The following is a 57259-nucleotide window of genomic DNA, read 5'->3' on the forward strand; positions in this document are numbered from 1 at the left end:
GTAGAGGTGAACCGCATTCTGTTCCTGCCCTGCTGATTGCCTGCGCGCCAAACTCTGCACGTTTTCCGGCAGTTTAGCGGTTGGGTGTTACCACGACAAGACAACTTCCTGCGCGCATGCATCCTATGGTGGCGGGAATCCGCGAAAGAGCGTGACAATCTCGAATGCATCCGCTATCCGACCCGCGAGGGTGCGGAATATAGGTGAATCAAAATGAGTAACCTCGACACTTATGATCCGGCTGACATTGAGGAGCGGGGCATGAAACCAGAGACTTTCCTACCGGAAGATTACCGACCAGCGGAAGATGAACCCTTCATGAATGACTTGCAGCTGGAATATTTCCGGCGCAAGCTGACCGTCTGGAAAGAAGATATCATGAAAGGCAGTCAGGAAACGCTGGCAGAGCTTGCAAATTCCAGCAGAAATATCCCTGACGTGGCCGACCGTGCATCGGAAGAGACAGATCGCGCATTGGAATTGCGCACACGCGACCGGCAGCGCAAACTGATTTCCAAGATCGACGCGGCATTACGGCGCATTGAAAATGGTGAATTCGGCTATTGCGAAGCCACCGGAGAGCGTATTTCGCTGAAACGTCTGGATGCGCACCCGATCGCCACGATGACGCTGCAAGCGCAAGAATCGCATGAACGCAACGAACGTGTCCACCGCGACGACTAAATGTCGCGCGGGCCGGACCTTGATCAGCCACGACAGACACCGGATGCTGCATAGCATCCGGTGTTTTCAATTTCAGGAGATGTGATGCAGCTTGCAGGGCTAGAGGTGCTGGTCATTGGGGGCGGGGTTGCGGGGCTGGCCGTTTCGGCAGCACTGCACCAGCGCGGGGCGTCGGTGCTTTTGCTGGAACAGGCGGCAGGGCTGCTGGAAGTGGGCGCGGGTGTGCAAATCAGCCCCAATGGCGCGCGGGTGATCCAAGCCTTGGGGCAGGGCGCTGCCCTGTCAGATATGGCACTGCGCAGTAATGCCGTGATCTTGCGCGCCGCGCGCGAGGGCCGCGAGGTGGTGCGCTTGAACCTGCCCCAATCCGGGCCGGGGTTTCACCTGATCCACCGCGCGGACCTTATCTCGGTTTTGCATGGGGCCTGCGCGGGGGTCGAGACGCGGTTTGTCGCGCATGTGGCAGATGTAAAGCCTGACGGGGCGCGCCCGCGCGTCACGCTGGACGGGGGCGAGGTGCTCTCGGCGGATCTGGTTATCGGCGCGGATGGGCTGCATTCCGTGTTGCGCCCCGCTTTGCAGGACGGCCCGCCCACACCCCCGTTTTTCACCGGACAAGTGGCATGGCGCGCCCTTATTCCCTGCACACCAGCCGAGCCGCCGCAGGCGCAGGTTTTCATGGGGCCGGGGCGGCACTTGGTCAGCTATCCGCTGCGCGGGGGCACAATGCGCAATATCGTGGCTGTGGAGGAACGCAAGGAATGGGCGCAAGAAGGCTGGAACCACCCCGATGACCCCAACCATCTGCGACAGGCTTTTGCAGGCTTTGGCGGGCCGGTGCCAGACTGGCTGGCGCAGGTGGACAAGGTGTTTCTCTGGGGGCTGTTCCGGCACAAGGTTGCCACGCATTGGCACAAAGGGGCCTGCGCCATATTGGGCGATGCCGCCCACCCGACCTTGCCTTTCATGGCGCAAGGCGCAAATATGGCGCTGGAAGATGCCTATGTTCTGGCGCGCGAGCTGGCGCGGGGGCAAACCATATCTGCGGGGCTGGCTGCCTATCAGGCCGCGCGCCGCAACCGCGTGCTTCGCGTGGTAGAGGCAGCAAACCGCAACGCGCGCAACTACCATCTGCGCCCGCCACTGGCACCGCTTGCGCATCTGGCGCTGCGCATGTCGGGCAAGGTGATCCCGGATGCGCCCTTGCGGCAATTTGGCTGGATTTATGATCATAATGTCACGGAGGCGTGATAGGGCATGATTTTGTGTCGCAGACACACCAAGTAGAGAGCTGGCATAGACAAGGCGCGCAAGGCATGGATGCAGATCAAACAATGCGGCTGATATATCTGGGCGTCTGGGGCACAGTTCTGGTCAGCTATTTCCTGATCGCCCGCACGCAAGGGATTGGCCAAAGCCTGCGCCAGTTGCTTCTATGGGGGCTGATCTTCGTTGGCGTGGCCGCAGGATACGGGCTTTGGCAGGATGTGACCCAGCAAAACGATGTCGTTGTCACGGGCGAGGGGGCAGTTGTGTTGCGCGCGGGGCGCAACGGGCATTTCAATCTGGACCTGCAAGTGAATGGCACGCCTGTGCAATTCATCATCGATACAGGCGCGTCCGATCTTGTCTTGTCGCAGGAAGATGCCGCGCGTGTCGGGCTTGACCCGCAAAGCCTGCCATATCTGGGGCAGGCCCGCACTGCGAACGGAATTGTCGGTCTGGCCCGTGTCACCCTGAACGAAGTGGCGCTGCTGCATGAAGGGTTGGAAATCCGCGACAGCAACGTGCCCGCCTTCGTCAATGAGGGCGAGTTGGACATCTCGCTTCTGGGCATGGGCTATCTGCGCCGCTATGCGCGCATCGCAATCGAAGGCGACCGGCTTATCCTTGAACGCTAGGCCGCGCGCGCCATTCAAAACAAGGGGTACGATCCCCGCCATTCCCCTTGTCTGACCGCCACACCAGCGCTAGGACAGGGTAAACGCCAGACAAAGGACCGCGCATATGCCTGAAGACCTGATCAACTCCTACCTGACCGGCCCGGACGAACAGGGGCGTTTCGGGATTTACGGCGGGCGTTTCGTGTCCGAGACATTGATGCCGCTGATCCTGGAGTTGGACGCGGAATACGAGCGCGCCAAGACGGATGCCGCGTTCTGGGCGCAGATGGATGATCTGTGGAAGCATTATGTCGGCCGCCCCTCACCGCTATATTTCGCCGAACGCCTGACAGAGCATTGTGGCGGCGCGAAAATCTATATGAAGCGGGACGAGTTGAACCACACTGGCGCGCATAAGATCAACAATGTGCTTGGCCAGATCCTGCTGGCCATGCGCATGGGCAAGACGCGGATTATCGCAGAAACCGGGGCAGGGCAGCATGGTGTTGCAACCGCCACTGTCTGCGCGCGCTTCGGGCTGAAATGCATCGTTTATATGGGTGCCCATGACGTGGAACGTCAGGCCCCCAATGTGTTCCGCATGAAATTGTTGGGTGCCGAAGTGGTGCCGGTGAAATCTGGCCGTGGCACATTGAAAGACGCGATGAATGACGCGCTGCGCGACTGGGTCACAAATGTGCGCGACACATTCTATTGCATCGGCACTGTCGCAGGCCCACACCCCTATCCGGCCATGGTGCGCGATTTCCAGTCGATCATCGGCAAGGAAACCCGCGAACAGATGATGGAGCGCGAAGGCCGTCTGCCAGACACGCTGATCGCGGCCATCGGCGGTGGGTCGAACGCGATGGGGCTGTTTTACCCCTTCCTGGACGATGCCGATGTCTCTATCATCGGGGTCGAGGCTGGCGGCAAAGGCGTAGATGACCGGATGGAGCATTGCGCCAGCCTGACCGGCGGCAGGCCCGGCGTGCTGCATGGCAACCGCACCTATCTGTTGCAAGACGAAGACGGCCAGATTCTGGAAGGGCATTCCATTTCTGCGGGTCTGGATTACCCCGGTATTGGCCCTGAACATGCATGGCTGAAAGATATGGGGCGTGTCGAGTATGTCTCGATCACTGATGACGAAGCCTTGGCCGCATTCCAGACCTGCTGTGCGCTGGAAGGAATCATCCCAGCGCTAGAGCCAAGCCATGCCTTGGCGCATGTGTTGAAGATTGCACCCAAATTGCCTGCCGATCATTTGCTGGTCATGAATATGTGCGGGCGCGGCGACAAGGACATTTTCACTGTCGCAAAGCATCTGGGCTTTGAAATGAAGGTATAAACTCAGGTTTATGCCTGCGAAATAAACACAATTCCGATAGATTTTCCGGCGTGTTGCCTGTAGCGATAACAGTGCGGCGGTTCAGAAATTACGCTGAATCGCCCGAGTGTGTGAGGTAACGCGTTTAATCGGTTCAAGCTGCATTTTCAGCTTGTGCGTTCGGAAATTTGGAAATGGGTAACGGGTTATAAGTTTTTTTGTGAGACATTCCGAATTGTCCTGCGCAGGACATGCTTCGCCGAATTGATCTGCGGAACATGTCTTTGGCCGGGGTCTAGTGTGTAATAAGTATCGTGAGTCTGGCGCATCCTGCTTATTGATCGGCAGGATGCGCCATGTCTTTCCGCTTTGGGAAGGCGCTATAAGGGGCCAATCCATGGGGCGGTGCACGCGTTATTTCACAATTTTTGCCTTGTATTGTCTTGTCTCGGCCCCTGCGCTGCATGCCTCGGAGCACCGCATCACACCAGAGATGATCACGCTTGCCCTGACACAGCAAGGCTATGAAATCATGTCCGAAACACGCACCTTGCTGCGGCGCGTGCGCTTTGTCGCCTATCGCGGACTGATCTGGAGAGAGATCGTTCTTGACATGTCAACAGGTCAGATCATCCGCGATTATGCTGTAGAATTCAGCCCAACCAGCCCGCCTGCGCCAAGGCAGGACGAAATGCCGCGCGGTGGCACCATGCTGCCTGACCCGTACTTGCCGCATCTGAGTAATTAAGATGGCTTACCGCTGCCCGATACCCGCTTGCTCTGCCGCCCGGATACGCCTTGAAAAGGGGGCCGTGTGAAACTCAAGCGCGTCATTTTGCTGATGGTTCTGGTGCAGGCCCTTGGGGCGCTGTTTTTCATTGGCGACATCGGCTTGACCATTCTGGGGATCGAGCGCGAGCCAATCGCATGGGAGTTGCGAGAGGCTGTTGAAATCGGCGCGGCGATTGCGCTTCTGATCGGGCTTGTCATGTCCGGTGTGCTTTTGCTGCAATCGCAACGCAGGCTTGGCAAGGCCGAAGCGCGGCTGCAACGGGCCTCTAGCGATTTCATGGAAGTGGTGGAAGACAGTTTTTCCAGCTGGAACCTGACCCCCGCAGAACGCGATGTCGCGTTTTTTGTGCTCAAGGGGTTTTCCACACAGGAAATTGCAGGATTTCGCAAAACATCCGAAGGAACAGTCAAAGCCCAGACCAATGCCATCTATCGCAAGGCAGGGGTCAGCGGGCGTGGCCAGTTGATGAGTGTGTTTATCGACGATCTGCTGGCAGAAACCCGCGACCCTGCGGGCGCAGACAGTATGAAAGCCTGATTGCGCGCTAATCCAGATCGGCGGCGTAGCGCTTCAAAACCTCCATCGGCACCAGATCCAACGCGCGTTGATGCGTGCTTTGCAACAACACACGCGGCGCAACCCCTTCATGGTGGGCCTGAAGAAAACGCGCCGCGCACAGGCACCATTGATCGCCGGATTTCAACCCGGCAAAACCGTATTCAGGGCGCGGCGTTGACAAATCATTTCCCAGATACTTTGAAAACGCCAGAAATTCATCTGTCATCAGCGCGCAAACCGTGTGGCTGCCTGTGTCTTCCAAGCAAGTGTCGCAAGATCCGTTGCGGAAGAAACCTGTCATCGGGTCGCGCGAACAGCTTGTCAATCTACCACCCAGTACATTTACCGACGGCTCGATATTCCTGTCCATCTTGTCCCTCGCATGGCTATTTCAGCGACAGTTAACCTATACTGACCTTAAATCCAGTCATGAAGCTGCGCGAAGCGTCCGGCCTTGGCCAAAACCCGCACAAATATGAAAATTCATCGGAATTTATCCATCAGTTTTTGCAAGGGGCTGCGTGTATCCTCAAGCGCGGGTGCGGCGGGTGCTGGTGGTGAGGCAGGTTTCGCGGGTTTCGGGGCAGGGGGCGCGGATACGCGCGCAGGCGCCATGCGCAGCGCCACTGCATTGCTGAACCGCGCGCCATCCCCCGCAGCCAGCGCCTCGGCCCCGTCCGCAATGCCGCGCATCAGGTCGTCCAGCCACGCCTGATCGGATTTTGCGAAATCCGACAACACATAGGGGGCAACGCGGTCCTTGTGGCCCGGATGGCCAATGCCCAGACGCACCCGCGCATAATCCGGCCCCAGATGCGCATGGATCGAGCGCAGACCATTATGGCCTGCATGCCCGCCACCCTGTTTCAGCCGTATCTTGCCCGGCGCAAGGTCCAGTTCGTCATGGAAAACCACAATATCGGCGGGGTCCAGCTGGTAAAAACGCATCGCCTCGCCCACAGCCTGACCGGACAGGTTCATAAAGGTCATGGGCTTGAGAAGGGCGATTTTGTGGCTGCCCAGCCGTCCCTGGCTGATCTCGGCTTGGAATTTACCTTGCCACGGGCCAAAGCCATGTTCCGAAGCGATCCGGTCCAGCGCCATAAAGCCGATATTGTGACGATTGGCCGCGTATTTCGCCCCCGGATTGCCAAGACCCACAAAAAGTTTCATGTCACCCTCCGTTCATATTTGGGCGCACAGTAGTGAAACCCGCAGAAAGTGAAAAGCGGTTGCTTGCACCTGTCAAGGCGCGGGTTAGACTGCGCGCATCACAGTGCAGGGGGCAAAATGTATCTGACAATCAACCGCTTCAAAGTGCGGCCCGGACAGGAAGCCGCATTCGAGGAGATATGGACTTCGCGCGAAAGCAAACTGCCCGAACTGGACGGGTTTGTTGAATTCCACCTGTTCCGCGGGGCCAGCACGGAAGAGGCGACGATCTATCTGTCGCATACCACATGGCGCGACAAGGCCGCGTTTGACGGTTGGGCCAAATCCCAGAATTTTCGCGGCTCGCATAAAGGTGTGCGCGCGCATTCCAACATTTATCTGGGGCCGCCAGAGCTGGAAATCTACGATTCTGTCCAGTGCATATCGGGCAAGCCGCAGTCGGGGTAGGGCGCATAGGAACGGGGCGCCCCGAAGGGCGCCCCGTTAAAAACCAACTTTGGCAGCGCTTATTCTTCAGCGGCCTCGGCGTCGTCATCATTATCGGCAGCAACAAGCGCGCGCGGTGCGGCGATATTGGCGATAACGAAATCACGGTCGATTGTGGGTTTCGTGCCTTCGGGCAGCGTGATTGCAGAGATGGTGATCGTATCCCCAATCTTGCGGCCTTCAAGATCAAGCACCAGCTTTTCAGGGATTTCACCTGCCAGCACGTTCAATTCAACCTCGGGGCGCACCACGGTCAATGTGCCACCGCGCTTGATACCAACGCATTTGTCTGCATTGATGAACTCAACCGGAATAAACAGGTTGATCCGGCTTGTCCGGCGCAGGCGCATCAGGTCCACATGCGTGGGCAGGCCCTTGACGACATCGCGCTGAACGCCACGGCAGATCACGCGCACATCTTCCTGACCTTCAACTTTCAGGTTGAACAGCGTCGACAGGAAACGGCCTGCTTTCAGCTTTGCAATCAGGTAGTTGTATTTGAAGTTCACAGGCAGAGGCTCTGCGCCGCCGCCATAAACAATACCGGGTACGAGATGCTCACGACGAGCTTGACGAGCGGCCCCCTTGCCTGTCCCCGTCCGTACCTCGGCCTCAAGATCCGGGATCTCACCAGCCATATTCGTGTTCCTTTTCACAAGATCAAAAGCCCGCCTCCAAGGGTGCGGGCTGAAAGTAGGGGCGCTATAGGCGAGATTGGCCTGTTTGGAAAGGGCAAAAGCAACGCAACAGGGGTTACAGCCATATAGATACAAATAACCCATAATCAGTATTATGTTAAATATATACCTATGTGGCCCGCTGCCTTGCGACTTTTATACCAAGGCGCTATCAGACCTGCGAGACACATTATTAAGGTATGGCCCAATGATCCCGCGTTATTCCCGCCCTGATATGGTTGCAATCTGGTCGCCAGAAACAAAGTTCCGCATCTGGTACGAGATTGAGGCCCATGCCTGCGACGCGCAAGCCCAGCTTGGCGTTATCCCGACCGAAAGCGCCGCTGCGGTCTGGAAAGCCAAGGATGTGGAATTTGATGTCGCGCGCATTGACGAGATCGAGGCCGTCACCAAACATGACGTCATCGCCTTTCTGACGCATCTGGCAGAGATTATCGGCAATGACGAAGCGCGCTTTGTGCATCAGGGCATGACCAGTTCCGACGTGCTGGACACCACATTCAATGTGCAGCTTGTGCGCGCCTCGGATTTGTTGCTGGCCGATATGGATGCGCTATTGGCCGCGCTGGAACGCCGCGCGATGGAACATAAATTCACCATCCGCATGGGACGCAGCCACGGCATACATGCCGAACCCACCACCATGGGCCTGACCTTTGCGCGCTTCTATGCCGAAATGAAGCGCAACCGCGACCGTCTGGCCGCTGCCCGCACAGAGATTGCGACAGGTGCGATTTCGGGTGCAGTTGGCACATTTGCCAATATCGACCCCTTTGTTGAAGCGCATGTCTGCGCGCAGATGGGCTTGCAGGCAGAACCGATCAGCACACAAGTCATTCCGCGCGACCGCCATGCCATGTTCTTTGCCACGCTGGGCGTGATCGCATCGAGCGTTGAGAATATTTCCATTGAAATCAGGCATATGCAGCGCACAGAGGTGCTAGAGGCTGAAGAGTTTTTCTCAAAGGGTCAAAAAGGCTCTAGCGCGATGCCGCATAAACGTAACCCTGTTCTGACTGAAAACCTGACAGGTCTGGCGCGGCTGGTGCGTATGGCCGTCATCCCCGCGATGGAGAATGTCGCACTTTGGCATGAACGCGACATCTCGCATTCCTCGGTCGAGCGGATGATCGGCCCCGACGCCACTGTCACGCTGGATTTCGCGCTTGCCCGTCTGACAGGTGTGATCGACAAACTGGTGGTCTATCCTGACAATATGATTGCGAATATGAACAAGTTTCGCGGCTTGATCCATTCGCAACGCGTGCTTCTGGCCCTGACGCAAGCCGGTGTCAGCCGTGAAGCCGCCTATGCGCTGGTGCAGCGCAATGCGATGAAGGTCTGGGAACAAGGCTGTGATTTTCTGGAAGAATTGCTGGCCGATGCCGAGGTGCGCGCCGCCATGAGCGAAGACGAGCTGCGCTCAAAATTTGACCTTGAGTATCACACAAAGCATGTCGAGACGATTTTCGGGCGGGTTTTTGACGGAAAATAACGCAAACGGCGTTGATTTCGCAAGAATCGTGCTACTGTCAGTCTCACAGCAAAAGGAGACTGACATGAAACTGAAAATCACTCTTGCTGCCGTGGCACTAAGCTTAAGCCCTGCCCTTGCCTCGGCCATGTGTTCCAGCATGAAACCCGCACAGACCGCGTCGGCCTGTGCCGAAGGTCAGGTGTGGGACGCCGCGACATCTGTCTGCGTCGAACCTGTCAGCAGTTAAGCCATAGAAGGTGACTGACAAGCGCCCCTTATCGGGGCGCTTTTTTCTGCGCGGTGCGTAAACGCTTTTTTGAGGGATCTGGCGCTAAGCTGGTGTCTGAAGTTCACGCAACGCAGAAACACCTTTATGACCAACCAACAGCCTGACACCCGGCCTGTGCCTTTGCCGCGCGCCATGGAACCTGTGCGCCCCCCGCTCTCGCCGCAGCGCGCCTTGCCAGCCGAGACTGCGCGCGCCCGGATTGACCATCTGACAGGCGCGCAAAAAGCGGCCATTGTCGTGCGCGCCCTGCTTGCATCTGGTGCAGATATTCCCTTGGCCAGCCTGCCACATGACATGCAAGCGGAACTGACCCAAACCTTGGGGCGCATGCGCCTTGTCGATCGCGCCACCATGAATGCCGTAGTTGAAGAGTTTATCGACACGCTGGGTCAGGTCGGGCTGTCCTTTCCTGAAAATCTGGACGCGGCCTTGTCGCTGGTCGAAGACAAGCTGGACCAGAAAACAGCAAGGCAACTTCGGGCCATGTCACGCGGCGGGGGGCTGGATGACACATGGATGGTGCTTGAAATGGCGCCAGACGAGATATTACTTGGCGTCTTGCAACAGGAATCGCAGGTTGTGGCGGCGGTGTTACTGTCAAAGCTCAGCATCGACAAGGCCGCGCGCCTGCTTACACAGCTTGGCCCCGAACTGGCGCAATCGCTGGCCTTGGGAATTGCGCGCACCGAAACGATTGGCCCCGATACGGTGGCGCGGATCGGGGCCACATTGGCAGATCAGATCAGCGCCACCCCCCTGCGCGCCTTTGTCGACCCGCCCAAGAAACGCGTGGGTGAAATACTGAACTCTTCCACACCCGAGATGCGCGATTCGCTGCTGCAAGGTCTGGAATCCGCAGACAGGGTGTTTGCCAGCGATGTGCGCAAATCGATCTTCACCTTTACCGATATTGCCGCGAGGGTGCAGGCGCGCGACGTGCCCGCGCTGATGCGCAGCGTAGATGACGCAGATATGTTGCTGATCATGGCATACAAGGCCGATGCCGACGCAAGCAGCATCGCATTTCTGCTGGAAAACATGTCCAAACGGGCAGCGCAGACCTTGCAAGATGACGCAAGCACCCTGCCCGCCCCCTCAGCGCAAGACTATGGCGCGGCCGCCAACCGCGTTGCGGCGGCTGTGCGCGCGCTGGTGGATGCAGAGAAAATCAGCCTGAAACCCGCCGAGGATTAAACCGCCCTGCCCCGCCTGCAAAACCGTGTGGCCGCGCTGCCAAGGGGCAAAGTCCCCGCCATTATTCCAAAACGATTTCGCCCTTGAGATGCCATAGTCGGCACCTATTGCGTTTCACATCATGCGGCGCGCTTGAAAAACCGCGCCCGCGCGGACAGGATATGCCATAGTGACAGGGCCAGAGGAAAAAATGATCAAAACCATTTCAACACATCCGATCGAGGGGCAAAAACCCGGCACTTCGGGGTTGCGCAAGAAAACCCGCGTTTTCATGGCCCCCCGCTATCTGGAAAATTTTATTCAAAGCATTTGGAACGGCATTGGTGGCGTGCAGGGCAAGATGCTGGTGATCGGCGGCGATGGGCGGTTTTTCAATGCCGAAGCTGTGCAGGTCATCGTGAAAATGGCCATCGCGGCGCGTGCCGCTAAGGTGGTCATCGGCCAGAACGGGTTGCTGTCGACGCCCGCCGCCTCTCACCTGATCCGGCTGCGCGGCGCGGATGGCGGGGTTATCCTGTCGGCCAGCCACAATCCCGGTGGGGAAGACGGCGATTTCGGGGTCAAGTTCAACACGGCCAATGGCGGCCCCGCCCCGGAATCGGTGACAGACGCCATTTTTGCCGCCACAACCACATTGACCGCGTATCAGATAGCCGAGATCGCAGATATTGACCTGTCCACTTTGGGGACTGTGCAGCTATTGGAAACGCAAGTTGAGGTGGTTGATCCGGTTGCGGATTATGCCACGCTGATGGAACAGTTGTTCGATTTCGATGCCATCCGCGCGTTGATCGCGGGCGGGTTTCGGCTGCGTTTTGACGCCATGCATGCTGTCACTGGCCCTTATGCGCATGAAATTCTGGTAACCCGTCTTGGCGCACCCGCCGACAGCGTGTTGAACGCAACCCCCCTGCCCGATTTTGGCGGCGGTCACCCGGACCCGAACCCTGTCTGGGCGCATGCCCTGATGGCCGAGATGATGGGCAAGGATGCGCCCGATTTCGGCGCGGCCTCTGACGGGGATGGGGACCGCAACATGATTTTGGGGCGCGGTGTTTATGTCACGCCCTCTGATTCGCTGGCGGTGATTGCCGCGAATGCCCATCTTGCCCCGGGCTATGCTACAGGGCTGGCGGGCGTTGCGCGCTCCATGCCCACATCTTGCGCGCTGGACCGTGTGGCGCAGGCGCGCGGGTTGGAATGCTACGCCACCCCGACCGGCTGGAAGTTTTTTGGAAATCTGCTGGATGCGGGCCGCGCCACACTGTGCGGCGAGGAATCTGCCGGCACCGGCTCGGACCATATCCGCGAGAAGGACGGGCTATGGGCCGTGCTGATGTGGCTGAACATTCTGGCCAGCAAGGGCGTCTCGGTTGCGCAGGTGATGGCAGAGCATTGGCGCGATTTCGGGCGCGATTACTATTCGCGCCATGATTACGAAGAGGTGGACGCGGGGGCCGCACAAGCCTTGATCGCTGATTTGCGTTCACGGCTGCCCGGCCTGCCCGGCCAAGTGTTTGCCGGTTTGCGCGTCGCACGGGCCGAAGATTTCGGGTATGATGATCCTGTGGACGGATCGCATACAGCGCAGCAGGGCCTACAGATATTCTTTGAGCAAGGCGCGCGGCTGGTGCTGCGCCTGTCAGGCACCGGCACCGCGGGCGCGACCCTGCGGGTCTATATGGAATGCTATGCCGCTGGCCCCGAAGGGCTGGCCCGCGATGCGCAAGAGGCCCTGGCAGATGTCATTGCCGCAACCGATGCGCTGACCGATCTCAAGACCAGACTGGAGCGCGCGGGGCCGGATGTGGTGACATAAGGGGGCTGAATGCCCCCTCTTGGCCTATGGCCAATTCACCCCCTTGAGTATTTGAAGCAAGAAAATGAGATTACAGCGCAGATGAGGATTGCGCCTGTAACTGCTGGCTGGCCTCGGCCGCTGCATCCAGCGCAAGCAGGATCGAGGCATGGCGATTGCGGTAGTCTTGCGCAGGTTTCAGCACCTCGAACCCGTTGAAGGGCGCATCGGGGACAGGGCCATTGGCTGTCAGCATGGCGCGCAACTGGTCGCGCGCGGTGGCAAGTTCCACTGCACTGCGGCCAACAACCACCTGCCCCAGTATGGCGGCCGCCGCCTGACCCAGCGCGCAGGCTTTCACATCCTGCCCGAAGCGGCTGACGCGCCCGTCCTGCATGTCGAGATCGACAATTACAGTAGACCCACATAGTGGCGAGCGGCGCTTGACGCTGGTCTGGGGCGCAGTGAGGCGCGCGTGATGCGGGATATCGGACGCCAGCGCCAGAATACGCCCGGAATAGAGTTTGATGAGATCGGCATTATCGGCCATGGCGGGTTTTCCTTGCTGGCGGGGTGCGGTATGAGCGGCACTGCTTATTTAGGGACATAGCCCATGAATTTCGATCCGCAAACCCTCCGATATGATGAAAAAGGTCTGATCCCTGCAATTGCGCAGGATCATGAGAGCGGCCAGATTCTGATGATGGCATGGATGAATGCCGATGCCGTGCGCCAGACATTGGAAACCGGACGCGTAACATACTGGTCACGCTCGCGGCAGGCGTTCTGGGTCAAGGGCGAAAGCTCTGGCCATGTGCAGAAGCTGGTCGATTTCCGGTTCGATTGCGACCGCGATTGCGTGCTGGTGGTGGTCGCGCAATCCGGGCCTGCCTGTCACACGCTGCGGCAAAGCTGTTTCTATACGGCCGTGCGCGAGGGCGCGGAAGTGGAATTGATGGCCCCGCTTATAGACCCAGCATAAGGCGGATATCCTGCGGGGTGGCGCCGTCGGATCGGAATTGCGCGATGGCGCGGGCATCGTCGCGCTTGGCAAGGCGCTTGCCTTCGCTATCGCGGATAAGCTTGTGATGATAATAGCTTGGCTGTGGAAGTTCGAGCAGCGCTTGAAGTAGAATATGGATGAAGCTTGCCTCGAACAGGTCATCGCCGCGCGTGACTTCGCTGATGCCTTGTGCGGCATCATCCACCACGACCGACAAATGGTAGCTGGTGCCCATATCGCGGCGCGACAAGACGACATCGCCGACATGTTCGAGCATCCAGTCGGGGTTTAAGGGTTGCAAAGGGGCGTGCAACGGCCCTGCCTCATGGAAAGACAGCGCTGGAACCCGCGCAAGTGCTGCGCGCAGGTTCAGGCGCAGCGCGTCATCGGGCTGCGCTTGCGCCATTGGGCGCGCGCGGCATGTGCCGGGATAAACCAGCCCGTCCGGCCCATGCACCGGCGCGCTTTCCTGCGGCGCGCTGAGGGCGGCGCGAATATCGGCGCGGCTACAGGCGCAGGGGTACAAAACGCCAAGCCCGGCCAGACGCGCAAGGGCTGCGCGATAGGCCGGCGCGCGGGTGGATTGGCGCATGACAGGCATGGGCCATGTCAGACCAAGCCAGCGCAGATCGTCATAAATCTGCGCTTCATAGTCCGCGCGGCAGCGGGATTGGTCGATATCTTCGATCCGCAAAAGGAACTGCCCTGCGCCCGCGCGCTGCGCCGCAATCAATGCCGCATAGGCATGTCCCAGATGCAAAGGGCCGGTTGGCGAGGGCGCGAAGCGGGTGATGCGCCCCTCAGGCGGCATCGCGCCCTGCATGGCCCAGCCATTCGGTGAAAGCATCCTTGGCGCGGTCGGTATAGGCTTTGTAGCGGTCGCGCCGCCCGCGCCGCCCGCCTTTGGCATCAATGGGGGGGAAGAGGCCGAAATTCACATTCATCGGCTGAAAGGTTTTCGCTTCTGCCCCGCCGGTGATGTGATGCACCAAAGCACCAAGTGCCGTTTCGCGCGGTGGCGGGGGCGCGGAGAGGCCCAGCAGTTCAGCAGCCGCCAGCCGCCCTGCAAGCAGGCCCATGGCCGCGGATTCGACATACCCCTCTACCCCCGTAATCTGCCCTGCAAAGCGGATATTGGGTTTGGAGCGCAGGCGAAGCTGGTCATCCAGCAGCGTGGGCGAATTCAGAAAAGTGTTTCGGTGAATGCCGCCAAGGCGCGCGAATGAGGCATTCTCAAGCCCGGGAATAGTTTTGAAAACAGCCGTTTGCGCGCCGTATTTCATTTTTGTCTGAAAGCCCACGATATTGTAAAGCGTGCCAAGCGCATTGTCGCGGCGCAACTGAACCACAGCATAGGGTTTGACATCGGGCGCATTGGCATTGGTCAGGCCCACAGGCTTCATCGGGCCATGGCGCAGGGTTTCGCGCCCGCGTTCGGCCATCACCTCGATCGGCAGGCAACCGTCGAAATAGCCCGCCGTCTCGCCCTCGTGGAACTCGGTTTTGTCGGCGGCCAGAAGCGCGTCGATGAATGCCTCGTATTGGTCGCGGGTCATGGGGCAGTTCAGATAGGCTTTACGCTCTTCCTCTGTCTCGCCCTTGTCATAGCGCGACTGGAACCATGCTTTCGACATATCGACCGAGTCGAAATAGACGATAGGCGCAATCGCGTCAAAAAAGGCCAGCGCATCGCGGCCGGTTTGCGCAGCAATCGCCTGCCCCAGCGCATCCGAGGTTAGCGGCCCAGTCGCAATGATCCAGTGCCCGTCATCGGGCAATGTGTTGATCTCGCCGCGTTCCAGCCGGATATTGGGATGGGCCAGCAGTTTTTCGGTTACCGCTTTGGCAAATGCATCGCGGTCCACTGCCAGCGCGCCGCCTGCGGGCAGGGAATGACGGTCTGCCATATCCATGATAATGCCACCCGCCGCGCGCATTTCCCAATGCAGCAGGCCCACCGCATTTTGTTCATCATCATCAGAGCGGAAGGAGTTGGAACAGACCATTTCCGCCAGATACTCGGTCTGGTGCGCGAAAGTGCCTTGGGTGGGGCGCATTTCATGCAGCACCACCTGAACGCCCATATGGGCCGCCTGCCATGCCGCTTCGGACCCGGCCATGCCGCCGCCAACGATGTGAAGTGTCTTGCTCATGTCACCACCTGTTCTGTTATGGCCCAGATAGCCAGTGCGCACCGCTTTGGCAAATAAGATGCATAAAAAAAACCGCCGCACATGCGGGCGGGCATGGCGGCGGCAGGCTGGGTCAGAAGTCAGAGCGAGGCAGTGTAAGCGGCAGTCTGACCCACAGGCAGTCAGGTAAACAGCGGCAGATGCAGCGTGGCAAAAACCAGAACACCAAGCGCCAGCGCGCCTGCAAGATCTTGCCAGAAAGCGGGGTTTGATTTGCGGTTCATGCCATCCTCCATCAAGTGTTGCTACTTTGTTCTCATATTATCCCGAATCGGTCAAGAACATTTTAGGAACCTATCCAACAGAGAGGTAGCGAATGGCTTTGTCCTGTTCCATCAGCCATAGCAGAACGCGCGCCGCCTGCCCGCGGGCGCTGGTCAGGTCGGGGTCGGTATGCAGCAGGGTGCGCGCGTCGCTTTGGGCGATGGCCATCAATCCGGCCTGAGTTTCCATATCGCCTACACGAAAGCGCGGCAGCCCCGATTGCGCTGTGCCAATCAGATCGCCCGCGCCGCGAATGGCCATGTCTTCTTCGGCAATGCGAAACCCGTCTTCCGTGTCGCGCAGCAGTTTCAGCCGCCGCGATGCTGTCTCGCCCAACGGGGGTTCATACATCAGCAAACAGGTCGAGGCCGCGGCCCCGCGGCCCACGCGCCCGCGCAACTGGTGCAACTGCGCCAGCCCGAAACTCTCGGCCCGCTCGATCACCATGATCGAGGCATTGGGCACATTCACCCCCACTTCAATAACCGTGGTCGCCACCAGCAATTTGGTGTCCCCCGCCACAAACCGCGCCATGGCCGCGTCTTTCTCGGCAGGGGGGAGCTGGCCATGCACCAACCCCACAACCCCTTCGCCCAATGTGGCGCACAAATGCTCGAATCGCGCATGCGCGGCAGTCAGGGTGCTGACCTCGGATTCTTCAACCAGCGGGCAGACCCAATAGGCCTGCCGCCCCTCGGCCATGGCGCTGTGCAGATGTGCCACCACTTCATCCATCCGCGCGGTCGAAACAAGCGCGGTTTGCACAGGTTTGCGGCCGGGTGGTTTTTCATCCAGCACCGAGACATCCATATCCCCATATTGCGCCAGCGCGAGCGAGCGGGGAATGGGCGTGGCCGTCATGACCAGCACATCCGCGCCATCGCCCTTGGCGGCAAGTGCCGCGCGTTGCGCCACGCCAAAACGGTGCTGTTCATCGACCACGGCAAGGCGCAGGTCGCAAAACTCCACGCCTTTTTGAAATACCGCATGGGTGCCGACGACAATCTGCAAACGCCCCTCGGCCAATGCGGCCAGTTTGGCGGCGCGTTCTGCCCCCTTGTCGCGCCCTGTCAGCAAGGCCAGCGAAATGCCTGCCGCCTGCGCAAGCGGGGCAAGGCTTTCCATATGCTGGCGCGCCAGAATCTCGGTCGGGGCCATCATCACGCCCTGCCCGCCCGCCTCGACCGCGACAAGAAGCGCCATCAGTGCCACAAGTGTTTTGCCCGCGCCGACATCGCCCTGCAACAGCCGGTTCATGCGACTCTCGGCAGCCATATCGGCAGCAATCTCGGCAATGGCGCGGCGCTGCGCGCCTGTCGGGGCATAGTCCAGCGCAGCCAGAACCTTGGCTTGTAACACCCCTGTGCCAGCACTGGCCCGGCCGGGTTTGCGGCGCTGGCGCGCGCGGGCTAGTGCAAGGGTCAGTTGGTGGGCCAGAAATTCGTCATAGGCCAGCCGCATGCGCGCGGGGTGTGACGCGGCCAGATCGCGCAATTGCGCGGGCTGATGCGCCGTGGCGATGGCTGTGTGCCAGTCCGGCCAGCCTTCGCGGGCCTTCAAGGCGGGATCGATCCATTCTGCCAGTACCGGCACACGGGTCAGCGCGCCCGCAACTGCCTTGGCCATAAGCTTCGCGCTGACACCGGCACAAAGCGCATAGACCGCTTCGGCCTGCGGCAGATCGCCCCCTTCATCGGGGCGCAGAATATGGTCAGGATGCACCATCTGGGCAATCCCGTCGAACAACTCGACCTTGCCAGAGACAAGCCGCCTTTGCCCCGTTGGCAGCAGCTTTTGCAGATAATCGCCGCGCGCATGGAAGAACACCAACTGGAACTCGCCCAGCGCATCTTGCACATGCACACGGTAGGGCCGCCCACGATTGCGCGGCGGGTGGTGCGCGCCGATTGTCACCTCGACCGTGGCCGTGGCCGGAAATTCCAGCCCGCGCAAACTGTCGCGGCGGGTGCGGTCGATCAGGTTATGGGGCAGATGAAAGATCAGATCGCGCGGTGTTTCGATATGCAAGGCACTGAAACTCTTGGCCGTTTTCGGCCCAACCCCCTCTAGCGTTTCCAGCCCTGCAAACAGCGGAAACAGAGTTTCGGGCCGCCCCGCCATGTCAGGCGGCCCCGATCAGGGCAAGCCACGCATCTTCGTCAATCACCTCAACCCCCAGATCAGCGGCTTTCTTGGCTTTGCTGCCTGCCCCCGGACCGGCCACCAGAATATCGGTTTTGGCAGAGACAGATCCTGCAACCTTGGCGCCCAGCGCCTCGGCGCGGGCTTTCGCCTCGGCGCGGGTCATCCGCTCCAGCGTGCCGGTGAAGACGACGGTTTTGCCTGCCACAGGGCTGTCAGAGGCGCGTGCCTGTGCCGCAATAACCTCCAGACAGGCGGCAAGCGCGTCAATCTCCTCTGCCTCTGCCTGAAAGCTGGTCAGAAGCGAATTGGCCATGACAGGGCCGACACCATCTATCGAGATCAGATCGGCATGGGCGGGGCTTTGCGCATCGGATGCAGCTTGCATCGCATGGCGGAAATCCTGCCATGTGCCGTAATGGGCCGCCAGCATCCCTGCCGATGTCTCGCCCACATGGCGGATGCCCAGCGCGAAGATCAGCCGCGCAAGGGGGATGCGGCGTTTGTCGTCAATCGCGTCAAACAGGTTCAGCGCCGATTTCTCGCCCCAGCCTTCGCGGTTTTTCAACTGGCGTGGCTGGCCCGGCCCGAAGCGGTCCTTCAGAGTGAAGATGTCTTGCGGGGTTTTGATCCAGCCATCGCGCCAGAATGCCTCGACCTGTTTTGCGCCCAAACCTTCAATATCAAAAGCCGCGCGGCTGACAAAATGCTTCAACCGCTCGACCGCTTGCGCAGGGCAGATAAGCCCGCCGCTGCACCGGCGCACCGAATCGCCGGGTTCGCGGATGGCGGGGCTGTTGCATTCGGGGCAGGTTTCGGGAAAGCGGTAGGGCTGCGCATCTTCCAGTCTGCGTGCAGGGTCAATATCGCGGATTTTCGGGATCACGTCGCCTGCGCGGTACACCTCGACCCAGTCGCCGATGCGAATGTCGCGCCCGTCCCGAATGGGCTGCCCTTTTGAATCGCGCCCTGCAATATAGTCTTCATTATGCAGCGTGGCGTTTGACACCACGACCCCGCCAACCGTCACAGGTTTCAGCCGCGCAACGGGGCTAAGCGCGCCGGTGCGCCCCACCTGAATGTCGATGCCCAACACTTCGGTCCATGCCAGTTCGGCCGGGAATTTATGTGCAATCGCCCAGCGCGGCGTGGTCGAGCGCAGGCCAAGGCGGTCTTGCAAGGCCAGATCATCCAGCTTGTAGACCACGCCATCAATGTCATAGCCCAGATTGGCGCGCTGCTGTGCGATCAGGGCGTATTGGGCAAGCATCTGGTCCAGCGTTTCACACAGCCGGAACAAAGGGTTGGTGACAAAGTCCAGGCGCGCCAGCCGGTGAATTGCGTCACTTTGCGTCTCGGCCAGCGGCTGTGACAGCTCGCCCCAGGCATAGGCGAAAAAGCGCAGGGGGCGGGCACGGGTAATCATCGGGTCCAGCTGGCGCAAGGAGCCGGCGGCGGCATTGCGCGGATTGGCAAAAGTCTTGCCCCCGATGGCCGCCTGCCGTGTGTTAAGGTCTGCGAAATCCGCATGCGACATATACACTTCGCCGCGGACTTCGAGAATATCGGGCGCATTGGTCAACTGCTGCGGAATATCGCGGATCGTACGCGCGTTTGCGGTGACATCCTCGCCGGTTTCGCCATCGCCGCGCGTGGCCGCATGGCGCAGGGTGCCGTTTTCATAGCGCAATGACAGTGACAACCCGTCGATCTTAGGCTCGACCGTAAAGCGCAGCGGGGCCGTGTCGGGCAGGCCCAGAAAACGCCGGATACCGGCAACAAAATCCTCGGCATCGGTATCGTCAAAGGCATTGGCCAATGACAGCATCCGGCGGGCATGGCGGATTTTGCCAAAGCCTTCGGCAGGGGCCGCGCCAATGGTCAGGCTTGGGCTGTCATCGCGCATCAGCGCGGGAAAGCGCGCCTCAATCTCGGCATTGCGGCGGCGCAGCGCATCATATTGCGCATCCGACATGATCGGTGCGTCATCGGTATGATAGGCGCGATCTGCCCGCGCAATCGCCTCGCCTAGCCGCGCCAGTTCGGCCCGTGCCATTGCTTCGTCAAGTTCCTCTACCGGATGCGTGTGTGCTGTTTCATCCGAACCAGTGCCGTGTGTCACTGCCTTGCCCCTGCCATTCACCCCTTGCCGCCATGTGATAGGTCTGCAAGGCGGTCAGGTCCAGCCCAAAGGCAAGGCGGACGCGTCACGCCGATATTGCATCCTGCGCGGCGTAATCCGACCCGATCGCAGGATCGCGCAGCACATACCCCCGCCCCCAGACAGTATCGATATAATTTTCGCCCTCTGTCGCTTCGGTCAGTTTTTTGCGCAGCTTGCAGATGAACACATCGATAATTTTCAATTCCGGTTCATCCATCCCCCCATAAAGGTGGTTCAAAAACATCTCTTTGGTCAGGGTCGTGCCTTTGCGCAGGCTAAGCAATTCAAGCATCTGGTATTCCTTGCCGGTCAGATGCACGGTCTGCCCTGCCACATCCACGGTTTTGGCATCCAGATTGACGGCAATCTTGCCTGTGCGGATAACAGATTGCGCATGCCCCTTGCTGCGGCGGATGATGGCGTGAATACGCGCCACCAGTTCTTCGCGGTGGAATGGCTTGGTCAGGTAATCATCCGCCCCGCCCCCAAATCCGCGCAGCTTGGTGTTTGTGTCACAATCACCCGTCAGAATAAGGATGGGGGTGTCGATACGCGCCAGCCGTATCTGGCGCAACACATCCAGCCCTTCCATATCGGGCAGGTTCAGATCCAGCAGGATCAGATCGTAATCATACAACTTGCTCAATTCGATCGCATCTTCACCAAGATCGGTGGAATATACATTGAAATCGGAATGCGTCAGCATCATCTCGATGCTGCGAGAGGTGGTCGGGTCATCTTCAACAAGCAAGACACGCATCTGGATTCTCCTTTGAAGGTGCTACCCTGAACTTTCTCGCAAAAACGTTAACTCTCCGTTACCGGACAGGAATACGATATGTGATCAACCTATGAGTGTCTATATTTCTGCAATGCAGTCACCTTCAGCGCGTCGATTCCGTGGTCTGTGACAGCATTTTGCCAGAAATCGAACTCTTCCTCCGACAGATCATAGCGTTCCAACGCGGCTTTTCTTGTCAGAAGCCCCGATTCGACAGCCCTGATGACAATGGCCTTGCGGCTGGCGACCCAGCGCCGCGTATCGGCTGGCGGAAGATCCGCCAGACTGAGAATCGAGCCATCTTTCAAGGTTACAGCGCGCGGCCCATCAACACGTTTGATATACATATTACAGTCCTTCTTCACCCTTACCCAATGGATGAAGACAGAATCACCGCATCTGATTAATTCCCGGTTGATTGAAATCGCATCTGGCCCTTGAGAATAGTGAGGATTTTCTTATATTTTGATCCATTCAATGGAGATCGTCACATGCCCTATGACCCGCCCCTCAATTCGCTGGGCCTGCCGAAACCTGTCGCCGAAACGCGCGTTGTCGTTGCCATGTCGGGGGGCGTGGACAGTTCTGTTGTGGCCGCGGAACTTGCGCGCGAGGGGTATGACGTGGTGGGCGTGACCTTGCAGCTCTATGACCACGGCGCCGCTTTGGCAAAGAAAGGGGCCTGCTGCGCCGGGCGCGACATTCATGATGCGCGCCGTGTGGCCGAGGAAATGGGCTTTGCGCATTATGTGCTGGATTACGAATCGCATTTCCGCGAATCAGTCATTGATGAATTCGCCGATGCCTATCTGGCGGGTGCGACGCCTGTGCCCTGCATCCGCTGCAACGAGCGGGTGAAATTCCGCGACCTGCTGGAAACGGCAAAGGATCTGGGGGCCGATTGCATGGCGACGGGCCATTACATCCAGCGCAAGATGGGCCTGCATGGGGCAGAGCTGCACCGCGCCGCCGACCCCGTGCGCGACCAGAGTTATTTTCTGTTCTCGACCACGCGCGCGCAGCTGGACTATCTGCGCTTTCCGCTGGGCCATCTGCAAACCAAGGCCGAAACCCGCGCGCTGGCCGCACGGCACGGATTAAGCGTGGCGGACAAGCCCGACAGTCAGGATATCTGCTTTGTGCCGGATGGAAATTATGCAGGCGTGATCGAGAAATTGCGCCCCGGTGCGGCCGACCCCGGCGAGATTGTCGATCTGCAAGGCCGGGTTCTGGGCACGCATCGCGGGGTGATCCATTACACGATCGGCCAGCGCAAGGGTTTGGGGATCGGTGGGCTGGCGGACCCGTTATATGTGGTGCGGCTGGACCCTGTTGCCCGTCATGTGGTTGTGGGGCCAAAAGCGGCACTGGCCACGCGCACAGTGCCGGTGCGCGAGATCAACTGGCTGGGCGATATCCCCTTCACCGACCAGAGCGAATGGGAACTGGAAGTCAAGCTGCGCTCGACCCGCCCGCCTGCGCCTGCGATCCTGCGCCCCCTATCGGCGACAGAAGCAGAGGTTGAATTGCTGACGCCGGAAGAAGGCATCAGCCCCGGACAGGCCTGTGTGTTCTACGCACCCGACAGCAGCCGCGTCTTTGGCGGCGGCTGGATCTGGAAAGGGCGTTGAAGAAAGGGGGGCGCTGCCCCCCTCTTGGCCTTGCGGCCAATTCACCCCCCGGAGTATTTGGGGCAAGAAAATGTTGGGGCGGTGTGTGCAGATGAAACCCTTGATCATGACCTGTGGCGATCCCTCCGGGATAGGCCCCGAGATCGCGCTGAAGGCGCATCGCGCGCTGGGGGCGCGAGGGGGAGTCATCTGGCTGGGGGACCCGGAGCATTTGCCTGACGGGGCACGCTGGGAGGTGATTTCAACACCGCAAGAGGCGGGGCGCGTTGCGCAGGGCCATTTGCCGGTGATGCGCCATGCCTTTCCCGCGCCCGCAATTGCCGGCTTGCCCGACCCGTTGAATGCAAGCGCCGTGATCGAGGTGATCGCGCGGGCGGTGGCCCTGGTGCAATCGGGTGCGGCAGCGGGTGTTGTGACCTGCCCGATCAACAAGGCCGCGCTGAAATCGGGGGCGGGGTTTGCCTTTCCCGGCCATACCGAGTTTCTGGCCGATCTGGCAGGGGTAGACCGCGTTGTCATGATGCTGGCCTGTGACGCCTTGCGGGTTGTGCCTGTGACGATACATATGCCGCTGCAGGATGTGGCGCGCAGTCTGACACAGCCCTTGCTGGAAGAGACTTTGCGCATCACCCATGCCGCCCTGATCCGTGATTTCGGCATTGCCGCGCCGCGACTGGCCGTGGCGGGGCTGAACCCCCATGCAGGCGAAGGCGGGCTGATGGGGCATGAGGACGCCACAGTCATTGCGCCTGTTCTGGACCGTTTGCGGGCCGAGGGCATGGCCCTGTCCGGCCCCTTGCCTGCGGATACGATGTTTCATCCCGCAGCACGGGCGCGCTATGATGCGGCGATCTGCATGTATCATGATCAGGCATTGATCCCGATCAAGACGATTGATTTTGCCCATGGGGTGAATGTGACGCTGGGCCTGCCTTTTATCCGCACATCGCCCGATCATGGCACGGCCTATGATATTGCAGGCAAGGGGGTGGCGGATGCGTCCTCTCTGATAGCGGCAGTGAAGATGGCGCAGGATATGGCGGGGCGGCGGCAATGATCGACACCCTGCCCCCGCTGCGCGACGTGATCCGCGATCACGACCTGCGCGCAAAGAAAAGTTTTGGGCAGAATTTCCTGCTGGATCTGAACCTGACAGCACGGATTGCGCGCGCGGCGGGAGATTTGTCTGGCGCGGATGTGCTGGAGGTTGGCCCCGGTCCAGGCGGATTGACCCGCGGTTTGCTGGCCGAAGGCGCGCGGCGCGTGCTGGCGATTGAAAAAGATGCGCGCTGCATGGCCCCTCTGGCGGAAATCGCGGCCGCCTATCCGGGCAGGCTGCTGGTGATCGAGGGGGATGCGCTGGAGGTGGACGCGCTGGCGCATCTGACCCCGCCCGTCAAGATAGTGTCGAACCTGCCCTATAATGTGGGAACAGAACTTCTGATCCGCTGGATGACGCCCAAGGACTGGCCCCCGTTCTGGGACAGCCTGACGCTGATGTTCCAGCGCGAAGTGGCCGAGCGTATTGTCGCGCGTCCGGGCAGCAAGGCCTATGGGCGCTTGGCGCTGATGGTGCAATGGCGCGCGGATGCGCGCATTGTCCTGACCCTGCCGCCCGAAGCCTTTACGCCCGCGCCCAAAGTCAGCTCTGCGGTTGTGCATATCACGCGATTGGCAGAGCCTCGCTTCCCTGCCAAAGCGGCGATATTGGAGCGCGTTGTTGCTGCCGGTTTCAACCAGCGCCGAAAAATGCTGCGCGCGGCATTGCGCGGGCTGCACCCCCGGATTGAAGAGCTGCTGGTCGCCGCAGGCATTCCCCCCACTGCGCGCGCCGAGGAAATCGGGCTGGAAGCCTGGTGCCACCTGGCGCGGTTGCTGGAGGGGCGCGCGGTCTGACGCCATCCGGATGTGCTGGCCATGAAAAAGCCACCTCGGGCGTCCCGAGGTGGCACAGTCGGTACCCGCATCGGCGGTACAGGGAGGAAAATCTGCTCAAGCCCGGATAAATTTGGCTTGAAAAGATGATTCAAATTAAAATGATTTCGATCACGCGTCCTTGATCTGGATCAAAAATCCATCCTTCCTGTAGAGTTTTTGACAATCCCGCCAGACAGATGGCATTGCAGCCGATACGGAAACGCCCAAGGCCCCAAAGGCGACATCTTGGTGAAAGATGCTTAATTTGAATGCGTGCTGTGCTTGTCAGAAGATAAGACTTGGTTAGGGTGTTGTCACTGTTCGGACCGGAACCTTTTTTCGACAAGGCTGGCAGGGAATGAAGCAATATTTTGAAGAAATAGATTTGGCAACTGCGGGAACAGAGGCCGAATGGCTGGCACGGCTGGATGAAATCGGCGATGAGGTGGGCGCGTTTACCCCGCTGGGTGCCGAACATGCCGCGTTCTTTCTGGATGGAAATGACACGCTGCTGGTCTGTTTCGAGAGTGTCGAGAGCATCCGCGCGGATTTTCCGTCGCAGCGCCCGCGCGCGGTCCAGATTGCCTTGCGCCACGGGTGGTCTTGCCTTGTGATCCTTGCCCGCAAGGCGCGGTTTTACCGCGATTGCGAGGTGCTGGATTTCTTCGATGCACAGATCGATGAAAGCTTTTTCGACAGTTTCCGCCGCGTGCTGTTTTTCGGCGCGGGGCCGCATGGCTATGCCGCCTGCACTTTCAGCCTTGCCGCACCGGGCGCGACTGTTCTTGCAATCGGCCCGCAGGCAACACTTGACCCTGAAATCGCACCTTGGGAGCCGCGCTTTCGCAGCCAGCGCAGCCTTGATTTCCGCAGCCGGTTCGGCTTTGCGCCTGCCATGCTGGACGGTGCGCGCACGGCCTTTATTGTCTATGATCCAAGCGTCCCGCTGGATGCGATGCATGCAACCCTGTTCCGCCGCCCCAGTGTCACCATGCTCAGAACGCCCGCGCTGGGCCATGATACCGCCGCCGCGCTGGACCGGATGGGGGTGCTGAACACCCTGATCGAGGCCGCAATGCGTGGCAGGCTGTCTGCCCCGCGCTTTGCCGATATGATGCGCCAGCGCCGCAAGGATGCTGTGTATTTGAAAGACCTGCTCAAGCGGGTCGCGCGGACAGACCACCCGATGCTGGCCATGATCGCCGCGCAGCACGCCCATGCCTTGGTCAAGGACAATGCCGATCTTATGGAGGCAGACCTGGCCGCGGATGATCTGCCGGACCAAACGCTATAAATCCGATTACATCTGGAACTGGGGCGTGATTCTCTTGTAATCATCGCGCATGACCCAAACCCTGACCATCCCCCGCCCCGATGACTGGCACCTGCACCTGCGCGATGGCGCGATGCTGGCCGGTATTGCGCCTGAATCTGCGCGCCATTTTGCCCGCGCCATCATCATGCCGAACCTTGTGCCCCCTGTTGTGACAGGGGCGGATGCCGCCGCCTATCATGGCCGGATTCGCGCGGTGACAGGTGCGGGGTTCACACCGCTGATGACACTTTACCTGACCGAGGCGACCGACCCCGCCGATCTGGTCGCGGCCCATGCCCAAGGCATTATCACCGCTGTGAAACTGTATCCTGCCGGTGCCACCACGAATTCTGCCTCTGGGGTGCGCGACTTCGACCGCATGCGCCCTGTATTCGAGGCGATGGCAGAGGCGGGCATTCCACTGCTATGCCACGGCGAAGTAACCGACCCCGAGATTGATATTTTCGACCGAGAAGCAGTGTTCATTGACCGCGTGCTGGACCCGATCCGCCGCCGCACCCCTGCCCTGCGCGTTGTGATGGAACATATCACCACGGCGGATGCTGTCGCCTATGTGCACAGCCAGCCAGAAAATCTGGGCGCGACAATCACCACCCATCATCTGGTTATCAACCGTAACCATATCCTTGTTGGGGGAATCAAGCCGCATTATTATTGCCTGCCTGTGGCCAAGCGCGAAACCCACCGCCAAGCGCTGCTTTCCGCCGCGACCTCGGGCGACGCGCGGTTTTTTCTGGGCACGGACAGCGCGCCACATACTGATGACGCCAAGGAATCCGCCTGTGGCTGTGCGGGCTGCTTCACGGCCACCAACACCATGTCCATTCTGGCGCAGGTATTCGACGACGCAGGCGCGCTGGACAAGCTGGAAGGTTTTGCCTCGCGCAACGGCCCCGGCTTCTACCGCTTGCCTGTGAACGAGGGCACATTGACGCTTGAAAAGACTGACACCCCCGTGATTTATCCTGCCAAGATTGAGACAGGCGCAGGCCCTGTGACTGTGTTCGACCCCGGCTTCCCGCTTTACTGGCGCGTGCTCTGAGAAAGGCCCAAGATGATCCCCACCTCTTACCCCGACCGCGCCACAGTGGCCCGCCTGACCGCGCGGATGCTGCTGGATATAAAGGCGGTGCATTTTAACGCGACAGAGCCGTTCACCTTCGCCTCTGGCCTCAAAGCGCCCACCTATATTGATTGCCGCAAGCTTATCAGCTTTCCACGCATCCGTAGCACGCTGATGGATTTCCTGACCTGCCGCGTGATGGAAGATGCGGGCTTTGAGGCGTTTGACAATATCGCAGGCGGCGAGACAGCGGGCATTCCCTTTGCCGCCCTTGTGGCCGAACGCATGGCCCTGCCCATGACCTATGTGCGCAAAAAGCCCAAAGGCTACGGGCGCAATGCCCGCATCGAGGGCGCGATGAGCGAGGGGCAGCGCGTGTTGCTGGTCGAAGACCTGACCACCGATGGCGGATCGAAACTGAGTTTCGTCGATGCCATCCGCGAGACGGGTGCCTCTTGCGGGCATACTGCCGTGATTTTCTATTACGGCATCTTCCCCGAGACTGAACCGCGTCTGGCTGAACATGGTGTCAAGTTGCATTACCTGTGCACATGGTGGGATGTTCTGGCCGAAGCGCGGCGCGGCGCGGATTTCGACACAGCCACGCTGGACGCGGTCGAGGCTTTCTTGCGCGCGCCAAGGGGATGGGGCAGCACGGCTTAAACGCCGTCTCACCCCCCCTTACCTTGTGCGAAGCAGTTGGGGGCGTGCCACACGCGGCCCAACCAACCCCATGAAGGTTCAAAGACTCCCGCGATTACGCAAGCGCTAGCCGCGCTTGCGTTTCAGCTTCTTCTTGGCCTTGGCGGTGGCTGCCGCCCCTTTGGACGCTGCGCGCCGCACTGGCCCCTTGCGCCCACGCCGTCCCCCGCTTCTGGCGGGGGCCTCTCCCTCGACCTCCAGCAGTTCCAGCGCCAGACCGCCGGTGACAGGCTCGGCCTCGGCCAGCTTGACCTTGACGCGCTGGCCCAGCCCGATGTGAAAGCCGGTCTTTTCGCCCTCCAAGGTCTGCGCCTCTGGGTCGTGGCGGAAATACTCATCACCAATCGCGCGGATCGGAACCAGACCGTCCGCGCCGGTTTCATCAAGCTTCACAAACACCCCGAACCGCGCCACACCAGAGATGCGCCCGGTGAATTCCGCCCCCACACGGTCGGCCAGATAGGCGGCCAGATACCGGTCGGCCGTGTCGCGTTCTGCCGCCATAGAGCGACGCTCGGCCTCTGATATCTGCTTGCCGGTTTCTTCCAGATTCTCGATATCCCAAGGGCTAAGCCCGTCATCACCCCATTTATGCGCCGATATCAGGCCGCGATGCACGATCAGATCAGCATAGCGCCGGATGGGCGAGGTGAAATGCGCGTATTCGCGCAAAGCCAGCCCGAAATGCCCGAAATTTTGCGGCGCATAATAGGCCTGCGTCATCGACCGCAGCGTGGCCATATTCATCAGCTCGTCAAATTCGGTGCCTTCGGCCTGCGCCAGAAGCTGGTTGAAATGCCGCGTCATCAGCACTTGCCCCTTGGCCAGATTGAAGCCCGCCTCTCGTGCCAGTTCGCGCAAGGCTTCCATCTTCTCGGGGCTGGGTTCTTCATGCACGCGGTAAAGCAGCGCAGACCCTTTTTCGCGCAGCGTCTCGGCGGCCGCGACATTGGCCAGCACCATGAATTCCTCAACCAGCCTATGGGCGTCGAACCGTTCCTTGAACGCGACAGAGGTGACGCGCCCTTCTTCGGACAGGATGATCTGGCGCTCTGGCAGGTCCAGATCCAGCGGTTGGCGGCGCTTTCGCGCAAGTGTCAGCGCGCGGTAGGCGCCGAACAGATCGGCCAGTTGCCCGGCCAGCGGGGCTGTCGCCTCATCCAGTTGCCCTTCATCAGCGGCCTGCGCCTGTTCATAGGTCAGGGATGCCACCGAACACATCATGGCGCGGAAAAATTCATGCGCGCGCTTGTTGCCTTGCGCGTCAATCACCATGCGCAGCGCGATGCAGGGCCGGTCCACCCCTTCATGCAGCGAACACAGATCCCCCGACAGGATATCAGGCAGCATCGGTACCACGCGGTCGGGAAAATAGGTGGAATTGCCGCGCCTGCGCGCCTCTCGGTCCAGTTCCGAGTTGGGGCGCACATAGGCGGCCACATCGGCAATCGCCACCCATAGGATATAGCCGCCCGCATTTTCGGGGTCGGTATCGGCCTCGGCCAGAATCGCGTCGTCATGGTCGCGCGCGTCCCACGGGTCGATCGTCATCAGAGGCAGCGCGCGCAAATCGCGGCGGCCTTTCTCTTGCACTGGCCCGGCCTTGTCGGCTTCGGCCACCACATCATCGGGAAAGGCATCGCGGATGCCGTGCTGGTGAATGGCGATCAGCGACACTGCTTTGGGGGCTGTCGGATCACCCAGCCGTTCCACCACTTTCGCGCGGGTGGGGCCAAAGCGCCCCTTTGTCAGGGGTTCTGCATGGACCAACTCGCCATCCAGCGCGCCGCCTGTGTCGGTCACACTCCAGAACCTGTCCGCGCCCTTGTCGATGGGCACGATCCGCCCGCCCTGCGCCTCTTTGCGGAAAATGCCAAGAATGCGGCTGGGGTTCGCGCCCAGTTTGCGGATCAGACGCGCCTGATAGTCGTAATCGGGGCCGCGAATGGCCTCCAGCTTGGCCAGAACGCGGTCGCCCTGCCCAAGTGCGGGATCGCCCGTTTGCGTCAGGAACAGAATTACAGGGGCCACCCCATCGCCGCGCCACTCGACAGGGCGCGCGAACAGATCGCCTTCGGCATCGGGGGCCAGAATTTCCAGCACAGTGACAGGGGGCAGCCCACTGCCCCCGCGGATGCTGCGGTGACGCGGGGCAAGTGTGCCATCGGCTTCCAACTCGCGCAGCATTGCTTTCAGGTCGATCTTTGCGCCGCCCTTGATGCCAAAAGCCTTGGCGATATCGCGCCGCGTGGACCCGGGATTGTCGGCAAGCCACTGACGAATTTCGGCGATGGAAGGTAGCTGTTTCACATGAACGCCCTTGTGCAGGTCAGGCGCTTGGCCCGAATGGGTGCTTGATCTTCAGGAAGGTGCGGGCGCAAGCCGGAAAAAATGCATGTCATGGTGACGCATTACCACGGCACCCGCGCCCCGTCACCGCCCATTCTTACAGGGCGCGCGCCATATCCCTATGCGCAATGCCTGCATCCAGATATTCCGGCCCTTCGGCGACAAAGCCCAATGCCTCGTAAAACCCGATGGCATGGGTCTGCGCGCCCAGTTTCGCGCGCGTCACACCGTCGACATTGCGCAACGCCGCAAGTGCGGCGTTGATCAGCGCGATGCCAATGCCCTGCCCGCGCAAATCCCGCAGCACGCAGACCCGCCCGATCTTGCCCGTCTCGCCCGCAATCAGGATACGCGCGCACCCTACTGCCTGCCCGTCCAGCCGCGCCAGAATGTGCAGCGCGTCACCATCGCGGCCATCAACCTCTTCCACCTCTGGGACATTCTGTTCTTCAATGAAAACAACACGGCGCAGCGCGTGGCAGGTGGCCATATCGGTGGTCAGGGCAACGTCAAGGCTCATGCGAAGTAATCCTGCAGAACACGCGAATAAACCGCCTTAAGCTGATGTATTTGTGCGATTTCTGCAAATTCATCCACCTGATGCATGGACGACCCCACCAGCCCGAATTCCACAACGGGGCAATGATCTTTGACAAACCGCGCATCCGACGTGCCCCCCGAGGTGGACAGGCGCGGGGTGATGCCGCATTCCGCCGCGACCGCGCGCGACACCAGTTCCGACAGTGGCCCCGGGGGGGTCAGGAAACTCTCGCCCGAGATGTGAACTTCAAGATCAAGCTCTATCCCGCTGTCTTTGCTGATTTTATCTGCCTCTGCGCGCAGCCGGTCCGACAGTGATGCCCCTGAATGCAAATCGTTGAACCGGATGTTCAGCGTGGCCCGTGCGGTTGCGGGAATGACATTTGACGCGGGGTTGCCCACGTCAATCGTGGTCAGCGCAAGGGTCGAGGGGTCAAAATGCGCGCTTCCCTGATCCAGTTCAAACCGCGCCAGCGTGTCGAGATAGGCCACAAGCGCGGGCAAAGGGTTGCGCGCGCGGTGCGGATAGGCGGCATGGCCCTGCTTGCCCTTGGCTGTGACATGCACAGTCATGGACCCGCGCCGCCCGATCTTGATCATATCGCCCATCTGTTCGGGGCAGGTCGGCTCTCCCACAATGCAGGCGGCCATTGCTTCGCCCTGCGCGGCCATCCAGTCCAGAATGGCGATGGTGCCATCATGGCCCGGCCCTTCTTCATCGCCGGTTATGGCCAGAATGACAGCCCCATCGGGGGGTGTGTCGCGCACAAAATCAACAGCGGCGGCAGCAAAAGCCGCAACACCCGATTTCATGTCACAGGCCCCGCGCCCCCAGATGCGCCCCTCTGCCTGTTCGCCGCCAAAGGGGGCGCGCGTCCAGTCAGCGGGGTGGCCCAGTGGCACGACATCGGTATGGCCGTTGAAGCCGAATGTCTTGGGGTGGCCCTGCGCGCCCCAACGCGCGAACAGGTTGGGCGTGCCGTTGCGGTCTACCCGCGTGCAGGCGAATCCCGCATGTGTCAGCACATCTTGCAGCAAAACCAGCGCGCCGCCTTCTTCGGGGGTTATCGAAGGGCAGCGGATCAGCTCTGCCGTCAGGGCGACAGGGCAGATGGGGTCAGTCATTCTCGGCCTCATCCGTGAAATAGGTTTTCTGCGCCACGATCACCGCATTCTCGCTCAGTGCGCGGCCCATCAACTCGCGTTCCTCATCGGGAATATGATCGCCTGCTTCCAGCCGCTCATCCAATGTGCCGTAGCTGGTCACATCCAGCGGCGCGACACCTGCGGTCTTGAGAACGGCCACCGCCTCGCGCACGGCTTCTGCCTCGTCCACACCCGTGGCATATAGCAGCAGCCCCGCGCCTGTTGCCCCTTTGGGCAGATCATCGTCAAGGCTGCGGCCAAGTTCGACCACAAGGGTATAGACCTGTTGCGGGCGTTTTTCGGGTTTTGCGGGGTCTTTGGGGGGCTTGGGCATGATCGTGTCCTTTCGGTTTTTCCCTGTCAGGAAAGCGCGCGCAAGGCAAGCCCCGCCATCCGCGCGCCCCAATGCGCATAAAGGGGCGCGCCGGGGTGAAACCCGTCACGCGCCAGCAGGTTTATGTCAGGCGTCAGATCAAAGGGCACATGCTGCGCGCCCGCAGTTGCACAAACCTCGCGCAAGACGCTGTCCAGTTTTGTGGCCCGTCGGCCCAGATAGGCGCGCAGCGGTTGGGGGAATGCCGGAAACGCCCCCAAGGGCGGCACGGCAGAGGCCAGAATCCGGCCTGCCCCATGCGTCTGGCGCAAATCGCGCATCAAAGCGGCCTGCGCCTGTGCAAAGCGCGCCGCGCGGGTCTGGCGCAGCACGTCATTGACCCCCAGCGCCAACACCGCCACGTCAAACTGTCCGGCCCCGCGCAACATGGACCGCGCAGCATGGGTTGTGGCACCAGAACGCGCGATAACCTGCCACTCAACCCGGGCATGTGGCGCAAGATGGTGCAGCATCTGGCCAATGAGTGCATCATCCTGATGTGCCACGCCCACACCCGCACCGGAGGAATCGCCCAACACCAGCAATCGCAGCCGCGCGCCCTGCCCCGCAACGCCGCTGCGCGGCCCTGCTGCCTCTGGCAGACGTTCGGCGCGCAAGACAAGCGCCACAAGCTGGGCGGCATAGACCGGCGCAAGGGCAAAAGGGGCAAGCTGCTGAAACATGGCCCATGATTGCGCGATTGCGCGCGCGTGTCACGCCCCGACACGGGGCGTTGGGGGCTGGTCGGCGCGCGCCGCTTTCGATAAAGCTGCATATATACCAAACCCAAAGGCGGATGACGCAATGCCCCATACCATCGCACAGATCGCGCAGGCCCTTGGGCTGCAAGCCGAAGGCGCGCTGGAGTTGACGATCACCCATGCCGCAGAACCCGCACAGGCAGGGCCAGATGCGCTGGCCATGGCGATGAACCCCAAATACGCGGCAGGGCTGGCGGCGGGGCGCGCACAGGCCGCTATGCTATGGGCCGGCGCGGATTGGCGCGATATGGGGCTGAAAGCCGCGATTTTCGCGCCCCGCCCCCGCTGGGCGATGGCTGGCATCAGCGAGATACTGGACCCGGGCTATGACTTTGGCACTGGCATTCACCCGCAAAGCTATATTCACCCCAGCGCCGAAATTGGCGCGGGCGCGCAGATTGGCCCCTTCACCAGCATTGGCGCGCGCACGAAAATCGGGCCGAATGCGCGTATTGCGGCCAATGTCACTGTGGCTGAAGATGTCGAGATTGGCGCAGATGTGATCTTGCACGCAGGCGCGCGCATTGGCGCACGCTGCCGCATTGGCGCGCGCTATATCGGCCAGCCCAACAGCGTGATCGGCGGGTGCGGCTTCAGCTTTGTCACGCCAGAGCCGTCGGGCGCCGAGGATGTGCGCGCCTCACTCTCGGGCGAGCGTCTGGTCCGGCAGCAGAAATGGCACCGCATCCAGTCACTGGGCGCGGTCCAGATTGGCGATGATGTGGAACTCGGGGCCAATTCCTCGATCGACCGTGGCACAATCCGCGACACGGTTATCGGATCGGGCACCAAGATCGATTCTGTCTGCCAGATCGGGCATAATGTGCAGATGGGCGAGGATTGCATGATGTGCGGCATGGCAGGCGTTGCAGGATCGGCGCGGATCGGCAACCGCGTGCTTCTGGCTGGCAAGGTCGCGGTGAATGACAATATTTTCATTGGTGACGATGTGATCATTGGCGGGGCCAGCCGTGTGTTCACCAATGTGCCCGCAGGCCGCACCATGCTGGGTGATCCGGCCACCAAACTGGAAACCCAGTTGGAAATCCGCAAAGTGCTGCGGCGCTTGCCGCGTCTGGCAGCGCAGGTGGCGGGTTTGCAAGCGGCTGTCTTCGGGCCGGAAAAAACCGACAAAAGCAGGCAGGAATAACACTTGCCGCGCGCGCACAAAGGCTTACGTCCCGCGCCATATCAGCAGGCAGGGATGTGACAGGATGGACGGGTCTTTTATGAGTGAACACAGCTTTTCACCGGACGCAGAACATGCGCGCGCCTTCCGCGATGCGCTGGGGCGCTTTGCCACCGGCGTCACTGTCGTGACAGCCCAAAGCGACAAGGGGCCGCTGGGCATTACCGCAAACAGTTTTGCGTCCCTCTCGCTTGATCCGCCGTTGGTCATGTGGGCACCGGGAAAATTCTCGCGCCGTTTCGATGCCTTTGCCGAGGCCGAGTATTTCGCCATCCATGTCCTTGCCGCAGGCCAGATGGGGCTGGCGCAGCATTTCGCAAAAGACGGTCTGAATTTCAACTTGCCCGATGTGACCACAGGCTTTGGCGATGTGCCTTTGCTGGCAGGCTGCCTTGCGCGGTTTGAATGCCGCCGCCATGCAATCTACCCCGCAGGGGACCATGCCATCGTTGTGGGTGAGGTGTTGCGCGTCAGCACATCGACGGGCGCGGGGCTAAGTTTTTTCGCGGGCCATTACGGCACGATTGACGCGCCGTGACCCCGCGCAGGGCTTGTGCCGCGCGTTGAAACAGGCGAGACTTGTCAACAAAACTTGACAGGCCCGTAGTTATGACACCCCATTCCGTAATCCTGCTGGGTGCCACTGGCACAATTGGACGCGCAACCTTGTCGGAACTGGTGGCGCAAGGGCATAAGGTAACCTGCCTACTGCGGCAAAACAAAACTGCGACACTGCCCGATGGGGTGCGCAGTATCGGCGTTGATCTGAACGACCCAAAGGCGATTGCGGCCAGCATTGCGGATTGCGGCGCGGATGTGGTGATCTCTTGCATGGCCTCACGCTCCGGCCGTGCGAAAGACGCGTGGGCAGTCGATTACCAGTCCCATATCAACATCTTGCAGGCAGCGAAGGACGCAGGCATCGGCCAATTCATTCTGTTATCCGCGATTTGTGTGCAAAAGCCGCTGCTGGAATTCCAGCGCGCCAAACTGGCGTTCGAGGGGGTGTTGATGGCCTCTGGCCTGCGCTGGTCCATCGTGCGCCCCACTGCGTTTTTCAAATCCCTGTCGGGGCAGGTGAAACGGGTGCAGGCGGGCAAGCCGTTTTTGCTGTTCGGAAATGGCGAAATGACGGCCTGCACCCCGATCAGCGACCGCGACCTTGCGCGCTATATTGTGGGCTGCATTGATGCGCCTGATCGAGAGAACCGCATTCTGCCCATTGGCGGCCCCGGCCCTGCCCTGACCCCGCGCGCACAGGGCGAATTGCTGTTTGAAGTGGCGGGAAAGCCGCCCCGCTTTCGGCATGTGCCCCTGCGCATGATGGATGCGATTATCGCCGTTTTGGTGCTGTTGGGGCGGGCCAGCCCCAGACTGGCGGAAAAGGCTGAATTCGCCCGTATCGGGCGCTATTACGCCACTGAATCCATGCTGGTCTGGGATAAGGACGCAGGCCGCTATGACGCAAAAGCCACCCCCGCTTTCGGCGAGGATAGCTTGCGCGACCATTACCAACGCATGATCCAAGGCGAGGTTGAGGCCGATCTGGGCGAACACGCCATGTTCTAGCCGCTTCCTGTCGAGGGGGCCACCGCCCTGCCCGATTTCGGGCAGAGCGGGCAGATCAGAATGCAGGCTGGGTCTGGCGCCGCCGTTGCAGCAAAATAACCCCGAACAGCAGCAGCAAGGCAGGAATGTAGAACAGTTGCTCTGGCAGCCTGTCCGCAGGGCGCAGCACAGCCGACAATTCAACCTGTTCGCGGCCATAGAAGTCGAAATCCCCCAACGCGCTTTGGAAGGGCGAGCCGAACATCGGCTCATCCAGCACCATCCGGTCAGAGTCTGGCATCAGGAACAAGCCGGTCTGCCCTGCCCGCTGCGCGGGTGGCGTTTCATCCACATTCAGCACCAGCGTGACCGAACGCGGCTGGCCGGTGTTGAAATCCGGCCCGGTCACTTCAAGGCGCAACTGGTCCCCTGCCTCGGCCTGTTCAAGCACCTGCTCGAACTCCAGCCCCGAGAGGCGGTTGAACTCTGGCTGCACGCGGTCCAGCCAGAAATTGGGCACAAACAGTGTAAAAGCCACAAGCAACAGTGCCGCAGATTCGTGCAGTTTCGAGCGTGCAAGGAAATACCCTTGGGTGGCGGCGGCAAATAGCAGCATGGCAAAGGTTGCCACAATGAAGATGAACACCGCCTGCAAGACCCCCGCAGTCGTGCCCAGATCAACCCCGTACAAGATCAGCGTCGGGTTATAGATAAACAGGAACGGCAACGCGAGCGTGCGCAAGGAGTAGAAAAACGCCTGAAACCCTGTCTTTATCGGATCACCGCCCGACACGGCAGAGGCCGCGAAACTCGCAAGCCCCACAGGCGGCGTCACATCCGCCATCAGCCCGAAATAGAACACGAACAAATGCGCCGCAATCAGCGGCACGATCAGCCCCTCTTGCGCGCCAAGCGACACCACAACGGTGGCCATCAGCGACGACACCACAATGTAGTTTGCCGTTGTCGGCAACCCCAAGCCCAGCACCAGCGAGAATAGCCCCACAAGCACCAGCATCAGGAACAGATTGCCAAGCGCCAGCATCTCGACCAGTCCGGCCAGTTCGGTGCCAATGGGCGTGCGGGTGACAGTCGCCACAATCACCCCTGCCGCGCCGGTCGCCACCGCGATTCCGATCATGTTGCGCGCGCCTGAAATCATGCCATCGACCAGATCTTTCACCCCAAGGCTGAATTGCGCAATCACATCGGCTTGCCCGCGCAACAGCGCCTTGAAGGGGCGCTGCGTCAGGATGATGAACAGCATGGTCATGACAGCGAAATAGGCCGATTTCGCAGGCGACTGCCGCTCGACCATCAAAAACCAGATCAGCACGATGATGGGCAATAGGTAATGCAGCCCTGTCGGAAACACCTCTCGCATGACAGGCAGCTTGATGTCTTTCGCCTTGGGGTCGTCCAATTCCAGATCAGGGCGTTTGGATGCCACAAAAAGGCAGCCCAGATAGATGCCCAGTAGCGCCAGCACTGTGACAAGGGTGGAAATCGCAGGTGCTGCGTCGCGCAAGAACCCGACCGCCGCGATCACCCCGTAGAATGCAGCCCCCGTCACCACAAAGCCGACAGCCGTTTTCCACGCCATCGTCAGCAGGCTGGCCCCTTCGCCAAGGGCTGGAATGCCATTTTTCAGCGCTTCCAGATGTACGATATAGACCAGCGCGATATAGGAAATCACGGCGGGGATGAAGGCATGCTTGATGACTTCCAAGTAGGAGATGCCGACAAATTCAACCATCAGGAACGCAGCCGCCCCCATAACCGGCGGCATGATCTGGCCATTGACCGATGACGACACTTCGACCGCGCCTGCCTTCTCGGAAGTGAAGCCTACGCGTTTCATCAGCGGAATGGTAAATGTACCCGTGGTCACCACATTGGCGATGGACGAGCCGGAAATCAGCCCCGTTGCCGCAGACCCGACAACCGCCGCTTTCGCAGGGCCGCCGCGCAAATGCCCAAGGCCCGCAAAGGCCAGTTTGATGAAATAATTGCCCGCGCCCGCCTTATCCAGCAGCGCGCCGAACAGAACGAACAAAAACACAAATGCCGTCGAGACCCCTAGCGGAATGCCAAACACCCCTTCGGTGGACAGCCATTGCGTGTTGATAATGCCGTTGAAACTGCGCCCTTCATGCGCGATCAGGTCAGGGATCAGCCAGCCCTGGCCGAAATAGCTATAGGCCAGAAAAATACTGCCCACGATGGTCAGCGCAGGACCAAGCGCGCGGCGCGACGCCTCCAGCAGCAGGATCAGGCCGATGGTGCCGACGATAATTTGCGGATAGATCGTCGATCCGATCAGCCCTTCAAAATTGTTCAGAATTGGCACATCTGCCGTCTGCACCTGCGTCAGCCGCCCTTGGCGGGCAGAGCCGGACAACTCGCGCGAGAACCAGAAGACATAAAACGCAGACCCCGCCGCGACAAAGGCAAGCGCCCAGTCATATAGCGGAATATAGCTGCGCGGAGAGCCTTTGAATGCCGGATAGGCCAGAAACGCCAGAAACAGCGCGAATGTCAGATGCATGGGCCGCGTCATGTCCGACCCGATGATCCGTGCAAACGGGATATGCTGCGCCAGCGCGAATTGCGGATCAGCAATCCAGATTTGAAAACCGGACCAGATAAACGCGATAGATGCAATCAGCAGCGCAACGATGCGGTTTTTTGGGGTGCGCCCCCCCGAATCGGTGCTGGCAACCAAATCCGATAATTCATCATCCGAGAATTCACGCGCTTTCGGCTTTTGCGCAGTCGACATACGGCTGCCCCCTATTGATGCTGATTATATTTTTGCAATGTCGTCGCAACAAAATCTGCGCGGCGCGTTGTGACACGCCGCGCAGAAGGGTTGTGGTGTCAGATCACTCGATCAGGCCAGCTTCGCGGAAATACCGCTCGGCGCCCGAATGCAGCGGTGCTGACAGACCGTCGCTGACCATTTCGCTTGGGTCCAGATTGGCAAGTGCAGGGTGCAATGCTGTGAACTGGTCAAGGTTCTCGAAAATGGCGCGTGTCACCTGATAGGCGATTTCATCGCTGACCGCGTCAGAGCTGACAAAAGTCGCGCCCACACCAAAGGTGGTAATATCCTCGGACGTGCCACGATACATGCCACCGGGGATGGTTGCCATGCGGTAATAGCCCCGCTCTTCAACCAATGCGCGGATTTCGTCATTATCGACATTCACCAGCACAGTATCGCAAGCGGTGGTCGCTTCCTGAATCGCGCCCGACGGGTGGCCAACAGTATAGACAATCGCATCTACATTGTTGTCGCACATTGCCAGTGACTGTTCGGCAGGGGGCAATTCGCTGGTCTGGGCGAAATCATCGACTGTCCAGCCCATGGCTTCCAGCACGACATCCATTGTCGCGCGCTGGCCGGAACCGGGGTTGCCGATATTTACACGCTTGCCGCGCAGATCCTCGAAAGTGGTAATGCCGGAATCTGCCCGCGCAACCACAGTAAAGGGTTCGGGGTGCAGCGAGAAGATGGCACGCAGCCCCTCGAATGCGCCATCACCTTCAAACTGCTGGCTGCCATTGAACGAGTGATACTGGATGTCGGATTGCGCGACACCGAATTCCAACTCGCCCGAACGGATGGCGTTGACGTTGAACACCGACCCGCCTGTTGATTCGACACCGCAGCGGATGCCATGTTCGGCACGGTCGCGGTTTACCAAGCGGCAAATCGCACCACCTGCGGGATAGTAGACGCCTGTGACGCCGCCTGTCCCGATCGAGATGAAGGTATCTTGCGCAAGCGCAGTCGTGCCCATCATCATCCCTGCGGCCACAAGGCCAGCGGTAAGGGGTTTATTCATGTGATCCTCCATGTTTGACGCTGCTTTCGTGATGCAGCAAAAGGGTTACGGTGCCACGCCCCTTGCGGGCGTGTAGGCACCTCCCATTCCCCAAGTGGACTGCGACAACAGATCGGAGTCAACCCTCAAACACGTCTTTGTTTAGACGCGCTCTCAATTCTTTGATTACACATGTAAAATACGGAAAATCACAGAAAATTGACGCAAGGTAATGTGCTGCATATGCACGGGGCATGCGCTAATCTGGGGTGTTTTACACCTGAAAACCCGCGTGGTTTGGGCCTGATCTGCACAGTCTGATCACAATGGCAGGCGTGTTTCCGCAATGCCCACATACCAGCTGCACCCGTAGGGAATAATCTCATCATTGAAGTCATATTCGGGGTGGTGCAGCCCTGGCCCGTCGCCCGCACCCAGCACGATATAGGCACCGGGGCGTTCTTCCAGCATATAGGCAAAATCCTCTCCGCCCATGTTGAACCCCGCATCAAGGCATTGGCTGGACACGTCCAGCGCGACCTTGCGCGCGATTTCCGTCTCGGCGTCATGGTTGACCATGACAGGGTAGCCCTGCATGAATTCCACCTCTGCGCGCGCACCGAAAGCGGCCACGCTGGCCTCGACGATGGCATGAAGCCGCGTTTCGGCCAGCTTGCGCAAGGCGGCGTCATGGGTGCGGATGGTGCCGCGCAACTCCACCCGCTGCGCAATCACATTATGCGCCTGCGTGTCCGAGCGCACGCCTGTAACCGACACCACAATATTATGCGTGGGGTCTGCATTGCGGCTGGCAATGCTTTGCAGCGCCAGAATAAGGTGGCTGGCCGCCAAGGTCGGGTCAACTGTCACATGGGGTTTGGCCGCATGCCCGCCGCGCCCTTCAACTGTGATGCGGAATTCGTCGCAGGCCGCATAGAACGCGCCTGACCTGATATTGAACTCGCCCAGCGGATGGCCCGGACGGTTGTGCATGCCATAGACTTCCTGAATGCCGAAGCGTTCCATCAGGCCCGCATCGCACATCACCTTGGCCCCTGCCCCGCCTTCTTCGGCGGGCTGGAAAATTACCGCAACTGTGCCGTCGAAATTGCGCGTCTCGCACAGGTATTTCGCAGCCCCCAGCAGCATGGCGGTGTGCCCATCATGGCCGCAGGCATGCATTTTACCATGATGGATCGAGGCATAGGGCTTACCTGTCGCCTCAAAGATCGGCAGCGCGTCCATATCCGCCCGCAGGCCCACCACGCGGCGAGAGCTGCATTTGCGCCCGTGGATCAGCCCCACCAGCCCTGTGACCGCAATCCCCTCGACCACCTCATCACAGCCAAACGCGCGCAGCTTGTCGGCCACGATATGCGCAGTGCGGTGGCATTCAAAATGCAATTCGGGATGCGCGTGGAAATCCTGCCGCCAGGCGGCAATCTCGGGCAGCATTTCGGCGAAACGGTTGCGGATGGGCATAATGGTCCTGACAAGGTTGTAGGGATATGATGAAGCTAATGCGGCCTTTCGCAGCCTACAAGGCGTCAATCCTCGAACAGTTCCGATTGGCCGCGCTCTGGTCCGTCCTCTGCCTCATCATCAGGCAAGGAAGTCTGGCCCGGTGGGGGGCGGCTGTCCAACAGGCCCGCTTCGCGCAATTCTTTCAGCCCCGGCAGATCGCGCGCACTCTCCAGACCGAAATGGTCCAGAAACGCCTCTGTCACGACAAAGGTGACAGGCCGCCCCGGTGTCATTCTGCGCCGCCCCAGCCTGATCCATTCCAGTTCCAGCAACTGGTCAATCGTCCCACGCGACACGGCCACGCCGCGAATCTCCTCGATCTCGGCGCGGGTGACAGGCTGGTGATAGGCGATAATGGCAAGCGTCTCGATCGCCGCGCGCGACAGTTTGCGTGTTTCCAACCGTTCGGTTTGCATCAGCCATGCCAGATCGGGCGCGGTGCGCAGCGCATAGGCATCGCCCACCCGCACCAGATTTACCCCCCGCCCGCAATAGCGCGAACGCAGATGCACCAGCGCTTCTGCCGCGTCACATCCGGGGGGCAAGCGCTCTGAGATCTGCGACAGGCTAAGGGGGGTGGCGCAGGCAAACAGGATCGCTTCGATCATGCGTTCCTGTTCGGCCAATGGGGGCGCGGCAAACAGGCTGGGGCTGTCTGCCGCATTGGGCCGGCTGCGCGGCGGTGCGTTGGGACTATCTGTCATATCACCGCTCATTGCCCGGTTTTGCGGCGCAGATGCAAGGGGGCGAATGTGTCGGACTGGCGCAGTTCGATCTGGCCTTGCTTGGCCAGTTCCAGCGTGGCCGCAAAGGTGGACGCAATAGCCGAGCGTTGCCGCGCGGGCGCCCCGCGCCAGCCTTCGGGCAGATAGGCTTGCAGGCTGGTCCAGTCCGCAGCCCCCGGCACCAGTTTGGACAACCGCGCCAATGCGGCCTCATAGGGGTATATGTCCGAGCGGTCGAAGGCATAGGGACGAAATTCGTCGCGCGTGCGCAGCCGTGCATAGGCGCGCATCAAATCCAGCAGACTGGCCTCGAACACGGTTTTGCGGTTCACCGCCAGCGCCTCTGGTGCGCCGCGCGCGAAGAAGTCGCGCCCTTTCTGGTCGCGCCCCATCAGCCGCGCCGCCGCCTCTCTCATGGCTTGCAGGCGTTCCAGCTGAAAGGCCAGATGCGCGGCCAGTTCCGCGCCGCTTGGCCCTTCCTCTGTCGGGTCTGGTGGCAACAGCAGGCGCGATTTCAGATAGGCCAGCCACGCTGCCATCACCAGATAATCTGCCGCCAGCTCTATCCTGAGTGCGCGCGCGCGTTCCACAAAGCCCAGATATTGTTCGGCCAGATGCAACACCGATATGCGCCGCAAATCAACCTTTTGAGTGCGCGAGAGTGTCAGCAGCACATCCAGCGGCCCCTCAAACCCGTCCACATCGACAATCAGCGCCTCGGCTTCTCGCCGCGCGCTTATGCTGTCATCTGTGTCGAATGTGTCGGCCATGGTTTGCCTTGTTTTCAGCAATCATACGCTGTGGCCAAGGGCGCTGTCCATCATGCACTGTCCATATGGCGTTCCCAATCGCGCAGCCGCGCGACATAACGCGCAAGCGTGTCAATCTCCAGATTGATCCTGTCGCCCATCTTTACATCACCCCAAGTCGTGACCTGCTTGGTATGGGGAATAAGATTGACGCCGAATTCCGCGCCCGACACATCGTTTACAGTCAGCGATGTGCCGTCCAGCGCCACAGACCCTTTCGGCGCGATGAACCCTGCCAGATGGTCTGGCGCGCGGAACAAAAGCCTTGTGCTACCCCCCACCTCGGTCAGGCCCACAACCTCGGCCACGCCATCCACATGGCCCGAGACGATATGGCCGCCCAGTTCATCCCCCACTTTCAGCGCGCGTTCCAGATTGACACGCTTGCCAATTGTCCAATCCCCCAGATTGGTTTTCGACACAGTCTCGGCAGAGACCTGCACCTCGTACCAGTCCGGCCCTTTTGCAACCACGGTCAGACACACCCCGTCCGATGCAATGGACGCCCCCAGATCGACACCTGTCATGTCATAGCCTGTTGCAATGCGCGCACGAAGATCGCCTTCTTGCTGCAATGCAAGAATTTCACCGATATCCGTAATGATCCCCGTGAACATGTCTGACCCTTTCCAAGACCTGCTTTGATGGCAGAGGTAACGCGCGCCCCGCTTGATGACAAGCGCGCCATAAATCTACCGCATTTTCAGATCATTGTGTCGCATATCGCGTCAAAGCGAAATGCTGACAGGCGCGTTGGTTTGGTAACGTAAGTGGAATGATGTCATGGGCGTAGGCGGTGACGACAGACGGTTTTTGTTTTTGCAGGGGCCGCATGGGTGGTTTTTCAGCCGGTTGGCGCAAGGGTTGCGCGCAGCCGGTGCGCAGGTTTGGCGGGTTGGCTTCAATCAGGGCGATGCGTTTTTCTGGCGCGACAAGGCAAGCTACATCCCCTTCAGCGAAACCCCCGACGCATGGCCGCAGCGCATCCGAGAGATTATCGCGCAGCACCAGATCACCGATATTGCCTTATACGGCGATGTGCGCCCTGTTCATGCGCAGGCCATCACTGCCGCCCGCGAACTGGGCCTGACAATCCATATATTCGAGGAAGGGTATTTGCGGCCCTATTGGGTCACATATGAACGCGACGGGGCAAACGGCAATTCCGCCCTGATGGAGATCGGCCTGCCAGAGATGCGCAAGGCGCTGGAAAAATGCGATCTGGAACTGCCCGATCCGCCTGCGCATTGGGGCGATATGCGCCAGCATGTCTTTTATGGGGCGCTGTATCATTTCTGCGTCATGGCCTTTAACCGGCGCTACCGCAATTTCAGGCCGCATCGGGATTTAACGGTCCGGCAGGAATTCGCGCTTTATATGAAACGCCTGTGGCTGATGCCCTTGCACTCGATCGAGCGTCACATTGCAAGCTGGCGCGTGCGCAATGGCGGCTTTCCCTATCATCTGGTGTTGCTGCAACTAGAACATGACAGCAGCTTTCGCGCGCATAGTCCGTTCCAGTCGCAAACCCAATTTCTGGAAAAAGTGTTTTCAGGTTTTGCACGGGGGGCACCGCAACACCACCATCTGGTGATCAAAGCCCACCCGCTGGAAGATGGCCGCGCCCCCATCCGCGAAACGATCCGCACACTGATAAAGGCGCATGGCCTTGACGGGCGGGTTCATTTCTTGCGCGGGGGCAAACTTGCGCGGCTTCTCAACCACGCACGCTCGGGCGTTACGGTCAATTCGACAGCCGCACAACAGGTGTTATGGCGGGGCATGCCGCTGCGCGTTTTTGGCCGCGCGGTCTATGACAAGCCCGAATTTGTCTCTGATCAGTCCATTCGCGCCTTTTTCGCCCATCCCAAACGCCCGGATGCGCGCGCCTATCGCGATTACCGGCATTTCCTGCTCGAAACCTCGCAAGTGCCGGGGGGCTACTATTCGTTGGGGGGCCGCAGGCAGCTGATGCGACATCTGGTAGATATGATGCTGGCCCCCGATGACCCCTATACCGCATTGATCCGCGGGGACGCGGCACCAAGGCAACAGTTGCGCATGGTGCGCTAGGGGCCACACTGCTTCAAAGCTTGGCGTTTTCACAAGAAACCTGTATCGTTTCCAAAAATCTGAGGCATACCCACGAAGGAGCCCGAGCAGTGTTGGCAAGTTATTTTATTCTGGGCCGCAAACTGGCCCTGATGACAGCTGTAATTTTGGTTGCATCTTGCGCTGTGTCCCGCGACGGACCCAGCAAAAAGGAAATTTTTGAAGGCTCGGTCATGCGCTCGGGCGATGCGCATATTATCATGGTGAACAAGCGCGTCAGCGAGGCCGCCAACCGCCCACAGGCGCTGGGCTTCAGCCATGCGCTGCGCGCGGGCGCGCTGATGGGCGGCGACACGATCCGCCCCGGCGATGTGATCCGCCTGAATGTCTATGAGAATGTGCCCGAGGGGCTGCTTGCCCCGGCAGGCGCCAATAACGCCTTGGTCGAGGAAATTCAGGTCGATGATGCGGGCTATATTTTTGTACCCTATGCAGGCCGCATTCGCGCCGCAGGCAACACGCCCGATGCGCTGCGCCGCATCCTGACCCGCTCGCTTGACGAACAGACCCCCGATCCGCAAGTCATGGTCGCGCGTACCGCTGGTGACGGGGCAACTGTGTCTGTCACCGGCGGGGTTGGCGCGCAGGGCGTCTATCCTGTTACGCGTGCCACCAACCGGCTAAGTTCCATGATCGCCACGGCGGGCGGGCTAAGCATTCCGCTAGAGACAGCGCAAGTGCTGGTCACGCGCGGCAACCGCCAAGACTCGGCATGGCTGCAAGACATCTATTCCGACCCCTCGCTCGATATTGCGATGCGCGCGGGCGACCGTATTTTGCTGCGGCAGGACCAGCGCGCCTTCACTGTGTTGGGTGCGACAGGCAGCACCAACCGCATGACTTTCGACACCCGCCAGATTTCCGCGATTGACGCCATCGCCATGGTCGGCGGGCTGGACCCGTTGCGCGCAGACCCGACAGGCGTGTTTATCTTCCGCGATGAAGTGCCCGATGTCGCAACCGAAATCATTGGCATGGGCCAGTTTGTGACGGATGTGCGCTTTGTCTATGTGCTGGATCTGACCGCGCCCACAGGCATGTTCAACGCGCGCGATTTCAAAATCCGTGACGGCGATACAATCTTTGTGACCGAGGCAGCTTCCGTGCTTTGGGCGCGCCAGATCTCGGCATTGACCGGCAGCCTGACTGCGGCCGGAAATGTCCGCCGCACTGTCGACTAAGGCGCATGTCGCCCACCCCGTCTGCCCGTGTTTACGCCTATTCGGGCGGATTTCTGGGCATGGGCAGGCAGGCGCGCCGCATTCGCCGCATCATGGCGCTTGCAGGGCATCCCATAGGCATTGGCTGGCCGCAAGCCACCGATAAAATCGCTGTCTGGGGGCATGCCCGCCGCGCCGCGCGCGGCGAGAAGATTGCTGCGCGCAGCGGTGCCGGTATCTTGCGCGTTGAAGACGCGTTTTTACGCTCGCTCTTTCCCGGCCGCGCGGGAGAGCCGACACTGGGCCTGCTGATCGACACGCAAGGGGCCTATTATGCGCCCGCAACCCCGTCCGATCTTGAAACCCTGCTGGCCACCCACCCGCTGGATGATCACGCGCTTCTAGAACGCGCGCGCCTTGGCATGGCGCGTCTGAAAGCGCTGCAACTGTCCAAATACGCAGCCCATGACCCCGCGCTGCGCGCGCCCGATCCGGGCTATGTGCTGGTCGTCGATCAGGTGCGCGGCGATGCCTCTCTCACCCATGGCGGGCTTGATGGCCCCCTTCCCGCGCATCTGTTCCGCGAGATGCTGGTTCAGGCGCAACTGGATTTCCCCGGCGCGCGTATCATCATCCGCACCCATCCCGAAACCGCGCAAGGCCACCGTCACGGCCATTTCACACCGGCAGATGCGACAGCAGACCATATCACGCTTCTGTCAGACCCGGTCTCGCCATGGGAATTGCTGGAAGGTGCGCTTGCGGTCTATACAGTCTCCTCGCAACTGGGGTTCGAGGCGGTTTTTGCAGGCCACAAGCCCCGTGTCTTTGGCCTGCCCTTTTATGCAGGCTGGGGGCTAAGCTGTGATCACACCCCGCATCCCCGACGCCGCCGCAAACTGACCCGTGCGCAGCTTTTCGCCGCCGCAATGCTGCTTTATCCCAAATGGTATGATCCCTGCCGCGACCGGCTATGCCCGTTCGAAGATGCGCTCGACCATCTGGAAGCCCTGACCCGCGCGTGGCGCGAAGACCGCAACGGCTATGCCGCTCTCAACATGCGGCTGTGGAAACGCCCGCATCTGCAAGCCTTTTTCGGGCGCTGGAAAAAACTGCATTTTGCAAAGGCGGCGCGCACGAACCAGCCCGCGCTGGTCTGGGGCATGGCGGCTGGGCCTGCGCATGCCATCCGCATCGAAGACGGGTTCTTGCGCTCGCGCGGGCTTGGCGCGGAACTGACCCCGCCTGTGTCTTTGGTGGCCGATGATCTTGGGCTGTATTACGATCCATCCACCCCGTCGCGCTTGGAAGCCTTGATCGCAGCCCCCCCCCCACCGGGCGGTGAGGCACGCGCCACAGCCCTTGTTGCGCGGATCCGTGCGCAAAGGCTCAGCAAATATAACCTCGACCGCCCGCTCCCTGATCTGCCCCTGGGCCACCGTATTCTTGTCCCCGGTCAGGTCGAAGACGACGCCTCGATCCAATTGGGCGCTGGCGCGATCCGCACCAATCTTGCGCTGCTTGCCGAAACCCGCCGCCGCAATCCGAAGGCGATCATCCTCTACAAACCCCATCCCGATGTCGAAGCAGGCCTCAGACCCGGTGCCATTCCCCGACAGGACGCGCTTTTGCATGCCGATCTTGTCCTCGATCACAGCGATCCCGCCCATTTGCTTGACCATGTGAATGAACTCTGGACAATGACCTCCACAATGGGGTTCGAGGCGCTCTTGCGCGATGTGCCTGTGACCACATTCGGCGCTCCATTCTATGCAGGTTGGGGGCTGACAACCGATATGGGCAATATCCCTGCGCGCCGCATCGCGCGCCCCGGCCTTGCCGCCCTCGCCCATGCAGCCCTGATCGCCTATCCGCGCTATTACGATCCCGTCTCGCGTCAGCCCTGCCCGCCTGAAGTCGCACTTGAGCGCCTCGCAACACATACCACGCCCCGCCCGCCGGTCTTGCGCTTGCTGGCAAAACTGCAAGGCGCTTTTGCAAGCCTCGCCCCTCTCTGGCGCTAAGCCTCCATTTTCTTGCCTTAAATACTCAAATGGGGGGAATGCAGCGCAAGCTGCATGGGGGGCGCCAGCCCCCCTTCACAATAGACCTGGCCGAAGGCCGCAATCAGGTCACGTATGGTCAGTCATTCAGCAAACGGCTGACAACAATGGTCACTTCCGGCTTTTTGCCGATCTCTTCCATCACCACCTGCCGCACAACACGGCGCAACCCGTCATTGAGCTTGTCATCATCCGCCAGAACCTTGTGACCCGCGCGCGAGACGAATTCTTCCAGCTCGCTCTCGATCAACTCGTTCAGCATCTTGCCCCCGCGCCCTTCACTGCGCAGGCCCGCGATTTCGGCCCAAGGTGCGCCAAGCGCCTCATTCTCCTCGTCCAGAATCAGGGTCACGAACACATGCCCGCCAATGGCCATGCGAATGCGGTCGCGGATAATGCCATCCATCGCCCCGATCATCCGGCTGCCATCCAGATAGGTGCGGCCCGTCGGCACCTCGTCAACCAGCCCCGGCACATCGCCTGTCAGGTCCAGCACCGACCCATTGGGCACCACCAAAGACCGCATCCCGCGCGCAAGCGCCAGTTTCGCGTGTTCGCGCATCATGCGATGCTCGCCATGGATCGGAATCAGCATTTGCGGGGCAATCAGATCATGCATCGCCACCAGATCAGGCCGGTTGGCATGGCCAGAGACGTGATAGAGCCGCGCTGAATTGTCCAGCACATCTACGCCCATTTCCGACAGCGCATTCACCACGCGGCCCACTTCGCGCTCATTGCCCGGAATGGTCATGGAAGAGAACAGAAACGTATCCCCTTCCTTCATGCTCAGCCCCATATAGTTGCCGCGCGCCAACTGGCTGGAAGCTGCGCGCCGTTCCCCTTGAGAGCCCGTCACGATCAGCAGCAGGTTTTCGCGCGGAATGGATTTCGCCTCTTCAGGACTGATGGTGGGGGGGAAATCTGTCAGGATGCCCGCCTCGCGCGCCACTTGCGTCATGCGCAGCATCGCGCGCCCCATCAGGCAGACAGAGCGCCCCGCCTCTTGTGCGGCCACCGCCAGTGTTTTCAACCGCGCCACGTTTGAAGCGAAAGTCGTGGCCACGACCATGCCTTTGGCGCTGCGCATCAGCTCTGCCACAGGTGTGTTCAGCGTGGCCTCTGACCGGCCTTCATGAAGGTTCATCACATTGGTGCTGTCACAAAACAGCGCCTTGACGCCTGTGCGCCCGATCTCGGCAAGCAGTTTCGGGTCATGCGGCTCGCCCACGCCGGGCGTTTCATCGGCCTTGAAGTCGCCCGAATGCACGATCCGTCCGTCCGGCGTGTCGATAATCAGGCCAGAGGCTTCGGGCAGCGAATGTGCGACAGGGAAGAACTGCACCCGGAACGGCCCCAGTTCCAGCGCCTCGGGGGCTTTGCCCACAGTGATCACCTGTTTGGGGTCCTGGCCCGCATCCTGCATCTTCAGCCGTGCGATCCGCGCAGTGAAATCGCGCGCGTAGACCGGCACTTTCAGCCTGTCCCATAACAACCCCACCGCACCGACATGGTCTTCATGCGCATGGGTGATGATAATCGCTTCCAGCCGGTCGCGACGTTCTTCCAGCCATGTGATGTCGGGCAAGATCAGATCCACACCGGGGCTTGAATCCATATCCGCAAAGGTCACCCCAAGATCAACAAGGATCAGGCGCTCGCGTCCCTTGGGGCCATAGCCGAACACATAGGCGTTCATACCCACTTCACCTGCCCCGCCAAGGGGTAGATAGATCAGCCTGTCTTTGCTCATGTTCGCTCCTCGATGCCGTTTATCTTGTTATATGCGTGTATCACGCGAAGGCCATGCAGTGTCAGATCATCCTCGACCCTGTCAAACAGGTTCTCGGCCTGCGCAAATAGCGGCGCCAGCCCGCCTGTTCCGACAACTGTCATCGGTTTACCATACTCTGCCTTGATCCGGCCTGTTATGCCCTCGATCAGTCCGATATAACCCCAGAACACACCAGATTGGATGCATTCGACAGTATTGGTGCCAATCACCTTGTCGGGGCGCGAAATATCGACATGCGGCAGGGCTGCGGCCCCCTGATGCAGCGCCTCTAGGCTAAGGTTCACACCCGGTGCGATCACCCCGCCCACATAGGCGCCGTCATGGGCGACCACATCGAAATTCGTGGCCGTGCCGAAATCCACCACCACCACATCGCCGCCAAACCGTTCATACGCCCCTGCCGCATTTGCCAGCCGGTCAGGGCCGGGCCTGACCCCTTCATCCACGCGCGGGGCAACAGGCAGCAGGCATTCGGGCTTGCCCACAACCAGCGGGCGGCAGTTGAAATAGCGGTCGCACAGCACCCGCAGATTGAACACCACACGCGGCACGGTTGAGGCGATAACGACATCGCTGATGTCCAGCTCGACCCCCTTGATGCGCATCAAGGTGGACAGCCATACGAAATACTGGTCCGCCGTGCGCATATGCTCGGTCGAGGTGCGCCATGTCGCCAGTACCTGCGTGCCATCCCAGACCGAAAACACTGTGTTGGTGTTGCCGCAATCTATTGTCAGAAGCATGCGCCTGCCCCCTGTCTCATGAGAAATACACGTCTGCCGCAGGGATTGCGCGCAATTCTTGTGGCATTTGCAGCAGCAATGCGCCCGAGCTGTCTATCCCGGCGAAGGTGCCTTCATATGTCTGGCTGACTGTGCGCGCAATGACCGCTTGACCCAGCCGCGCGGCGCGGTTCAACCATGCCTGACGGATGGGGGCAAAGCCAAAAGTTGCAAGCTGGTGGTCCCATCTGGCATAGATCGGTGCCAGAATGTCCAGAAACGCCTCTGGGGTGGCAAGAATACCTGTCTCGGCCATCAGGCTGACAGGTGGCACTGCGCCTGCCTCGCCCATCGGCGCATGTTGCAGGTTCACACCGATTCCGATGGCCAGATGGCCCACCTGTGCGCCGTGGCCAATGCTTTCCAGCAAGATACCTGCCAGCTTGCCACCATGCAGCAACACATCATTGGGCCATTTAATGGCGAAACTCTCTGGCCGTCCGGTCAGGGTGACAAGCGCTTCATCCAGCGCAAGCGCCGCCACAAAAGACCGCAGCGCCACCTGATCTGGCGGGCCACCGGGGCGCGACACATAGGTGGCGGCGAAATTGCCCGCAGGGTCACGCCATTCGCGCCCGCGCCGCCCGCGCCCCTTGGTCTGGCGATGTGCCAAAATCCATACGGGGCCGGACAGCGTGGGCGCAATGCGCGCGGCCTCGGCGTTGGTGCTGTCAATTTCGGGCAGGATCACCCGCCCGACGCCGTCTGGCCAGTTACTTGACAAGAGCGTTTGCCGCCAGCGCCGCTGCGCCCTCGATCCCGAACAGGTTGATCACCCCCAGAACCATGATCGCAGCCGACGCGACCAGCAATGTCGCTTGCACAGGGGCGCGCACAGTATCCAGCGGCTCGATCTCCTCGCCGAAATACATGTAATAGACGATGCGCAGATAGTAGAACGCGCCGATTACGGATGCCACGACCCCTGCCACGGCAAGCCATGTCATGCCTGCCTCGACCGCGGCCCAAAGCACATAGAATTTGCCAAAGAAGCCCACCAGCGGCGGCACGCCTGCAAGGCTGAACATCAGCACCAGAAGCGCCAAGGCGCGCAACGGCTCGGCCTTGGAATACTGGCGCAGGCTGTCGATATCGGTCACCGGCTTGCCATCGCGCGACATGGTCAGAATAAAGGCGAAGACGCCGATATTCATGGTCACATAAATCGCCATATAGACCAGCATCGCCTGCACACCTTGCGCCGTGCCCGCGGCCAGCCCGACCAGCGCAAAGCCCATATGGCTGATGGAAGAATAGGCCATCAGCCGCTTGATATTGCGCTGCCCGATAGCCGCAATCGCGCCCACGAACATTGACGCCGCCGCCAGAAAGGCGATGATCTGTGTCCAGTCACCCGGCACCACGCCAAAGGCTTCATGCACAACCCGCGCGATCAGCGCCATCGCGGCCACTTTTGGCGCAGTGGCGAAGAATGCGGTCACAGGGGTTGGCGCGCCTTCATAGACATCCGGCGTCCACATATGGAACGGCACCGCAGACACTTTGAAGGCAAGACCGGCCAGCATAAAGGCCAGCCCCATCAGCAGCCCCACCGACATGCCATCTTCCGAGATGGTGGTGATGATGCCCGCAAACAGCGTTGTGCCCGAATACCCGTAAGTCAGCGACGCCCCATAAAGCAGCAGGCCAGAGGCCAGCGCGCCAAGGATGAAGTATTTCAAGCCCGCTTCTGTTGACCGCAGAGAGTCGCGGTTCATTGTGGCGACGACATACAGCGCCAGTGATTGCAGCTCCAACCCCATATACAATGCGATCAGATCGCCTGACGACACCATCAGCATCATCCCCACCACCGACAGCGCGATCAGGATGGGATACTCGAACCGCAGCAAGTCGCGGGCCGCCAGATAGCTTTGGCCCATGACCAGCACCACTGCCGCCGAAAACAGGATGATCATTTTCGAGAAATGCGCAAAAGCATCGGCAATATACATGCCGTTAAAGGCGGTTTGCGCCTCTAGCCCTTTGGAACCGGCAAACAGGCCCAAAAGCACCATAATCCCTGCGGTTGCCCACAAGATCGGCTCGGCCAGTTTGTCCTTGCCGCCATACACACCCACCATCAGCGCCGCCATGGCGAACAAGGCCAGCACGATTTCAGGCAGGGCCGTAAAGAGATCAGCTCCGATCATCGCAAGACCTTTCAGTTCTGTGCAAGCTGGGATGCGGCCTCATGGGCCTGCAATGCCAGCGTGTGCCCGTCAACCAGCGCGGTGACCGAGGGGCCTATAATATCAGTGACAAGGGCGGGATACACCCCAAGGATCAGCGTCATCGCAACCAGCGGCCCGATCAGCAGCTTTTCGCGGCGGTCCATATCCTTGATGCCTTTCAGCGATTCCTTGATCAACTCGCCCATGACGACGCGGCGGAACAGCCACAGCGCATAGCCTGCCGACAAGATCACCCCTGTTGCAGCAAAGAACGCCACCCAAGTGTTGACCTGAAACACGCCCATAAAGGTCAGGAATTCGCCGACAAAGCCAGATGTGCCCGGCAGGCCGACATTGGCCATGGTGAACAGCAAAAACACCGCCGCATAGACCGGCATTCGGTTGATCAACCCGCCATAGGCCACAATCTCGCGCGTGTGCATACGGTCATAGATCACACCCACCGCCAAAAACAGCGCGCCAGAAATGAAACCATGGCTGATCATCTGGAAAATCGCGCCGTCCAGCCCTTGCTGGTTGGCCGCGAAAATACCCATGGTTACAAAGCCCATATGCGCAACCGAGGAATAGGCGATCAGCTTTTTCATATCCTCTTGCATCAAGGCCACAAGCGATGTGTAGACAATCGCAATCGCCGACAGCCACAGCACCAGCGGCGCGAAAATGTCGCTTGCCACAGGGAACATCGGCAGCGAGAAGCGCAGGAACCCATAGCCGCCCATCTTCAGCAGCACTGCCGCCAGAATGACCGACCCCGCGGTGGGGGCCTGAACATGGGCATCGGGCAGCCATGTATGCACCGGCCACATGGGCATCTTCACTGCGAAAGACGCGAAAAAGGCCAGCCACAGCAGCGTTTGCATACCCCCCAACACCTGCCAGCCCATCAGGCTGAAGCTTTCAGTGCTGAACTGGTGTTGCAGCAGTGTCGGAATATCCGTCGTGCCTGCATCCACATACATGGCGATCATCGCAACCAGCATCAGAACCGATCCGAGGAAGGTATACAGGAAGAACTTGAACGCCGCATAGATGCGGTCCTTGCCGCCCCAGATGCCGATGATCAGGAACATCGGGATCAGACCCGCCTCGAAGAACAGGTAGAACAGCACCAGATCAAGTGCTGTGAACACACCGATCATCAGCGTTTCCAGCAGCAGAAACGCGATCATGTAATCCTTCACGCGGTGCGTGACATTCCAGCACGCGCCGATGGTGATCGGCATCAGGAAGGTTGTCAGCATCACAAACAGGATCGAGATACCATCGACCCCCATCTTGTAGCTGAACCCCATGATCCAGTCATGTTCTTCGACAAACTGGAAGCCGGTATCTTGCGGGTCAAACCCCACCAGCAGGATCAGCGAGGCGGCAAAAGTCGCCAGCGTGGCAACAAGTGCCACCCATTTGGCATTGCTTTGCGCCGCCTCATCCTCGCCGCGCAGGAAAATCGCCAATATGGCGGCAGCAATCGCGGGGGTGAATGTGATAATGGACAGAAGGTTCAACATCAGTTTGCCCCCCCTGTCAGCGTGACAAAGGTTACGATCACGACAATCCCCAGAACCATTGCAAAAGCGTAGTGGAACACGAAGCCGGATTGCGCGCGTCCGGCCAGTTTGGTGAAGAAGGGCACAATCCCCATCGCAAGCCCGTTGATGCCCCCGTCGATGACAGCGCCATCGCCTTTCTTCCACAAAAACCGGCCAAGGAATTTCGCAGGGCGCACGAACAGGAACTCGTACATCTCATCGAAATACCATTTGTTCAGCAAGAACTGGTACGCGCCGGGGAAAGTCTGGGCCAGCCGCTTGGGCAGCGATGTGTCGCGGATATAGAACATATAGGCCAGCCCCAAACCCAGCAGCATGGCAATGAAGGGCGACACCTTGACCCATGCAGGCACATAATGCGCTTGGGTGACAAGATCGTTGCCTTCAGCCATGAAGATGGCCGCGCCGAAATAGTCACGCACTTGTTCAGTGGACCCGAAAAACGGCCCATAGAACACCATGCCTGCCAGAACCGACCCCACCGCCAGAACCGCCAGCGGCACCAGCATGACAGTCGGGCTTTCATGGGCATGTTCATGGGTGTGTTTGTTGCCGCGCGGACTGCCCCAGAAGGTCAGGAACATCAGCCGCCAGCTGTAGAAACTGGTCATAAAGGCCGCAGCAACCAAGGCCCAGAACGCATAGCCGGCACCCGCAGCAAAGGTCGATTCAATGATCGCATCTTTCGACACAAAGCCAGCAAAGCCGATCATTGTCAGCGGAATGCCCACACCCGTAATCGCCAATGTGCCGATCAGCATGGCATAGAATGTGTAGGGCATCTTGTCTTTCAGCCCGCCATAATTGCGCATGTCCTGTTCGTGGTGCATGCCGTGAATGACAGACCCTGCGCCCAAAAACAGCATCGCCTTAAAGAACGCATGTGTCAGCAGGTGGAACATGGCCACCGAATAGACCCCCACACCAGCTGCCACAAACATGAAGCCCAGCTGCGAACAGGTCGAATAAGCGATCACGCGCTTGATGTCGTTTTGCACAAGGCCCACGGTTGCCGCAAACAGTGCCGTCATCGCGCCGATGAACACCACAAAGGCCATCACTTGGGGCGTGTATTCCATCAGCGGCGACATACGCGCGACCAAGAACACACCCGCTGTCACCATCGTGGCCGCATGGATCAGCGCCGATACAGGTGTTGGCCCTTCCATCGCATCGGGCAGCCATGTGTGCAGGAACAATTGCGCCGATTTGCCCATTGCACCCACAAACAGCAAAAACGCAATCAGGTTGGCCGCGTTCCAATCCGTCCACAGGAAGCTGACAGTTGTTTCCGCCAGCATGGGGGCTGCCGCGAACAGGTCGTCATACTGGATGGAATCGACCAGAAAATAGATGATCATCAGCGCAAGGATCAGCCCCATATCGCCCACACGGTTGACGATAAACGCTTTCATTGCCGCCGCGCCCGCAGATTGCTTGCGGAAATAAAACCCGATCAGCAGGTAAGAGGCCAGACCCACACCTTCCCAGCCAAAGAACAGTTGCACAAGGTTATCGGCTGTCACCAGCATCAGCATGGCAAAGGTGAACAGCGACAGATACGCGAAAAAGCGCGGACGGTAGCTCTCATTCTCGCGGAAATTGTCGTCATGCGCCATATAGCCAAAGCTATACAGATGCACGAGCGCCGAAACTGTGGTGATCACGATCAGCATCACAGCCGTCAGCCGGTCCAGCCGGATCGCCCAATCGCCCACAAGCGAGCCTGAATCGATCCAGCGCATCAGCGTGATTTGCTGTACAGACCCGTCATGAGTCAGGAAAATCACCCATGACAGCAGCGCCGACAGCATCAACAGGCCCGTCGCCACAATCTGGGCAGGCCGCTCGCCAATCGCGCGCCAGAACAGCCCGGCAATGATCGCGCCAAGCAGCGGGGCCAGAAGAACAGTTACAGCCATCCGCTTAGCCTTTCATCACATTGACGTCTTCGACGTCGATCGTGCCACGGTTGCGGAAGAAGCACACCAGAATGGCCAGCCCGATGGCTGCCTCGGCAGCCGCGACGGTCAGCACAAACATGGTGAAAACCTGCCCCACCAGATCATTCAGGAAAGACGAGAAGGCGACCAGATTGATATTCACCGACAACAGCATCAATTCTATCGACATCAGGATGATGATGATATTCTTGCGGTTCAGGAATATCCCGAAAATGCCGATGACGAACAGCGCCGCCGCCACGGTCAGGTAATGTTCAAGTCCAACCATCAAGGTCCCTCGTTTTCCGTTTATGCGGGGCCACTTGCGGACCCTCGTTCTTCCAGTTGCAGCGCAGGGCCTAGCCCAGCCCCTGCCCCGGTTTGACGTCCTTCAGCTCCATCGCCTTGGCGGGGTCGCGGTGCATCTGCGCCACGACATCCTGACGCTTCACATTCTTGCGGTGGCGCAGGGTCAGTACAATGGCGCCAATCATCGCCACCAGCAGGATCAGACCAGAGACCTGAAACAACAGGAAATACTGGTCATAAATGATCATGCCCAAGGCTTTGGTGTTGTGCATCTCGGCCAGATCAGGTGTGGGGGCCTGACGCAGCGCACGCGCGCCCTCTGCTTCCTGCCAAGACCCGAACAGCAGCGCCATCTGCATCAGCAGCACAATCCCGACAATACTTGCAATCGGGAAATAGCGCGCCATCTCGCCTTTCAGCGCGGCGAAATCCACATCCAGCATCATCACCACGAACAGGAACAACACCGCGACAGCACCCACATAGACGATGATCAGCAGCATGGCGATGAATTCCGCCCCCAGCAGCACGAACAGACCCGCCGCCGAGAGAAAGGTTAAAATCAGCCACAGCACCGAATGCACCGGATTGCGCGAGATGGTGACAAGAAACCCCGCGCTTAGCAGCGTTACGGCGAAGGCGTAAAATGTGATATCGGTAATCCCCATGTCCCTCGGGTTTCCTTTTGTCGTGTCAGGCACACTGGCGCGCCCGGTGTCATTCATGCGCAACGCAGTGCCGGGCTTGACCCGGCACCTCTGCGCTTATCGGTAGGGCGCGTCAATCTCCAGATTGCGCGCGATCTGGGCTTCCCAGCGATCGCCATTCTCCAAAAGCTTCGTCTTGTCGTAAAACAGCTCTTCGCGCGTCTCGGATGCGAATTCGAAATTCGGCCCCTCGACAATCGCATCCACTGGGCAGGCTTCCTGACAAAAACCGCAATAGATGCATTTTGTCATGTCAATGTCATAGCGGGTTGTGCGGCGCGAGCCATC

At 60.0% G+C, this 57259-nt stretch carries 55 protein-coding genes (2 of these 55 cut by a window edge); 24 read left to right on the top strand and 31 right to left on the bottom strand.

The genetic code is table 11. From position 1 onward, the window contains the following. Window positions 1-17 carry the start of an AAA family ATPase gene (locus tag BG455_RS05110; RefSeq protein ID WP_071468889.1) on the bottom strand. Its footprint begins 826 nt before the window's first position, so only the first 17 of its 843 coding nucleotides appear in the window; it begins with the start codon at window positions 15-17; its stop codon lies beyond the left edge, outside the window. A 244-nt stretch (window positions 18-261) separates the two neighbouring features. On the opposite strand from BG455_RS05110, the gene dksA reads away from it, so the two are divergent. The 6 genes from dksA to BG455_RS05140 all read left to right on the top strand — a co-directional run bounded on the left by dksA (window position 262) and on the right by BG455_RS05140 (window position 5227). Continuing rightward, window positions 262-684: an RNA polymerase-binding protein DksA gene (gene dksA / locus BG455_RS05115; RefSeq protein ID WP_071468890.1), complete on the top strand. Its 423-nt coding sequence runs from the start codon at window positions 262-264 to the stop codon at window positions 682-684. An 84-nt stretch (window positions 685-768) separates the two neighbouring features. Next, window positions 769-1935, top strand: a complete 1167-nt coding sequence (locus BG455_RS05120; protein ID WP_071468891.1) for an FAD-dependent monooxygenase — start codon at window positions 769-771, stop codon at window positions 1933-1935. A gap of 65 nt (window positions 1936-2000) precedes the next feature. Then, on the top strand, window positions 2001-2585 hold the full coding sequence (locus tag BG455_RS05125) for a retropepsin-like aspartic protease family protein (RefSeq protein WP_071468892.1): 585 nt from the start codon (window positions 2001-2003) through the stop codon (window positions 2583-2585). Between the two features lie 106 nt (window positions 2586-2691). After that, on the top strand, window positions 2692-3918 hold the full coding sequence (gene trpB / locus BG455_RS05130) for a tryptophan synthase subunit beta (RefSeq protein ID WP_071468893.1): 1227 nt from the start codon (window positions 2692-2694) through the stop codon (window positions 3916-3918). Between the two features lie 412 nt (window positions 3919-4330). Next, on the top strand, window positions 4331-4645 hold the full coding sequence (locus BG455_RS05135; protein ID WP_218147530.1) for a hypothetical protein: 315 nt from the start codon (window positions 4331-4333) through the stop codon (window positions 4643-4645). 66 nt (window positions 4646-4711) lie between these two features. Beyond that, window positions 4712-5227, top strand: a complete 516-nt coding sequence (locus BG455_RS05140; RefSeq protein WP_071468895.1) for a helix-turn-helix transcriptional regulator — start codon at window positions 4712-4714, stop codon at window positions 5225-5227. Between the two features lie 7 nt (window positions 5228-5234). Here the strand turns inward: BG455_RS05140 and BG455_RS05145 are convergent, their stop codons facing one another. Further along, window positions 5235-5618: a DUF2237 family protein gene (locus BG455_RS05145; protein WP_071468896.1), complete on the bottom strand. Its 384-nt coding sequence runs from the start codon at window positions 5616-5618 to the stop codon at window positions 5235-5237. A gap of 113 nt (window positions 5619-5731) precedes the next feature. Continuing rightward, window positions 5732-6421, bottom strand: coding sequence for an aminoacyl-tRNA hydrolase (gene pth / locus BG455_RS05150; protein ID WP_071468897.1), 690 nt, complete (start codon window positions 6419-6421; stop codon window positions 5732-5734). Between the two features lie 117 nt (window positions 6422-6538). Between pth and hmuQ the strand changes: the two genes are divergently transcribed. After that, window positions 6539-6868 (top strand): heme-degrading protein HmuQ, encoded by a 330-nt coding sequence (gene hmuQ, locus BG455_RS05155; protein ID WP_071468898.1) that lies wholly within the window; start codon window positions 6539-6541, stop codon window positions 6866-6868. Between the two features lie 59 nt (window positions 6869-6927). Here the strand turns inward: hmuQ and BG455_RS05160 are convergent, their stop codons facing one another. After that, on the bottom strand, window positions 6928-7545 hold the full coding sequence (locus tag BG455_RS05160; protein WP_071468899.1) for a 50S ribosomal protein L25/general stress protein Ctc: 618 nt from the start codon (window positions 7543-7545) through the stop codon (window positions 6928-6930). 247 nt (window positions 7546-7792) lie between these two features. On the opposite strand from BG455_RS05160, the gene purB reads away from it, so the two are divergent. The 4 genes from purB to BG455_RS05175 all read left to right on the top strand — a co-directional run bounded on the left by purB (window position 7793) and on the right by BG455_RS05175 (window position 12384). Further along, window positions 7793-9100, top strand: coding sequence for an adenylosuccinate lyase (gene purB, locus BG455_RS05165; protein WP_071468900.1), 1308 nt, complete (start codon window positions 7793-7795; stop codon window positions 9098-9100). 64 nt (window positions 9101-9164) lie between these two features. Beyond that, complete coding sequence (locus BG455_RS17265; protein WP_170124682.1) at window positions 9165-9329, top strand: hypothetical protein; 165 nt, start codon at window positions 9165-9167, stop codon at window positions 9327-9329. Between the two features lie 126 nt (window positions 9330-9455). Then, complete coding sequence (locus tag BG455_RS05170) at window positions 9456-10565, top strand: FliG C-terminal domain-containing protein (RefSeq protein ID WP_084386140.1); 1110 nt, start codon at window positions 9456-9458, stop codon at window positions 10563-10565. 190 nt (window positions 10566-10755) lie between these two features. Then, on the top strand, window positions 10756-12384 hold the full coding sequence (locus BG455_RS05175; protein WP_071469135.1) for an alpha-D-glucose phosphate-specific phosphoglucomutase: 1629 nt from the start codon (window positions 10756-10758) through the stop codon (window positions 12382-12384). A 70-nt stretch (window positions 12385-12454) separates the two neighbouring features. Here the strand turns inward: BG455_RS05175 and BG455_RS05180 are convergent, their stop codons facing one another. After that, a complete protein-coding gene (locus BG455_RS05180; RefSeq protein WP_071468901.1) occupies window positions 12455-12913 on the bottom strand; it encodes an iron-sulfur cluster assembly scaffold protein in 459 nt (152 codons plus the stop codon). Between the two features lie 63 nt (window positions 12914-12976). Here BG455_RS05180 and hisI point away from each other — a divergent pair, with 63 nt between their 5' ends. Next, window positions 12977-13345: a phosphoribosyl-AMP cyclohydrolase gene (gene hisI / locus BG455_RS05185; RefSeq protein ID WP_071468902.1), complete on the top strand. Its 369-nt coding sequence runs from the start codon at window positions 12977-12979 to the stop codon at window positions 13343-13345. On the opposite strand, the gene gluQRS is transcribed toward hisI, so the two are convergent. The 6 genes from gluQRS to sciP all read right to left on the bottom strand — a co-directional run bounded on the left by gluQRS (window position 13329) and on the right by sciP (window position 21256). Continuing rightward, entirely contained in the window at window positions 13329-14213 is an 885-nt protein-coding gene (gene gluQRS / locus BG455_RS05190; RefSeq protein ID WP_245735481.1) for a tRNA glutamyl-Q(34) synthetase GluQRS, read from the bottom strand. The genes hisI and gluQRS overlap by 17 nt on opposite strands. Next, window positions 14167-15519, bottom strand: a complete 1353-nt coding sequence (gene trmFO, locus BG455_RS05195; RefSeq protein ID WP_071468903.1) for a methylenetetrahydrofolate--tRNA-(uracil(54)-C(5))-methyltransferase (FADH(2)-oxidizing) TrmFO — start codon at window positions 15517-15519, stop codon at window positions 14167-14169. The genes gluQRS and trmFO overlap by 47 nt, the downstream gene beginning before the upstream one ends. A gap of 333 nt (window positions 15520-15852) precedes the next feature. Further along, window positions 15853-17943, bottom strand: a complete 2091-nt coding sequence (gene recG / locus BG455_RS05200) for an ATP-dependent DNA helicase RecG (protein WP_071468904.1) — start codon at window positions 17941-17943, stop codon at window positions 15853-15855. 1 nt (window position 17944) lies between these two features. Beyond that, a complete protein-coding gene (gene ligA, locus BG455_RS05205) occupies window positions 17945-20020 on the bottom strand; it encodes an NAD-dependent DNA ligase LigA (RefSeq protein ID WP_084386141.1) in 2076 nt (691 codons plus the stop codon). 151 nt (window positions 20021-20171) lie between these two features. Beyond that, window positions 20172-20888: a response regulator transcription factor CtrA gene (ctrA, locus tag BG455_RS05210; RefSeq protein ID WP_071468905.1), complete on the bottom strand. Its 717-nt coding sequence runs from the start codon at window positions 20886-20888 to the stop codon at window positions 20172-20174. Between the two features lie 89 nt (window positions 20889-20977). Continuing rightward, window positions 20978-21256, bottom strand: coding sequence for a CtrA inhibitor SciP (sciP, locus tag BG455_RS05215; protein WP_071468906.1), 279 nt, complete (start codon window positions 21254-21256; stop codon window positions 20978-20980). Between the two features lie 144 nt (window positions 21257-21400). On the opposite strand from sciP, the gene mnmA reads away from it, so the two are divergent. The 6 genes from mnmA (at window position 21401) to BG455_RS05245 (ending at window position 27519) form a co-directional block, all read left to right on the top strand. Continuing rightward, complete coding sequence (gene mnmA / locus BG455_RS05220) at window positions 21401-22540, top strand: tRNA 2-thiouridine(34) synthase MnmA (protein WP_071468907.1); 1140 nt, start codon at window positions 21401-21403, stop codon at window positions 22538-22540. Between the two features lie 91 nt (window positions 22541-22631). Further along, on the top strand, window positions 22632-23597 hold the full coding sequence (gene pdxA, locus BG455_RS05225) for a 4-hydroxythreonine-4-phosphate dehydrogenase PdxA (protein ID WP_071469138.1): 966 nt from the start codon (window positions 22632-22634) through the stop codon (window positions 23595-23597). Further along, window positions 23594-24436 carry a 16S rRNA (adenine(1518)-N(6)/adenine(1519)-N(6))-dimethyltransferase RsmA gene (gene rsmA / locus BG455_RS05230; RefSeq protein ID WP_071468908.1) on the top strand — a complete coding sequence of 281 codons (843 nt, stop codon included), beginning with the start codon at window positions 23594-23596 and terminating at the stop codon, window positions 24434-24436. Before pdxA ends, rsmA begins: the two co-directional genes overlap by 4 nt. A 379-nt stretch (window positions 24437-24815) precedes the next feature. Then, window positions 24816-25751, top strand: coding sequence for a hypothetical protein (locus BG455_RS05235; RefSeq protein WP_071468909.1), 936 nt, complete (start codon window positions 24816-24818; stop codon window positions 25749-25751). A 49-nt stretch (window positions 25752-25800) separates the two neighbouring features. Continuing rightward, window positions 25801-26835, top strand: a complete 1035-nt coding sequence (pyrC, locus tag BG455_RS05240; RefSeq protein WP_071468910.1) for a dihydroorotase — start codon at window positions 25801-25803, stop codon at window positions 26833-26835. Window positions 26836-26847: 12 nt separating this feature from the next. Continuing rightward, a complete protein-coding gene (locus BG455_RS05245; protein WP_071468911.1) occupies window positions 26848-27519 on the top strand; it encodes an orotate phosphoribosyltransferase in 672 nt (223 codons plus the stop codon). 105 nt (window positions 27520-27624) lie between these two features. Here BG455_RS05245 and rnr read toward each other — a convergent pair whose 3' ends face one another. The 5 genes from rnr to BG455_RS05270 form a co-directional block, all read right to left on the bottom strand. Further along, entirely contained in the window at window positions 27625-29868 is a 2244-nt protein-coding gene (gene rnr / locus BG455_RS05250; RefSeq protein WP_071468912.1) for a ribonuclease R, read from the bottom strand. A 136-nt stretch (window positions 29869-30004) separates the two neighbouring features. Next, window positions 30005-30427, bottom strand: a complete 423-nt coding sequence (locus BG455_RS05255) for a GNAT family N-acetyltransferase (protein WP_071468913.1) — start codon at window positions 30425-30427, stop codon at window positions 30005-30007. Next, window positions 30424-31572: a succinyl-diaminopimelate desuccinylase gene (gene dapE, locus BG455_RS05260; protein ID WP_071468914.1), complete on the bottom strand. Its 1149-nt coding sequence runs from the start codon at window positions 31570-31572 to the stop codon at window positions 30424-30426. The genes BG455_RS05255 and dapE overlap by 4 nt, the downstream gene beginning before the upstream one ends. Then, on the bottom strand, window positions 31565-31927 hold the full coding sequence (locus BG455_RS05265) for a hypothetical protein (protein ID WP_071468915.1): 363 nt from the start codon (window positions 31925-31927) through the stop codon (window positions 31565-31567). Before BG455_RS05265 ends, dapE begins: the two co-directional genes overlap by 8 nt. A 26-nt stretch (window positions 31928-31953) precedes the next feature. After that, complete coding sequence (locus BG455_RS05270) at window positions 31954-32649, bottom strand: SGNH/GDSL hydrolase family protein (protein ID WP_071468916.1); 696 nt, start codon at window positions 32647-32649, stop codon at window positions 31954-31956. Between the two features lie 121 nt (window positions 32650-32770). On the opposite strand from BG455_RS05270, the gene BG455_RS05275 reads away from it, so the two are divergent. From BG455_RS05275 to BG455_RS05285, 3 genes are all read left to right on the top strand, one after another. Beyond that, window positions 32771-33877 carry a UDP-3-O-(3-hydroxymyristoyl)glucosamine N-acyltransferase gene (locus BG455_RS05275; RefSeq protein WP_071469139.1) on the top strand — a complete coding sequence of 369 codons (1107 nt, stop codon included), beginning with the start codon at window positions 32771-32773 and terminating at the stop codon, window positions 33875-33877. Between the two features lie 79 nt (window positions 33878-33956). Continuing rightward, window positions 33957-34454: a flavin reductase family protein gene (locus tag BG455_RS05280; RefSeq protein ID WP_071468917.1), complete on the top strand. Its 498-nt coding sequence runs from the start codon at window positions 33957-33959 to the stop codon at window positions 34452-34454. A 71-nt stretch (window positions 34455-34525) separates the two neighbouring features. Continuing rightward, complete coding sequence (locus tag BG455_RS05285; RefSeq protein WP_071468918.1) at window positions 34526-35485, top strand: NAD(P)H-binding protein; 960 nt, start codon at window positions 34526-34528, stop codon at window positions 35483-35485. Between the two features lie 55 nt (window positions 35486-35540). On the opposite strand, the gene BG455_RS05290 is transcribed toward BG455_RS05285, so the two are convergent. The 6 genes from BG455_RS05290 to BG455_RS05315 all read right to left on the bottom strand — a co-directional run bounded on the left by BG455_RS05290 (window position 35541) and on the right by BG455_RS05315 (window position 42969). Further along, complete coding sequence (locus BG455_RS05290; protein ID WP_071468919.1) at window positions 35541-38246, bottom strand: TRAP transporter permease; 2706 nt, start codon at window positions 38244-38246, stop codon at window positions 35541-35543. Window positions 38247-38349: 103 nt separating this feature from the next. Then, entirely contained in the window at window positions 38350-39315 is a 966-nt protein-coding gene (locus BG455_RS05295; RefSeq protein ID WP_071469140.1) for a TAXI family TRAP transporter solute-binding subunit, read from the bottom strand. Window positions 39316-39615: 300 nt separating this feature from the next. Further along, on the bottom strand, window positions 39616-40776 hold the full coding sequence (locus BG455_RS05300) for a M20 aminoacylase family protein (RefSeq protein ID WP_071468920.1): 1161 nt from the start codon (window positions 40774-40776) through the stop codon (window positions 39616-39618). Window positions 40777-40841: 65 nt separating this feature from the next. Further along, the gene (scpB, locus tag BG455_RS05305) at window positions 40842-41522 is read right to left on the bottom strand and encodes an SMC-Scp complex subunit ScpB (RefSeq protein WP_071469141.1); all 681 of its coding nucleotides are present in this window, start codon (window positions 41520-41522) and stop codon (window positions 40842-40844) included. Between the two features lie 8 nt (window positions 41523-41530). Next, a complete protein-coding gene (locus BG455_RS05310) occupies window positions 41531-42313 on the bottom strand; it encodes a segregation and condensation protein A (RefSeq protein WP_071468921.1) in 783 nt (260 codons plus the stop codon). Between the two features lie 50 nt (window positions 42314-42363). After that, complete coding sequence (locus BG455_RS05315) at window positions 42364-42969, bottom strand: riboflavin synthase (RefSeq protein WP_071468922.1); 606 nt, start codon at window positions 42967-42969, stop codon at window positions 42364-42366. 166 nt (window positions 42970-43135) lie between these two features. Between BG455_RS05315 and BG455_RS05320 the strand changes: the two genes are divergently transcribed. The 3 genes from BG455_RS05320 (at window position 43136) to BG455_RS05330 (ending at window position 47648) form a co-directional block, all read left to right on the top strand. Then, window positions 43136-44425: a capsule biosynthesis protein gene (locus tag BG455_RS05320; RefSeq protein ID WP_071468923.1), complete on the top strand. Its 1290-nt coding sequence runs from the start codon at window positions 43136-43138 to the stop codon at window positions 44423-44425. Window positions 44426-44514: 89 nt separating this feature from the next. Further along, window positions 44515-45645: a polysaccharide biosynthesis/export family protein gene (locus BG455_RS05325; protein ID WP_245735482.1), complete on the top strand. Its 1131-nt coding sequence runs from the start codon at window positions 44515-44517 to the stop codon at window positions 45643-45645. A gap of 5 nt (window positions 45646-45650) precedes the next feature. After that, complete coding sequence (locus BG455_RS05330; RefSeq protein ID WP_071468924.1) at window positions 45651-47648, top strand: capsular polysaccharide biosynthesis protein; 1998 nt, start codon at window positions 45651-45653, stop codon at window positions 47646-47648. Window positions 47649-47766: 118 nt separating this feature from the next. Here the strand turns inward: BG455_RS05330 and BG455_RS05335 are convergent, their stop codons facing one another. The 9 genes from BG455_RS05335 to nuoI form a co-directional block, all read right to left on the bottom strand. Next, window positions 47767-49440 carry a ribonuclease J gene (locus tag BG455_RS05335; RefSeq protein ID WP_071468925.1) on the bottom strand — a complete coding sequence of 558 codons (1674 nt, stop codon included), beginning with the start codon at window positions 49438-49440 and terminating at the stop codon, window positions 47767-47769. Continuing rightward, on the bottom strand, window positions 49437-50225 hold the full coding sequence (locus BG455_RS05340) for a type III pantothenate kinase (protein ID WP_071468926.1): 789 nt from the start codon (window positions 50223-50225) through the stop codon (window positions 49437-49439). Before BG455_RS05340 ends, BG455_RS05335 begins: the two co-directional genes overlap by 4 nt. A gap of 16 nt (window positions 50226-50241) precedes the next feature. Further along, window positions 50242-50988: a biotin--[acetyl-CoA-carboxylase] ligase gene (locus tag BG455_RS05345; protein WP_071468927.1), complete on the bottom strand. Its 747-nt coding sequence runs from the start codon at window positions 50986-50988 to the stop codon at window positions 50242-50244. Further along, entirely contained in the window at window positions 50978-52417 is a 1440-nt protein-coding gene (gene nuoN, locus BG455_RS05350; RefSeq protein ID WP_071468928.1) for an NADH-quinone oxidoreductase subunit NuoN, read from the bottom strand. The genes BG455_RS05345 and nuoN overlap by 11 nt, the downstream gene beginning before the upstream one ends. Before the next feature lie 11 nt (window positions 52418-52428). After that, window positions 52429-53970: an NADH-quinone oxidoreductase subunit M gene (locus tag BG455_RS05355; protein ID WP_071468929.1), complete on the bottom strand. Its 1542-nt coding sequence runs from the start codon at window positions 53968-53970 to the stop codon at window positions 52429-52431. Then, window positions 53970-55934 (bottom strand): NADH-quinone oxidoreductase subunit L, encoded by a 1965-nt coding sequence (gene nuoL, locus BG455_RS05360; RefSeq protein WP_071468930.1) that lies wholly within the window; start codon window positions 55932-55934, stop codon window positions 53970-53972. Before nuoL ends, BG455_RS05355 begins: the two co-directional genes overlap by 1 nt. A gap of 4 nt (window positions 55935-55938) precedes the next feature. Beyond that, window positions 55939-56244 carry an NADH-quinone oxidoreductase subunit NuoK gene (gene nuoK, locus BG455_RS05365; protein ID WP_071468931.1) on the bottom strand — a complete coding sequence of 102 codons (306 nt, stop codon included), beginning with the start codon at window positions 56242-56244 and terminating at the stop codon, window positions 55939-55941. A 70-nt stretch (window positions 56245-56314) separates the two neighbouring features. Further along, entirely contained in the window at window positions 56315-56932 is a 618-nt protein-coding gene (locus tag BG455_RS05370; RefSeq protein WP_071468932.1) for an NADH-quinone oxidoreductase subunit J, read from the bottom strand. Window positions 56933-57028: 96 nt separating this feature from the next. Further along, window positions 57029-57259, bottom strand: partial view of an NADH-quinone oxidoreductase subunit NuoI gene (gene nuoI / locus BG455_RS05375; protein ID WP_071468933.1) — the 3' portion only. 261 nt of this gene lie beyond the right edge of the window; the window shows 231 of its 492 coding nt (coding positions 262-492); its start codon lies off the right edge, out of view; the stop codon is at window positions 57029-57031.

It is taken from the genome of Roseinatronobacter thiooxidans (genome assembly GCF_001870675.1).
Taxonomy (GTDB): Bacteria; Pseudomonadota; Alphaproteobacteria; order Rhodobacterales; family Rhodobacteraceae; genus Roseinatronobacter; species Roseinatronobacter thiooxidans.

Coding starts and splice junctions, on each gene's coding strand:
- dksA (WP_071468890.1), top strand. CDS start 262: ATGAAACCAGAGACTTTCCTACCGGAAGATTACCGACCAGCGGAAGAT.
- BG455_RS05120 (WP_071468891.1), top strand. CDS start 769: ATGCAGCTTGCAGGGCTAGAGGTGCTGGTCATTGGGGGCGGGGTTGCG.
- BG455_RS05125 (WP_071468892.1), top strand. CDS start 2,001: ATGGATGCAGATCAAACAATGCGGCTGATATATCTGGGCGTCTGGGGC.
- trpB (WP_071468893.1), top strand. CDS start 2,692: ATGCCTGAAGACCTGATCAACTCCTACCTGACCGGCCCGGACGAACAG.
- BG455_RS05145 (WP_071468896.1), bottom strand. CDS start 5,618: ATGGACAGGAATATCGAGCCGTCGGTAAATGTACTGGGTGGTAGATTG.
- pth (WP_071468897.1), bottom strand. CDS start 6,421: ATGAAACTTTTTGTGGGTCTTGGCAATCCGGGGGCGAAATACGCGGCC.
- hmuQ (WP_071468898.1), top strand. CDS start 6,539: ATGTATCTGACAATCAACCGCTTCAAAGTGCGGCCCGGACAGGAAGCC.
- BG455_RS05160 (WP_071468899.1), bottom strand. CDS start 7,545: ATGGCTGGTGAGATCCCGGATCTTGAGGCCGAGGTACGGACGGGGACA.
- purB (WP_071468900.1), top strand. CDS start 7,793: ATGATCCCGCGTTATTCCCGCCCTGATATGGTTGCAATCTGGTCGCCA.
- BG455_RS17265 (WP_170124682.1), top strand. CDS start 9,165: ATGAAACTGAAAATCACTCTTGCTGCCGTGGCACTAAGCTTAAGCCCT.
- BG455_RS05170 (WP_084386140.1), top strand. CDS start 9,456: ATGACCAACCAACAGCCTGACACCCGGCCTGTGCCTTTGCCGCGCGCC.
- BG455_RS05175 (WP_071469135.1), top strand. CDS start 10,756: ATGATCAAAACCATTTCAACACATCCGATCGAGGGGCAAAAACCCGGC.
- BG455_RS05180 (WP_071468901.1), bottom strand. CDS start 12,913: ATGGCCGATAATGCCGATCTCATCAAACTCTATTCCGGGCGTATTCTG.
- hisI (WP_071468902.1), top strand. CDS start 12,977: ATGAATTTCGATCCGCAAACCCTCCGATATGATGAAAAAGGTCTGATC.
- gluQRS (WP_245735481.1), bottom strand. CDS start 14,213: ATGCTTTCACCGAATGGCTGGGCCATGCAGGGCGCGATGCCGCCTGAG.
- trmFO (WP_071468903.1), bottom strand. CDS start 15,519: ATGAGCAAGACACTTCACATCGTTGGCGGCGGCATGGCCGGGTCCGAA.
- recG (WP_071468904.1), bottom strand. CDS start 17,943: ATGGCGGGGCGGCCCGAAACTCTGTTTCCGCTGTTTGCAGGGCTGGAA.
- ligA (WP_084386141.1), bottom strand. CDS start 20,020: ATGGCACGGGCCGAACTGGCGCGGCTAGGCGAGGCGATTGCGCGGGCA.
- ctrA (WP_071468905.1), bottom strand. CDS start 20,888: ATGCGTGTCTTGCTTGTTGAAGATGACCCGACCACCTCTCGCAGCATC.
- sciP (WP_071468906.1), bottom strand. CDS start 21,256: ATGTATATCAAACGTGTTGATGGGCCGCGCGCTGTAACCTTGAAAGAT.
- mnmA (WP_071468907.1), top strand. CDS start 21,401: ATGCCCTATGACCCGCCCCTCAATTCGCTGGGCCTGCCGAAACCTGTC.
- pdxA (WP_071469138.1), top strand. CDS start 22,632: ATGAAACCCTTGATCATGACCTGTGGCGATCCCTCCGGGATAGGCCCC.
- rsmA (WP_071468908.1), top strand. CDS start 23,594: ATGATCGACACCCTGCCCCCGCTGCGCGACGTGATCCGCGATCACGAC.
- BG455_RS05235 (WP_071468909.1), top strand. CDS start 24,816: ATGAAGCAATATTTTGAAGAAATAGATTTGGCAACTGCGGGAACAGAG.
- pyrC (WP_071468910.1), top strand. CDS start 25,801: ATGACCCAAACCCTGACCATCCCCCGCCCCGATGACTGGCACCTGCAC.
- BG455_RS05245 (WP_071468911.1), top strand. CDS start 26,848: ATGATCCCCACCTCTTACCCCGACCGCGCCACAGTGGCCCGCCTGACC.
- BG455_RS05255 (WP_071468913.1), bottom strand. CDS start 30,427: ATGAGCCTTGACGTTGCCCTGACCACCGATATGGCCACCTGCCACGCG.
- dapE (WP_071468914.1), bottom strand. CDS start 31,572: ATGACTGACCCCATCTGCCCTGTCGCCCTGACGGCAGAGCTGATCCGC.
- BG455_RS05265 (WP_071468915.1), bottom strand. CDS start 31,927: ATGCCCAAGCCCCCCAAAGACCCCGCAAAACCCGAAAAACGCCCGCAA.
- BG455_RS05270 (WP_071468916.1), bottom strand. CDS start 32,649: ATGTTTCAGCAGCTTGCCCCTTTTGCCCTTGCGCCGGTCTATGCCGCC.
- BG455_RS05275 (WP_071469139.1), top strand. CDS start 32,771: ATGCCCCATACCATCGCACAGATCGCGCAGGCCCTTGGGCTGCAAGCC.
- BG455_RS05280 (WP_071468917.1), top strand. CDS start 33,957: ATGAGTGAACACAGCTTTTCACCGGACGCAGAACATGCGCGCGCCTTC.
- BG455_RS05285 (WP_071468918.1), top strand. CDS start 34,526: ATGACACCCCATTCCGTAATCCTGCTGGGTGCCACTGGCACAATTGGA.
- BG455_RS05290 (WP_071468919.1), bottom strand. CDS start 38,246: ATGTCGACTGCGCAAAAGCCGAAAGCGCGTGAATTCTCGGATGATGAA.
- BG455_RS05295 (WP_071469140.1), bottom strand. CDS start 39,315: ATGAATAAACCCCTTACCGCTGGCCTTGTGGCCGCAGGGATGATGATG.
- BG455_RS05300 (WP_071468920.1), bottom strand. CDS start 40,776: ATGCCCATCCGCAACCGTTTCGCCGAAATGCTGCCCGAGATTGCCGCC.
- scpB (WP_071469141.1), bottom strand. CDS start 41,522: ATGACAGATAGTCCCAACGCACCGCCGCGCAGCCGGCCCAATGCGGCA.
- BG455_RS05310 (WP_071468921.1), bottom strand. CDS start 42,313: ATGGCCGACACATTCGACACAGATGACAGCATAAGCGCGCGGCGAGAA.
- BG455_RS05315 (WP_071468922.1), bottom strand. CDS start 42,969: ATGTTCACGGGGATCATTACGGATATCGGTGAAATTCTTGCATTGCAG.
- BG455_RS05320 (WP_071468923.1), top strand. CDS start 43,136: ATGGGCGTAGGCGGTGACGACAGACGGTTTTTGTTTTTGCAGGGGCCG.
- BG455_RS05330 (WP_071468924.1), top strand. CDS start 45,651: ATGTCGCCCACCCCGTCTGCCCGTGTTTACGCCTATTCGGGCGGATTT.
- BG455_RS05335 (WP_071468925.1), bottom strand. CDS start 49,440: ATGAGCAAAGACAGGCTGATCTATCTACCCCTTGGCGGGGCAGGTGAA.
- BG455_RS05340 (WP_071468926.1), bottom strand. CDS start 50,225: ATGCTTCTGACAATAGATTGCGGCAACACCAACACAGTGTTTTCGGTC.
- nuoN (WP_071468928.1), bottom strand. CDS start 52,417: ATGATCGGAGCTGATCTCTTTACGGCCCTGCCTGAAATCGTGCTGGCC.
- BG455_RS05355 (WP_071468929.1), bottom strand. CDS start 53,970: ATGTTGAACCTTCTGTCCATTATCACATTCACCCCCGCGATTGCTGCC.
- nuoL (WP_071468930.1), bottom strand. CDS start 55,934: ATGGCTGTAACTGTTCTTCTGGCCCCGCTGCTTGGCGCGATCATTGCC.
- nuoK (WP_071468931.1), bottom strand. CDS start 56,244: ATGGTTGGACTTGAACATTACCTGACCGTGGCGGCGGCGCTGTTCGTC.
- BG455_RS05370 (WP_071468932.1), bottom strand. CDS start 56,932: ATGGGGATTACCGATATCACATTTTACGCCTTCGCCGTAACGCTGCTA.